The following is a 57,076-nucleotide window of genomic DNA, read 5'->3' as shown; positions in this document are numbered from 1 at the left end:
CGATGGCCGACCCTGCCATGACACGGCACCTGGCACGGATCTGCCACGAGACGCTTGATCCGGTCTGGACAACAAAGAAGCCCCGGGCTGCTCGCCTGGGGCTTTCTGCTGGAGCGGGTGACGGGAATCGAACCCGCGCTCTGAGCTTGGGAATCACCGGGCTTGGCGGGCGTGAAAGTGGCTCTGATCTGGCCAAACAGGGGACACCCGTAGTCGTGCCGCAGCGTGTAGCGGACTCTGACTGACCGCAGTTATCCGACCGATCGGGCACGCAGCGGGCACGGCCGTCAGACGAGCCGCCAACGCCAGCACCACGGAGCGAGGTCGGCAGCCGGGTACTCCTCCCGGCCGCTGGCCCGCTGCACCAGAAGACGACCCCCATCCGTGGAGACCCGATCTCCTGGCATGAGAAACAAAGGACGTTCGAGGCGGAAAATCCGCTCCGGATCGAACCTCACCTCGTTGAGTAGCAGCATTCTGGGTGCCGCCGCTGGACTGCCGAAGACTCGCATGGCTCCATGGTGCACCGCGCCAGGATCCGCGATCACCTCCTTAGGAGCGGGGTGGGGCGGTCGGCGGCGTCACCTGCGGATTCCCAGACTAGGAAGGAGTGGGCGGCGCTTCCCTCTGCGCCCCGCGATTCCCCCTGACTCCCCGTCCGTTCTGGCACGGATGTGGCACGCGCGTTTCAGGATGGCTGCGCTTCGTCGTTCCAGGCGTAGACCCGAACGGGGTCGAGGTGGAGTTCGCACGGACCCATACAGTCGGCTGCGAGCGTGGCCAGGCGTGAACCGCACGGACAGGCCCGGTTGGGCCCATGGGCGCCAGTTGGCCCGCAGCAGCCGAGGTTGTTGTCCCCTTGGATGAACGGTTGAAGGGTCGGTGCGTCCTCGGGGTGGATGACAACGGTGTTCCGCGGACCAGCCGACATCAGTCGGTGGCTGTCGACCATGAGAAGCCTCCTCCCGGGCGGTTCAAGCTGTTCTTCCGTGCCTGTTGGAAGGAAGGGTGCGCCCCAGGGCAAAGGGTCAATCGCATAGTGACCCTGTGGCACCGTGGAATGATCCAGCCGAGACTTCTCGTCCCGGCCATCGGCTGAGGGAGCTCCCTCCGGAACGCGGGGGAGTGCTACGAGGTCGGGAGTGAGTGCGTCACCGCACTTCGAGCAGTAGAAGATGGTCAAGAGACCAGCCCCTTTCGAAGCGTGGTCATCTTGCTCCCTTCCACGCGTCAGTTCTTCTGGAAGTGGTGCACCGAGCTTCCCGCCTGGGCAGAGTTAACATTCCAGGCTTCTGGCCTGTGCCGATGCCGTGAACGGCTGTCATCGTCTGTCAACGTTGGCTCACCTCGGACGGCCCGAAGACGGCCCAAAGTCAGTTGGACTCGGCTACCTGGTGTTCGTCCTCATCCTCGGCGGAAGCTGCGACCAGGCGCCGTCGAGCTTGCTCCAGGCGACCAACGTAATCCGGCATGAAGTTCTCTGGGAGCGAGGTCTCTAGGGTGCCGGAGATCGCGTACACAGCAGACCAGACAGCCTTGTCTGGCACGATCGCGCTCAGCTTGTCGGACTTCATCATCACTTCGTACAGCCAGTCAGACAGCACGAACGCTTGATCGTGGGTGAGCTTTATGATCACCGGTTCCTCGTCCACCCGGGCACGGTACCTCGCGGCCGGCGCGTAGCGGCTTTGGGCGGGAGCTGCCATGGGGCGAGGGATCGGGGCCCGTACGCTGGCCGCGAATCGGGCTGGCTCCTTGCCTGCCCGCAATAGCCCGATGTGGGCCCCGATCTTCGAGGCTCGCCCCATGGTGGCTGCCTAAAGCATCGGAGCGTCGGCCGCCCCAGCCACCGCGGTTCTGACCTCATGCCCTCGGCCTACCTATGTGGGCGCGCGGCGGCGGACGGCGCGCCAAGCCGGACGTCGGCCGCGCGCCCGGCGGAGCGTGAGCGACGCCGGGTGTCTTGATGAGGTAGAGAAACCTGTAACAGCTTGCCCTCTGGGGGCTACTGTCTGTCTTGGTTGATGGTTGAAGTGCGGCTTCACCTGATGCGTCGGCGCCTGGTCGGGGGACTCTGGTGCTCTCCTCAAGCGAGCGTGCGGATGGAGACTGACGTCCGGCATGTCTGAGGCGCGTGCGGACCTGAAGAACGGTTTGTCGGCTGCTACTGCCATCGTGTGGCTCATGGGTGAACTGGTTGAGCGGGTCGATGAGCATGATCATGTACTGGGCGTTGTGGACAGGGATTCCGCGATCCGACACAAGTGGATGCATCGCATAGCGACGATCGTGTGCCGTGATGCCGGTGGTCGGATACTGGTGCACCGTCGTCCCGATGGCGTCTCGCTGTTTCCTGGGCGGTTCAACTGGATGCTTGGGGGCGCCGTGAACGTTGGCGAGTCGTATGAGGATGCCGCTGCACGGGAGTTGGCCGAGGAGCTCGGGGTCGAGGGCCGCCCTGGGTTCGTGTTCAAGTTCCTTTGTAAGGGCGCAATCAGCCCGTACTGGCTCGGCTTGCATGAGGTCGTTGTGGAGGGGCCCATCCAGCCGGATCCTTCGGAGATCGCCTGGTACGACTGGTGTAGCGAGTCCTACCTGAGCGGCTTTGTCCGTCGGCAGACGTTTGTTCCGGATGCTCGCGAGGCGTTCGACCGTTATCGCGCCCTCACCGATCCGCTCACTTAGGGTGGCTGCTGGTGAATGGCTGGAGCCGTGTGTTCCCGTAGCGCTGAGGACGTGTTGCTTGTTGAGCCCGAGCTTGTACGGGACGGCCTTTAGGTAGACGTGGTGTCGGAGTGACGAGCCGACTCGCTAAGCCGTGTTGGCGCAGTCGTACGTACGCGTTCATCGCGTCGTCCGGCACCGGCTGGCTGATCATGAAGCCCTGCTCCCGGTAGAACAGCACTCGACGCTGGAGCGGCAGAAGCAGATCGCCGCCGCGCTCGATGCCCGAGTGCGGGCTGACCGCGAATCAATCGACGGGCACGACGACGGCTCATCGGGCACGCAACGGGCACGGGAGGGATAAAGAGGTCTGGACAACAAAGAAGCCCCGGGCTGCTCGCCTGGGGCTTTCTGCTGGAGCGGGTGACGGGAATCGAACCCGCGCTCTGAGCTTGGGAAGCTCATGTTCTACCATTAAACTACACCCGCGTAAGACACCTGTTGAGGTATCTGACCTCGCACACTGTACCCCATGCCCGGCCCCGGACGCATACCTCCGGGGCCTTCGTGTTGGCTCCGGAAAGGTGTGCGCGGGGAGGTCTGGGAGGCGTACGGTGAGGGCTGCCCGAGGTGCCGGAGTGGGCGGAGTGCCGCGTGAGGCGGGGGTGGGTTCATCCCCTAATGTGGCTTTCATCGTTGAGGTACCGGGGAGAAGGGCAGCGATGGATCGCACCGTCGTTCGTTGTGCCGAAGGGCACGTGTTCAGCACCGCTACGTTTCCGATGCAGAACCTGGGCGCCGGAAGGCTCGGCCCCGGGCGGTTGATCAGGTGTCCACGGTGTGCGCGGCTGCGGAGCGCCGTCCCCGTGGCCGCCGACATCGGCAAGTAGCGGTCGCGCAGGTCCGGACGCGCAGGTCGGACGTGACGTGGGGGCTCCGGGCCGGGTCGGCTCGATTCGGCCCGGAGCCCCGTCCCCGCGTAACCTGCTTGCGTGCTTCTCTCTGACAAGGACATCCGGACCGAGATCGACAACGGGCGGGTCGGCATCGACCCGTACGACCCGTCGATGGTGCAGCCGTCGAGCATCGACGTCCGGCTGGACCGCTTCTTCCGGGTGTTCGAGAACCACCGCTACCCGCACATCGACCCGGCCGTCGAGCAGCCGGACCTGACGCGGCTGGTGGAGCCGGAGGGGGACGACGCGTTCATCCTCCATCCCGGGGAGTTCGTGCTGGCCTCGACGTACGAGGTGATCTCCCTGCCGGACGACATCGCCTCGCGCCTGGAGGGCAAGTCGAGCCTCGGCCGGCTGGGGCTGCTGACGCACTCGACCGCGGGCTTCATCGACCCCGGTTTCTCCGGCCACGTGACGCTGGAGCTGTCGAACGTGGCCACGCTGCCGATCAAGCTCTGGCCGGGCATGAAGATCGGGCAGCTCTGCCTGTTCCGCCTGACCTCGGCGGCGGAGTTCCCGTACGGCTCGGACAAGTACGGCTCGCGGTACCAGGGGCAGCGGGGGCCGACGCCGTCGCGCTCCTACCTCAACTTCCACCGGACGCAGGTCTGAGCGCATGGCCGGGCCGGCGAGGGAGAACCTGACGTACGAGGCCTTCGGGCAGGCGGTGCGGGACCTGGCGCAGGCGGTCGCCGACGACGGCTTCGAGCCGGACGTGGTGCTGTCCATCGCCCGCGGCGGGGTGTTCGTGGCGGGCGGGCTCGCGTACGCGCTGGACTGCAAGAACATCCACCTGGTGAACGTCGAGTTCTACACCGGGGTGGGGACGACGCTCGAGATGCCGGTGATGCTGGCACCGGTGCCGAACGCGATCGACTTCTCCGACAAGAAGGTCCTGATCGCGGACGACGTCGCCGACACGGGCAAGACGCTCAAGCTCGTCCGGGACTTCTGCGCCGACCACGTCGCGGAGGTGCGCAGCGCGGTGATCTACGAGAAGTCGCAGTCGCTCGTGAAGTGCGACTACGTCTGGCGGCGCACCGACGACTGGATCAACTTCCCCTGGAGCGTGCTGCCGCCGGTGCGCAAGGCGGGGGAGCCCGTCACGCCGTCCAAGGACGCGCTCTGAGTCATGGCACGCGGCTGACGTCCGCAGCCGGTGCCGCGGGCACCGCACCACATATGTAAGGGGCGCCCCTCCAGGAGGGGCGCCCCTTACGCGTGCGTACCGCGGGACTCAGATCACCGGCAGCTTGAAGAGCACCAGCAGCGCGATCAGCTGGATCGACGCCGCGCCCAGGGCCTTGGGCCACGGAAGGTCGTGGGACTTGGAGACCATGGAGGTCAGCAGGGCGGCGCAGCCGATCCAGGTGGCCCAGCCGAGGAACTGGACGAAGCTGTTGGCGCTGCCCAGGAAGACGGCGAAGGCCAGTCGGGGGGCGTCCGTCAGGGAGGTGATGAGCATCGCCATGCCGACGGTGGGCGCCCAGGCGCCGTCGCCGCCGAGCTGGCGGGCGAGCGCGTTGGTGACGGCACCGAGCATCAGGCCGCACAGGATGACGGCGATGGCCGTGCACACCACCCAGGGGACGCTGTTGGAGAGGGTGGCGTCGAGCACGTCCTCGCGGGCGGTGTCGAAGCCGAAGACGGCGAGAAGCCCGTAGAGGAAGGTGACGATGAGGGCGGGGACCCACACCTGGTAGTCGCGCATCTGCCAGAAGGTGGCGGACGGGCGCATGACGACACCGCTCAGCAGCTGCTTCCAGCCGAGCCGGGGGCCGGCCGGGGGCGCCGTGGTGTGGCCCGCGCGGTAGGTGGACACCTGGTCCGGCTGCGGGGACTGCTGCTCGTAGGGGTCGTAGGTGTCGGGCGCGTCGCCGATGGAGAAGGCGCGGGTGTGCCCGGGGTTGTTGTCGTACGAGGGTGCCGGCGCCGCGGAGCCGAAGTACTCGGGCTCACCCTCGGCGGCCGGCGCGAAGCCGTGGTGGGGCTGCTGCTGCCCGCCCGGCGAGGTGTTCTGCTGCGGGTAGCCGCCGTACTGCTGATGCGGGTGCTGCACGTCCCCGTCCCGTCCGCGTCCGTTCCTGAATCCAGCCACGGTTCGAACGTACCCGGTCCCGGGGGCGGAGGACGGTGCCCCCCGCCCCCGGAGGGGGTTTGCTGCCAAGCTGTGACAGATTCCACACCCGTGCGGGCGGCCGGTCGCCCTGGTGGGGAGGCGGGCCGCGGGCGTTCCGTTGCCGCGCTCGGCGCCGAACCGGAGGCTGCCGTCGTGGCCGCTGTCCGTGTCCTCAACGGTGGTGGGGGCTGGGTACGCGGACGGACTGCGGGGGCCGGGCGCGCGGTTGGGCACGGGGGCCCGCGAAGCCCTACCGTTCGGGGCGGAACGGATCCGAAGGGACGGGAAGTGCCGATGGTTGTCAGGGCCGTACGGAATGCCGCGCGCGGGACCGCGCGCACCTCAGCGCGTGCGGCGGCGGCCGCGGCCGCCGCTGGGTTGCTGAGTCTGGCGGTGACCGGGTGCGGGCTGCTGACCACCGACTCCGGTTCCCCGGACGCGCCGGCCGTCGCGAGCTCGCCCGCCGCGCCCTCCTCCGCCGCGGGCGACGTGCCTCTCCAGCCGGACCCCGCGGTGCTGGCGGCGCTGCCCGCGCGGCTGGAGGCGGACGGGACGACGATCACGGTGGGCGACCCGGCGGCGCCGAAGACCGTCCACGTCTACGAGGACCCGCGCTGCCCGATCTGCAAGGCGTTCGAGGCGGCCGCCGGGCCGCAGCTGGCGGCACTGGCGAAGTCCGGTGACGTGAAGGTGCAGTACACCCTGGCCTCGTTCCTGGACGGGAACCTCAAGGGCAGCGGTTCGAAGCGGGCCGCGGGCGCCCTGCGCGCGTCCGTGGAGGCGGGCCCGGGCGCCTTCGCGACCTACCACGAGCTGCTCTACGCCAACCAGCCGCAGGAGCAGGTGGACGGGTTCACGGACGCGTACCTGCTGGAACTCGCCGGCAAGGTGAAGGGCCTGCGCGGGGCGGCCTTCGACTCGGCGGTGCGGGAGCAGTCGTACGCGGACTTCGTGGCCGCCTCCGAGGAGGCCTTCGTCAAGAGCGGCGCCACGGGCACGCCGTACGTGAAGATCGACGGCACGGCGGTGTCCCAGGCGGACCTGCAGAAGCTGTTCGACCCCGTCTCCTTCGCGGCGCTGCTGCGGCAGTCCGGCATCGGCGGCTGAGGGCGCCGGGAGCCGCACGGAACGCCGGTGGGCGCGTACGGGATCCGTACGCGCCCACCGGCGTTCGGGCGTCCGTCCGCGGCCGGTCCGGGCGGGGGCGCCCGGACCGCACCGGGCGGGCTACTTCGCGGGCTCCGGCTGCGGCTCGGTGGCCGCCTCCGGCTCGCCGTCGGGGTCGAGCGGGGTCTTGACCGAGTCCAGCAGCAGCTGGGAGACGTCGACGACCTGCAGCGTCTCCTTGGCCTTGCCCTCGTTCTTCCTGCCGTTGACGGAGTCGGAGAGCATCACCAGGCAGAACGGGCAGGCGGTGGAGACGATGTCCGGGTTCAGGGACAGCGCCTCGTCCACGCGCTCGTTGTTGATGCGCTTGCCGATCCGCTCCTCCATCCACATGCGTGCGCCGCCGGCGCCGCAGCAGAAGCCGCGCTCCTTGTGGCGGTGCATCTCCTCGTTCCGCAGACCCGGCACCTTGGCGATGATCTCGCGCGGCGGCGTGTAGACCTTGTTGTGGCGGCCCAGGTAGCAGGGGTCGTGGTAGGTGATGATGCCCTCGACCGGGGTGACGGGGACGAGCTTGCCCTCGTCGACCAGGTGCTGCAGCAGCTGGGTGTGGTGGATGACCTCGTACTCGCCGCCGAGCTGCGGGTACTCGTTCGCCAGGGTGTTGAAGCAGTGCGGGCAGGTGGCGACGATCTTCTTCTGCGCCTTGGGCTTGCGGGTCGACTCGGCTCCGTCCTCGGCGGAGTCCTCGCCGAAGGCCATGTTCAGCATGGCGACGTTCTCGGCGCCGAGCTGCTGGAACAGGAACTCGTTGCCCAGGCGGCGGGCGGAGTCACCGGTGCAGTTCTCCTCGCCGCCCATGATCGCGAACTTGACGCCCGCGATGTTCAGCAGCTCGGCGAAGGCCTTGGTGGTCTTCTTGGCGCGGTCCTCCAGGGAGCCGGCGCAGCCGACCCAGTAGAGGTACTCGACCTCGGTGAGGTCCTCGATGTCCTCGCCCACGACGGGGACCTCGAAGTCGACCTCCTTGACCCACGCCAGGCGCTGCTTCTTGGGCAGGCCCCAGGGGTTGCCCTTCTTCTCGAGGTTCTTGAGCATCGTGCCCGCCTCGGACGGGAACGCGGACTCGATCATCACCTGGTACCGGCGCATGTCGACGATGTGGTCGATGTGCTCGATGTCCACCGGGCACTGCTCGACGCAGGCGCCGCAGGTGGTGCAGGACCACAGGACGTCCGGGTCGATGACGCCGTTCTCCTCGGCGGTGCCGATCAGCGGGCGCTCGGCCTCGGCGAGGGCCGCGGCGGGGACCCCGGCGAGCTGCTCCTCGGAGGCCTTCTCCTCGCCCTCCACGCTCTTGCCGCCGCCCGCGAGCAGGTAGGGCGCCTTGGCGTGCGCGTGGTCGCGCAGCGACATGATCAGCAGCTTGGGGGAGAGCGGCTTGCCGGTGTTCCAGGCGGGGCACTGCGACTGGCAGCGGCCGCACTCGGTGCAGGTGGAGAAGTCGAGGATGCCCTTCCAGGAGAACTGCTCCACCTGGCTGACGCCGAAGACGTCGTCCTCGCCCGGGTCCTCGAAGTCGATCGGCTTGCCGCCGGAGGCCATCGGCAGCAGGGCGCCGAGCGCCACGGCGCCTTCGGCGTTCCGCTTGAACCAGATGTTCGGGAAGGCCAGGAAGCGGTGCCAGGCGACGCCCATGTCGGTCCTGAGGCCGACCGTGATCATCCAGATGAAGGAGGTCCCGATCTTGATCATCGCGGTCAGGTAGACCAGGTTCTGCAGCGTGCCGACGCCCAGCCCCCTGAAGGCCGCGACCAGCGGGTACGAGGCGAAGTAGGCGGCCTCGTAGCCGTGCACCTCCGCGAGGGCGCCCTCCAGGCCGCGCAGCGTCATGATGGCGAGGCCGATGATGAGGATGACGGACTCGACGAAGTAGGCCTGGCCGGTGTTGGAGCCCGCGAAGCGGGACTTGCGGCCGGCCCGGCCCGGCCGGGACAGCTGGCGGATCGTGATCAGGGTGAGGATGCCGAGCGTGGTCATCAGGCCGATGAACTCGACGAACACCTCGTACGGCAGCCAGTGGCCGATGACCGGCAGCGCCCAGTCGGCGACGAACAGCTGGCCGAAGGCGTTCACCAGGGTGAGGACGAGCGAGAAGAAGCCGATGGCGACGAACCAGTGGGCGACGCCGACCACGCCCCAGCGGTTCATGCGGGTGTGGCCGAGGAACTCCCGGACGACCGTGACGGTGCGTGCGCGCCAGTCGTCCGTGCGGGTGCCCGCGGGGACGTCCTGGCCGAGTCGTACGAACCGGTAGATCTGGGCGATGGCGCGGCTGAACAGCGCAACGCCGACCACGGCGAGTACCAGCGACACGATGATCGCGGCGAGTTGCATTTCGGGGCTCCTCGGACCTGCGAGAGCGGAGGCTCGGGGCTGATGCCCGGCTGAATACTAAGCAGTAACTTATTCGGTTCTCCTGAGACTACCCAGTATCGGCGTACGTGCGCAGCCGCGCCGCCGGTGATCTGTGTCGCTGAGGGGCGCCTTCCCCGGGCGTCCCGCGGCCCCGGGGGGCGCCCCGAGGGTCGGGCGCCGCCGTGGTCGCTCGCCGTGGCCGCCCGTGCGCGGAGGGGTGGCGCATAAGTTGAGTCGCCACGACTCAGGTCTGTTGACAGAGTGGGAGCTGTGCGGCACCCTTGAGCCAGTTCCACTCAAGTAGGCAGCTGGAGGAATCCACCATGGCACGTGCGGTCGGCATCGACCTGGGCACGACTAACTCCGTCGTCAGCGTTCTCGAAGGCGGCGAGCCCACCGTCATCACCAACGCCGAGGGTGCCAGGACCACGCCGTCCGTCGTCGCCTTCGCCAAGAACGGCGAGGTGCTCGTCGGCGAGGTCGCCAAGCGCCAGGCCGTCACCAACGTCGACAGGACCGTCCGGTCGGTCAAGCGCCACATGGGCACCGACTGGAAGATCAACCTGGACGGCAAGGACTTCAACCCGCAGCAGATGAGCGCCTTCATCCTGCAGAAGCTGAAGCGTGACGCCGAGGCCTACCTGGGCGAGAAGGTGACCGACGCGGTCATCACCGTCCCGGCGTACTTCAACGACTCGGAGCGCCAGGCCACCAAGGAGGCCGGCGAGATCGCGGGCCTGAACGTCCTGCGCATCGTCAACGAGCCCACGGCCGCCGCCCTGGCGTACGGCCTGGACAAGGACGACCAGACCATCCTCGTCTTCGACCTCGGCGGCGGCACCTTCGACGTCTCGCTGCTGGAGATCGGCGACGGCGTCGTCGAGGTGAAGGCCACCAACGGCGACAACCACCTCGGTGGTGACGACTGGGACCAGCGCATCGTCGACTACCTGGTGAAGCAGTTCGCCTCGGGTCACGGCGTGGACCTGTCCAAGGACAAGATGGCGCTGCAGCGTCTGCGCGAGGCCGCCGAGAAGGCGAAGATCGAGCTGTCCTCGTCCACCGAGACCTCGATCAACCTGCCCTACATCACGGCGTCCGCCGAGGGCCCGCTGCACCTGGACGAGAAGCTCACCCGCGCCCAGTTCCAGCAGCTCTCCTCGGACCTGCTGGAGCGCTGCAAGATCCCGTTCCACAACGTGATCAAGGACGCGGGCATCCAGCTCTCCGAGATCGACCACGTCGTCCTCGTCGGCGGTTCGACCCGCATGCCGGCCGTCGCCGAGCTCGTCAAGGAGCTGACCGGCGGTCAGGACGCGAACAAGGGCGTCAACCCGGACGAGGTCGTCGCCATCGGCGCCGCGCTCCAGGCCGGTGTCCTCAAGGGCGAGGTCAAGGACGTCCTGCTCCTCGACGTCACCCCGCTGTCCCTCGGCATCGAGACCAAGGGCGGCATCATGACCAAGCTGATCGAGCGCAACACCACGATCCCGACCAAGCGTTCGGAGATCTTCACCACGGCCGAGGACAACCAGCCGTCGGTGCAGATCCAGGTCTACCAGGGTGAGCGCGAGATCGCGGCGTACAACAAGAAGCTCGGCATGTTCGAGCTGACGGGCCTGCCGCCGGCCCCGCGCGGCATCCCGCAGATCGAGGTCGCCTTCGACATCGACGCCAACGGCATCATGCACGTCTCCGCCAAGGACCTCGGTACCGGCAAGGAGCAGCGCATGACCGTCACCGGTGGCTCCGCGCTGCCGAAGGACGACATCGACCGCATGATGCGCGAGGCCGAGCAGTACGCGGACGAGGACCACAAGCGCCGCGAGTCCGCTGAGACCCGCAACCAGGCCGAGGGGCTCGTCTACCAGACCGAGAAGTTCCTCAAGGACAACGAGGACAAGGTCCCCGGTGACGTCAAGACCGAGGTCGAGGCGGCCGTCGAGGACCTCAAGGAGAAGCTGAAGGGCGAGGACTCCGCCGCCATCCGCGAGGCCACCGAGAAGGTCGCCGCCACCTCGCAGAAGCTGGGCCAGGCGCTGTACGCCAACGCCCAGGCCGAGGGCGGCGCGGCCGGTGCCGCCGGTGCCGCGGGCGGGGCCCAGGCCGACGACGACGTCGTCGACGCCGAGATCGTCGACGAGGACAAGAAGGACGGTGCCGCGTGACGGAGGAGACCCCGGGCTTCGAAGAGGAGCCTGTCGTCCCCTCTGCCGAGGCCGGTTCCACCTCGCCGGGGGAGTCCCCCGGCGAGGCGGGGCCCGGCGCCGGGTCCGCCGACCAGGCGGGCCCGGCGGCCCCGGCCGGGGACGCGAACACAGGTATCGCTCTGCAGGCGCAGCTGGACCAGGTGCGTACGGCGCTCGGTGAGCGCACGGCGGACCTCCAGCGGCTCCAGGCGGAGTACCAGAACTACCGCCGCCGGGTGGAGCGGGACCGGATCGCGGTCCGCGAGATCGCGATCGCGAACCTGCTCACCGAGCTGCTCCCGGTGCTCGACGACATCGGCCGGGCCCGGGACCACAAGGAGCTGGTCGGCGGGTTCAAGTCGGTCGGCGAGTCCCTGGAGACGGTCGCGGCCAAGTTGGGCCTGCAGCAGTTCGGCAAGGAGGGCGAGCCCTTCGACCCGCTGGTGCACGAGGCCCTGATGCACAGTTACTCGCCGGACGTCACTCAGACGACCTGCGTGCAGATCCTGCAGCCCGGGTATCGCATCGGTGAACGCACCATCCGCCCCGCGCGGGTGGCCGTCGCCGAGCCCCAGCCGGGCTCGCAGGGCACGCAGAAGGACGACGACACGGCGGACGAGGAGAACGGTGGCCCGGAGCAGGGCTGACGTGGGTGGCGGACGGAAGGAGGGACGCCGGGGATGAGCATCAGCAGGGACCTGTTCGAGAAGGACCTCTACAAGGTCCTCGGCGTCCCGAAGGACGCCACCGAGGCGGAGATCAAGAAGGCGTACCGGAAGCTCGCCCGCGAGTTCCACCCGGACGCCAACAAGGGCGACGCCAAGGCCGAGGAGCGCTTCAAGGAGATCTCCGAGGCCAATGACGTCCTGTCGGACCCCAAGCGCCGCAAGGAGTACGACGAGGGCCGCGCCCTCTTCGGCAACGGCGGTTTCCGCCCCGGCCCGGCCGGCGCGGGCGGGTTCGGCTTCGACCTCGGTGACCTCTTCGGCGGTGGCCCCGGCGGCACCGCCCCCCAGGGCGGCGGCTTCGGCGGCGGCCTGGGCGACGTGTTCGGCGGGCTGTTCAACCGCGGTGCGGGAGGCACGACCCGTACGCAGCCGCGGCGCGGCCAGGACATCGAGACCGAGGTGACGCTCAAGTTCACCGAGGCCGTCGACGGCGCCACGGTGCCGCTCAAGATGACCAGCCAGGCCCCCTGCAAGGCCTGCTCCGGCACCGGTGACAAGAACGGCACGCCCCGGGTGTGCCCGACCTGCGTCGGCACCGGCCAGGTCTCGCGCGGCGGCAGCGGCAGCTTCTCGCTCACCGACCCGTGCACGGACTGCAAGGGCCGCGGCCTGATCGCGCAGGACCCCTGCGAGGTCTGCGGCGGCAGCGGCCGGGCCCGGTCGGCGCGCACCATGCAGGTGCGCATCCCGGCCGGCGTCACCGACGGGCAGCGCATCCGGCTCCGCGGCAAGGGCGCGCCGGGCGAGCGCGGCGGCCCGGGCGGCGACCTGTACGTCACCGTGCACGTCGACGCGCACCCGGTGTTCGGGCGCAAGGCCGACAACCTCACCGTCACCGTGCCCGTCACCTTCGTGGAGGCGGCGCTGGGCGGGGAGATCAAGGTCCCGACGCTCGGCGGTCCCCCCGTGACCCTGAAGCTGCCCCCGGGGACGCCCAACGGGCGCACGCTGCGGGCCCGCGGCAAGGGCGCGGTCCGCAAGGACGGCACCCGCGGGGACCTGCTGGTCTCGATCGAGGTCGCCGTTCCGGCGGCCACCGAGGGCAAGGCGCTGGACGCCTTGGAGGCGTACCGGGAGGCGACCGCGGACACCGACCCGCGGGAAGAGCTGTTCAAGGCCGCGAAGGGAGTCTGAGCCGATGAACACGAGCGGCGGCATGCGTGGCGGACGGGGCCGCAACCCGTACGAGCTGACCGACGAATCACCCGTCTACGTCATCTCGGTGGCGGCCCAGCTCTCCGGGCTGCACCCCCAGACGCTGCGCCAGTACGACCGCCTCGGCCTGGTCTCGCCCGACCGCACGGCCGGGCGCGGCCGTCGTTATTCGGCTCGTGACATCGAACTCCTGCGCGAGGTCCAGCGGCTCTCCCAGGACGAGGGCATCAACCTGGCCGGCATCAAGCGCATCATCGAACTGGAGAACCAGGTGGCGGCCCTGCAGTCGCGGGTCGCCGAGCTCTCCGCGGCCCTCGAGGGCGCGGCGGCGGCCATGCAGCAGCGCGAGGCCGCCGTCCACGCCTCCTACCGGCGTGACCTGGTGCCCTACCAGGACGTCCAGCAGACCTCCGCGCTGGTGGTGTGGCGGCCCAAGCGCCCGGAATGAGCCGGGTCTAGGCCCCCGTCAGGTCCTCGGGACCCCGCGGGACGCGGTGCAGACGGCGCCCGGAGGCGACCATCGCCTCCAGCAGCCGGTGGCCCTCCGCCGCGGGGACGAGCCCCTCGGCGCAGGCCTGACGCATCAGGTCGAAGGTCTCCTTGGTGGTGATCCCGCGCCGCCGCGCGAAGTCGCGGGCCGAGCGGTCGTCGGTGATCCAGACCGAGCCCCGGAACTCGCGCCGCCGGGTGATCAGCACACAGGTCTCGGCCTCGCCGAGGTGCTTGGTCGGCAGGTGGGACGAGCCGCCGAAGACCGCCCGGCGCAGCCGGTCCACCTCCCGCAGTTCGGCGCCCTCGGTGATCTCCACGGGCTCGCCGAGCCACCCGGCCTCCGCCAGCCCGGCCAGCCGCGGCAGGAAGCGCGCGGAGCGGGCGGCCTCCCAGGCCACGGCCTGGGTCCAGCGTCCGCGGCCGTCCAGCACCTTCTCCAGCAGGAGCAGCCGGTCGACGGCGGCGAAGTTGCACAGCACGGTGTTGTCGGGGAACCACCACGTGGTCATGGCTGGAAGACCAGGTCCCCTTCTTCCGCGTCCTGGTGCTCGACGCCGTTGCCCGGCGGCGGTTCGGGCGCGAGGAGTCCGTGCAGCCGCTCCACGTCGGTGTCCAGCAGCGCGGCCAGCGGGCGCAGGGTCGTATCCCCCGCCAGGTAGGCCTTGTACAACTCCGAGGCGACACGGGGCGGGAAGCGTTCCGCCGAGGCCCGCGAGGCCTGCTTCTGGTACGCGTCGCCGGCGCCCGCGAGCAGGTGGCAGGACTCCGTGGTGAGGGCGCGCAGCTGCTTGCGGCGTACGGCGTCGACCAGGCCGAGTTGGTGCAGCCGCGCGGCGAGCGCGCTCGGTGACACGCGGAAGCGGACGACCAGCCGCTCGAAGGACGGGTCCGTCAGCTCGCCCTCCGCGGCGGCGGCCTCGGTCAACTCCCGCGCGGGCATCAGCAGGTGCGAGGCGAAGACGTTGGCCCGCACCTCGGCCAGGTCCTTCTGCCGGCCCGGGGCGACACGGGACTCGACCACGACACTGCGGGCGTCCCTGGCGAGGATGTGGCAGAGCTCGTGGGCCAGGGTGAAGCGCTGCCGCGTCCACAGGTCGGTGGGCGCGAGGAGGACGAGGCGGAAGGAGTCGGCCTGCCACGCGAGTCCGTCCACACCCTGGGGAAGACCGGTGATGGCGACGTCCACCCCGAAGAGGTCCTCCATCGCCGCGATCAGCTCGTCCGTGGCCAGCTCCGCGGCCGGCAGCCGCTCCAGCACCTGCCCGGCCAGCCGCTCGCCCTGCGCCGCGTACCGTTCCGCCGCCGCGTCCACCTCCGGCACGGCGGGCAGCTCCCTCGCGCGGCCGAGCAGCTCCAGCACCTCGTAGGCGCCGGCGAACCGCGCCGCGACCTCCTGCGCCCCGGCGGGGTCGGCGGCGTCGCCCCGGGTGCGGGCGGCGAGCGCGGGGCGCAGCGGCTCGTTGCCGGTCAGCAGCCAGTCCACGGTCGTGCCGCCCGCCTCCGCGATCAGCGCCAGGTCGAGCGAGGTGAGGCGGCGCACGCCGCTCAGGGACTTCGACAGCTTGTCGGGCGTGAGCCCTACCGTCCGGGCGAACGCGGCCTTGGTCATCGCGGCCGCGTCCATCACGGTGCGTACACGTTCGATGACATGCGGGTCCATGGAAAAAGGGTAGGCGGGACTTGCGATAATCGCAAGGCCCGCCCGATGGTGTTGAGGTGCTACGGCAGCAGGATGACGTGGTCGCCGCCCGGCTGCGACTCCGTGCCGTCCGCGTAGAGCGCGGTCACCCGGTAGAAGTGGGTGGTACCGCGGGTGGCGGTGGTGTCGGTCCAGGAGGTGCCGGTCACGGCCTCCGCGGTGAGCGCCTGGTACTCGCCGGCCTCCCGGTTCCAGCGCTCGACGCGGTAACCGACGGCCGCCGTCACGGGCTCCCACGACAGATCGACCCCGCCGTCCGTGGCCTTGGCCTGCACGGTGACGGGCGAGTCGTCCGGGGTGGCGACGGACGGGGTGAGGTCGAGTTCGGTGAAGGTCACCACATCGGCCTCATGGGTGGACTTGAAGCGGGAGTTGCCCCACGTGTCCACGACGTCGACGAAGTAGCAGGCCGTTTCGCCGTCGGGCAGCCGGGCGCCGAGGTACTCGGTGGCGTCCGGTTCCAGCTCGGTCGACTCGACGCCGTAGCAGACCGGCTCCTCCAGGTCCTCGAGCAGTTCACCGCGGTAGACGATGTACCGCGCCAGGTCCGGCTCGGTGTTGGGGTTCCAGTCGAGCCGCACCCCGTACTCGGTCGCCTCGGCGGTGAGTCCGGTGACCGCGGCCGGGGGTTCCTCGTCGCCGGGGACGGTGAAGGTCACCTCGTTGGAGGGGAGCGAAGCGACGCCGTCGGCGGTCTGGGTGACGGCGTAGTGGTACGTCACGCCGCGGTGCAGGAACATGCCGTTGTCGGTACAGCTGTACCGGGCCGGGTCCGAGCCGAGGTTGCCCTCGTTTTTGACCGTGCAGCCGACGGGGGTCGCGGTGGCCGGGTTCACCGGCGAGGTGGTCGAGCGGTACACCGTGTACGTTCCGACGGCCTGCGCCCTGGGGAGGCTCCACGTCAACTCGACGCCGAGGAGGTCCTTGAGGGGCGTCGCCGCCACGTCACGGGGTGTGTCCGGCCGGATCACCAGCGGGGCGGCGCTCGCGTTCGCCGACCTGGCGGAAGCGTTGCCCGCGGCGTCCTGCGCCGTGACGGCGTAGACGTACGTCGTCTTGGCGGCTGCCGTGGTGTCCGTGTACGACGCGGTCGTCGGCGTGGCGATCTGCGTCCACGGGCCCGCCGCCGACGTCGACCGGTGGACCCGGTACTGCTTGGCGTCCGATACCGCGTTCCAGGTCAGGGCGTAGCCCTTGCCGTCGGCGGTCACCGCGGCCTGCAGGCCGGTCGGCACGGACGGGGCCTGCTCGTCGATCGAGGTGACCGTCACCGCGGACGACATCGCGGAGGCGTTGCCGGCCTTGTCGACGGAGGTGACCGCGTACCCGTACTTCGCGCCCGTGGCGGACGGCAGGTCGCGGAAGGACGTCGAGGTCACGAGCGCGGTGCCGCCGATCCGGGCCCAGGCGCCGGTGCCGGTGCGCCGGTAGACCCGGTACCCGGCGAGGTCCATCTCCGCGCCCTTGGTCCACGCGAGGACGAACGCGTGCCCGCTGGCCGGGGCCTTCAGCCCGGTCGGCGTCAACGGCTTGGTCTTGTCCACCGACGCCGACGTGCGGGGCGCGTACGTGAACTTGACGTTGGCGCTGCCCTTGAACGCGGCGAAGTCGACGCGGAGGCTGTGCCTGCCCTTGGGGATCGTGAGGTTGAGCGTCTTGGTCCGGGTGGTGGAGACGTCCTTCCACAGGTCGATCTTGCGGCTGCCGTCGAGGTAGACGCGGATGCCGTCGCGGGCGGCGGCGGTGAACGTGAAGGGGCCGCCGGAGCCGAAGTCCCGGGTGAGGTTCCAGCGGACGCCGAAGTTGTCCTTCGGCAAGGTGACGCCGGCGGGGTCGCCGGTGCCGTAGTTCTCGTTGATCGAGGTGTCGCAGGCGGTCTTCTTCGGAGTGCCCTTGAAGGTGGTGTTGCCGTAGTACGACGCGACCCACACCCCGGTGGAGCAGGTGGTGGCCGCGTGTGCGGCGCCGGCCGGCAGGGCGAGGCCCGCGGCGGTCGTGGCGAACGCGAGCGCGATGGCGCGGGCGCGTGTGGACGTGGTCAAAGATCCCTCCCTGGGGAGGAGCTTGACAGGCGTCGAACGGTTGTGCCAAGTCGTCGCGGGACCCCGTGATCATGCTGTGCCGTTCGCGGGCCGCGGCCCCGCCGAAGGGGTGGTCCGCGGGGGCGGGGCGGGCGTGTGGGGCGCGTGGTGGGGAAGGCGGTCCGTATGTCGCACAGGGGCGTCGGAGCCGGGATCGTGGTGGGGCTGGCCGTGGGAATGGTGGCCGGCGCGGTGCCGCTCGGGACGAACTGGGGCGCGGAGGGCCTGGACGTGGGGCTGGCGACCGTGGCGATGTGGGCCGGGCTGCGGCTGGCCGCGCGGCGCGAGGGGCCGTGGTGGATCGCCGGGCTGATGGCGCTGGCCCTGGTCAGCGTGGGCGTGGCGGCGTACGGGGACGTGGACGTGCCGCGGTACGCGGGGCTGGTCCCGGTCCCCGTGGTGGCGGCGCTGCTCGTGGTGGGCGGCGCCGGGTCGGTGTGGGCCCGGCGCCGGGAGATGGGCGTGGCGGGTGCGGCGGCCGGGGCGGGCGCCCTGGTGGCGGCCGTGTGGCTGCCGGTGTGGGTGGCGGCCGCGGTGTGGGCGGCGGCTCAGGCGGGTTCGACGTCGCGGACCTCGCTGCCGACGAGGTAGTCCTCGGGCTGCAGTGGCATCCGCTCGCGTTCGGGGCTGTTCCAGTAGCGGGCGTTGGCGGCGGCGAAGCCGTCCTCACCGTCGTAGGCGATCAGCCAGACGAACTGGCCGCGCTCGCGGTCCACCCAGGCCAGGCCGATCTCGAAGCCGTGGGCGCGGCGCAGCGGCACGATCTCCGTGTGCCACAGGCGGAGCCAGGCGTCGAGCATCTCCGGCTTGATGGTGTAGGTCCGCAGTTGGGTGGTCCTGGGCAATCCGGGGCTCCTCGGTTCAGGTGACGGCGTGCACGCGGACCTGCTGGGGGCGGACGACGCGGTCCGCCATGCGGTAGCCGTGGCGTACGACCTCGGCGACGTCGCCGGCGAGTTCCGGGCTGGGCGCGGGGACGGTGCCCACGGCCTCCTGGAGGGCGGGGTCGAAGCGCCCCGCGGTGACCGGGATGCGGGTCATGCCGTACTTCTCGAGGAGGGTCAGCAGCTCGGCGCCGACCGATGCGGCGAAGCCGCCGTCGTCGCCGGGGTGACGGTCGACGCGGTCCAGCAGGAGGACGAGGTCGTAGAGGAGCGGCTGCACCAGCCGGCCCTCGGCGGCCTTGCGGTTGTGGCCGAGCTCGGCGCGCAGTTCGTCCAGACCGCGCCGTCCCTCGCGGTCGTTGAGCAGCCGGCGGCGGAACTGGTCGCCGAGCGCGGCCATCTCCTCGCGCAGTCCGTCGACGGCGTCGGCCACCACGGCCAGGGGGTCGGGCGCAGGCTCCTCCGCGGTCTGCGGGGCGGGGCCCTCCGGCGGCACCGGCGACACCTGCGGCGGCGCGGGGGGCTGCGGGGGCACCACCGGCAGGGGTGGCGGCGGCACCACCGGCACCACCGGCACGGGCGGAACCTGCGGAGGCTGCGGTGGCAGCGGCGGCGGGGTGCTCATGCGCGGCTCCAGGACTGCGGCGGCGGGGTGAGGAGGTGCCGGGGGAGGGACGCGCGGGTGTGCCACCAGCGCGGCCTGAAGCCGATCCACGCGATGAGCGCGAGGGCGGCGACCACCACGAACACGACGTACGCCTTGACCGGGGTGAGCAGCAGCACGACGGCCGGGACCACGACCCAGAGCATGCGCCGGTGCCACCGCCACGTCTTGCCCAGGGACTCGGCCGCCAGCCCCCGGTAGAACTCCAGCCGCCCCACCAGGTCCGGGTCGACGGGACGTACGGCCAGGCCCTGCTCGACGCAGTGCAGGATGCGCCGGGCGCACTCCTCGGAGGCGACGACCAGCCGGCGGCTGACCGGGTGCGTGACCATCGCGCCCTCGGCGCGCAGCGACCAGATGCGGCTGATCTGGTCGCGCAGCCCGGTGTGACCCGGGCTGTGCGCGAGGGCCTTCTCGTACCAGGTCAGCGCCTCGTCGAAGCGCGAGGAGGCGTACAGGCCGTCGCCGACGGCGAGTTCGGTCGCCAGGTCGCCCGGGGCGAGTTCGTCGGCCTTCATGTACCAGGTCAGCGCCGTGTGGTGGTCGCCGAGGGCGGTGTGGACGTTGCCGATCATCAGGTGGTTCGCGGCGTCGTCCGGGGCCAGCTGGAGCGCCCTGCGGTGCTCCTGGAGGGCGTCCTGGTACGCGCCGAGGTCCTGGTGGACGGCGCCCAGCAGGCGCCAGGCGTAGGCGTTGCGGTCGTCGTGGTGCACGGCCTGGCGCAGCTCGTACTCGGCGGCCTGGAGGTCGCCCTCCTCGATGTTCCGCTCGGCGATGCCCACCCAGTCGCGTACGGCGGGGCCGGGCGCGGGCCGGGGGACCCTCGGCTCCCGGGGCTCGGGTCCCTTCTTCCGCGAGCGGGCCAGCCGCTGGTCGTACAGGGCGCGCGCGGAGGGGTCGGTGAGCGCCCTGCGGGCCTCCAGTACGCGCCGCACCTTGTCCTCGGCCTCGCGGCGCTTGTCGGCGGTGGGGGCCTTGCTCGCCTTCCCCGCCCAGCTGCGGTGCTCGCGGTCGAGCTTCCTGCCGATCTCCTCGGCGCTGTCGCCGGTGCCGATGCCGAACTCGGCGTAGTAGTCGGGCACGTCCGTCGTCGTCATGGCGTGTCGGCTCCCGCTCCGTTCAGAGGGCCGCGGTGCGGGCCACGCGGTCGCTGAGTTCCTCCAGTTCCTCGCCACCCAGGTTGTCCGGGCGCTCGACCTCGAACTCGCCGAGCCACTCCCCCGAGGTGAGGTCCTTGACCTCGACGTGGATGATGCCGTCCACGTCGTAGGCGTAGAACACCTCGAAGGGCGCGCCCCTGGGGTACGGCGGGATCTTCAGGGTGCTCTCGCCGACGACCTTCACGTAGTCCAGGTCCTCGCCCTCGCCCTCGGTGACTTGCACCCGCAGCGCGGTCTGGCGTTCCCGGATCGTGTGGAAGGTCTCGCTCTCCTTCGCGGGGACCGTGGTGTTGTGCGGGATGATCACCGCGTTGTACTCCGGCGAGCGGGGGGCGTCGTCGCGGACGGCGACCATGCCGAGGGACTGCGAGGTGACGTCCTTGATGGACTTCACGCGGCCCTTGGTGAGCCGGGCGAGGCCGTCGCCCGGGGCGGACTCCACGTGGGCGCCGCTGCCGATGTACTTCTTGCGCTCGGCGGCCTGTTCGGCGCGGACCTCGGCGTCCAGGGCGATCAGCGCGGCCCCCAGGGCGACCACCTCGTCCTGGTTGACGCCGCGTTCCGCGGTCTTCCCCGACAGCCGCTCGACCAGCGCCGGTACCTGCGGCATGCGCGTGGAGCCGCCGACGAGCAGCACCCTGTCGATGGCGCCCCAGCCCAGCCCGGCCTCCTCCAGCACGCCCTCGGTGAGGATGCGGGTGCGGTCCAGCAGTTCGGCGGTGAGCTCGTCGAACTTCTCGCGGGTGACGCGGATCTGCTCGTGCCGGCCGCCGGCCGAGAGCATGACGACCGCCTGCGGGGCGTTGGACAGGGTCCGCTTGGCGATCTCGGCCTTGTCGCGCAGTTCGGCGAGGGTGGCGGTGTCGTCGGTGAGGTCGGGGCCGCCGGCCGCCATGAAGGCGCCGTTGAGGTGTTCCATCAGCGCCCCGTCCCAGTCGAAGCCGCCGAGGTTGCGGTCGCCGTCGGTGGCGACGACGTCGTACTCGCCGTCCTCGACCCTCATCACGGTGACGTCGAAGGTGCCGCCGCCCAGGTCGTAGACGAGGACGGTGCCGACCCGCTCGTCCTCGTCCTGGTCGAGGCCGTACGCCAGGGCGGCCGCGGTCGGCTCGTTGACGATCCGCAGCACCTCCAGTCCGGCGATCCGGCCGGCGTCCTGGGTGGCCCTGCGGCGGGCGTCGTCGAAGTAGGCGGGGACGGTGATCACGGCGCGCTCGACGGGCTCGCCGAGCATCATCTCGGCGTCCTCCTTGAGCCGCTTGAGGATCAGCGCGGAGATCTCCTCGGGGCGGAAGGGGGTGCCGGACTCCGAGGTGTAGACCGGGGTGGGCTCGCCCATGTAGCGCTTGACGAACTGCACCACGTGGTCCGGGGCGGTGGCCGCGGAGCGTTTGGCCTGCGAGCCGACGACGACGACGTCGCCCTGGAACATCACCACGGACGGGGTGATGTTCTCGCCCTCGCGGTTGCGGACGATGGACGCGGTGCCGGTCCGGTCCGCCACCGCGACCGCGGAGTACGTCGTGCCCAGATCGATTCCCACAACCCGTGCCACAGCCGGGCACCTCCCCGTAGCCGTACCTCGTCCGAATCTGCCGGAGCGTCAATCATGCAGCACGCAGGGGTGTTTGCGGGACGGGATCGACAGGGCCGCGGGGGCCCGGGCGGGCAGGGGCGGGCAGGGGCGGCGACGGACGGGGAGGGGCCCGGCCGGGGGCGGGGCGGGGGCGGTGCGGTCAGGCGCGGCCCATGGCGCGGGTGAGCGCGATCTCGACGACGACCCGGTCCGGGTTGGGGGCGGGGGTGCGGCCGTACCGCTCGGCGTAGCGCCGCACCGCGTCGGCGACGGCGTCCGGGTCGGTGTTGATCCGGGCCACGCCCTCCAGCGTCGCCCACCGCCCCTTGTCGACCTGGCACACCGCGACCCGGGCGCCCTCCGCCCCGGCCGCCAGCACGTGGGCGACCTTGCGGCTCGCCTTGTTGGTGATCACCCGGGCCAGCCCGGCCTCCGGGTCGTACGTCACGCCGACCGGCACGACGTGCGGGGTGCCGTCGGGGCGGTGCGTGGTGAGGGTGCTCATGAGGTACTCCCGCCAGAAGGCGAGGTAGCCGGGTCCGGGGTTGCGGGGGTCGATGGCCATGGACCGACCGTACCCGGCTGAGCGGGGGGCCCGGCGGGGCCGTACCCGGGGGCGACGCGCGTCACGCCGGGCCTTCTCCTTGGAAACCAACCTTGAGTGGAATAGACTCAACTTGTCTTACGCTGGAAAAAGCAGCTTCGATGGTGGGCCGACAAGGAGGAGCACGCGGACGTGGACGCCGAGCTGACCAACAAGAGCCGGGAGGCCCTGAACGCCGCCAACAGCGCGGCGGTCTCGGCCGGGCATGCGGACCTGACCCCCGCGCACCTGCTGCTGGCGCTGCTGGAGCAGCCCGGGAACGACAGCGTGCTGGACGTCCTCGCGGCCACCGGCGCGGACGCCGCCGCGGTGCGCTCGGGCGCCGAGCGGCTGCTGGCAGGGCTGCCCAGCGTGCAGGGCAGTACGGTGGCGCCGCCGCAGGCGAACCGTGAACTGCTCGCCGTGATCGCCGACGCGGCACGGCGGGCCGAGGAACTCGGGGACGCGTACGTGTCCACCGAACACCTGCTCATCGGCATCGCCCTCAAGGGCGGTGCGGCCGGTGAGCTGCTGGAGCGGTCCGGTGCGACCGGCAGTGGACTGCAGGACGCCTTCGAGCAGATCAGGGGAGGTCAGCGCGTGACGACACCCGACCCCGAGGGCACGTACAAGGCGCTGGAGAAGTACGGCACGGACTTCACCGCGGCGGCCCGCGAGGGCAAGCTCGACCCGGTGATCGGCCGGGACAACGAGATCCGGCGCGTGGTGCAGGTGCTCTCGCGGCGTACGAAGAACAACCCGGTGCTCATCGGTGAGCCCGGCGTCGGCAAGACCGCCGTCGTCGAGGGCCTGGCGCAGCGCATCGTCAAGGGCGACGTGCCCGAGAGCCTGCGCAACAAGCGGCTGGTCGCCCTGGACCTGGGCGCGATGGTCGCGGGCGCGAAGTACCGGGGTGAGTTCGAGGAGCGGCTGAAGGCCGTGCTGGCGGAGATCAAGGCCAGCGACGGCCGGATCATCACCTTCATCGACGAGCTGCACACCGTCGTCGGCGCGGGCGCCGGGGGCGACTCCGCCATGGACGCCGGCAACATGCTCAAGCCGATGCTGGCCCGCGGCGAGCTGCGCATGGTCGGCGCGACCACGCTCGACGAGTACCGCGAGCGGATCGAGAAGGACCCGGCCCTGGAGCGCCGCTTCCAGCAGGTGCTGGTGGCCGAGCCCAGCGTCGAGGACAGCATCGCGATCCTGCGCGGTCTGAAGGGACGCTACGAGGCGCACCACAAGGTGCAGATCTCCGACGCCGCCCTCGTCGCGGCCGCGACCCTCTCCGACCGCTACATCACCGCCCGCTTCCTGCCGGACAAGGCCATCGACCTGGTCGACGAGGCCGCCTCGCGGCTGCGCATGGAGATCGACTCCTCGCCGGTCGAGATCGACGAGCTGCAGCGCTCGGTCGACCGCCTGCGCATGGAGGAGATGGCGCTGGAGAAGGAGACCGACGAGGCCTCCAAGCAGCGCCTGGAGAAGCTGCGCAAGGACCTCGCCGACAAGGACGAGGAACTGCGCGGCCTGACCGCCCGCTGGCAGAAGGAGAAGGAGGGCCTGAACCGGGTCGGCGAGCTCAAGGAGCGCCTGGACGACCTGACCACCCGGATCGAGCGCGCCCAGCGCGACGGCGACTTCGAGGCCGCGTCCAAGCTGCTGTACGGCGAGAAGCCGAAGCTGGAGGCGGAGCTCGCCGAGGCCACCGAGGCCGAGGAGGTGGCCAAGCGGGGCACCATGGTCAAGGAGGAGGTCGGCCCGGACGACGTGGCCGACGTGGTCGCCGCCTGGACGGGCATCCCGGCCGGCCGCCTGATGGAGGGCGAGACCCAGAAGCTGCTGCGCATGGAGGAGGAGCTCGGCAAGCGGCTGATCGGCCAGAGCGAGGCCGTGCGCTCGGTGGCCGACGCGGTGCGCCGCTCGCGCTCCGGCATCGCCGACCCCGACCGCCCCACCGGTTCCTTCCTCTTCCTCGGCCCGACCGGCGTCGGCAAGACCGAGCTGGCCAAGGCGCTGGCGGACTTCCTCTTCGACGACGAGCGGGCCATGGTCCGCATCGACATGAGCGAGTACGGCGAGAAGCACTCCGTCGCCCGCCTGGTCGGTGCCCCGCCCGGGTACGTCGGCTACGAGGAGGGCGGCCAGCTGACCGAGGCGGTGCGCCGCCGCCCGTACTCCGTGGTGCTGCTGGACGAGGTGGAGAAGGCGCACCCCGAGGTCTTCGACGTCCTGCTGCAGGTGCTGGACGACGGCCGGCTCACCGACGGCCAGGGCCGCACGGTCGACTTCCGCAACGCCATCCTCATCCTCACCTCCAACCTCGGCAGCCAGTACCTGGTCGACCCGGTGCTCAGTGCCGAGGAGAAGAAGGAGAGCGTGCTGGAGACGGTGCGGGCCTCCTTCAAGCCCGAGTTCCTCAACCGGCTCGACGACATCGTGGTCTTCAGCGCCCTGAACAAGGACGAGCTGCGCCGCATCGCCCGGCTGCAGACCGACCGCCTCGCGGTCCGGCTGCGCGACCGGCGGATCGCCCTCGACGTCACGGACGAGGCGCTGGACTGGCTCGCCGAGGAGGGCAACGACCCCGCGTACGGCGCCCGCCCGCTGCGCCGCCTGGTGCAGACCGCCATCGGCGACCAGCTGGCCAGGGAGATCCTGGCCGGAGAGGTCCGGGACGGCGACACGGTGCGGGTCGACCGGGTCGGCGACCGGCTGCTGGTCGGCGCGGTCACCGGCAAGACCCTCTGAGGTCCCCCGCGGGAATCCCACGCGAATGGGGCACGGCGGGCCGCGCTTGCACGGAGCGGCCCGCCGTGAGGGAGGATGGGTGTATCCGTACGAAGGGAACTCCAAGGTGAGCATCGACCCGTCCTCGATTCCGAATTTCGGGGGCCAGCCGGACCCCCAGCCCGGCTCTGCCGGGAACGTGGTCATTCCTGACCAGGATCTGGTCAAGCAGCTGCTGGAGCAGATGGAGCTCAAGTACGTCGTCGACGAGGAGGGCGACCTCGCCGCGCCGTGGGAGGAGTTCCGCACCTACTTCATGTTCCGGGGTGAGGAGGACCAGCAGATCTTCGCGGTCCGCACCTTCTACGACCGTCCGTACAGCATCGAGGACAAGCCTCAGCTGCACGAGGCGCTCGACGACTGGAACCGCCGCACCCTGTGGCCGAAGGTCTACACCCACACCCACGACGACGGCACCGTCCGTCTGATCGGTGAGGCCCAGATGCTGATCGGCCTCGGCGTCGGCCTGGAGCACTTCGTCTCCAGCACCGTCAGCTGGGTCCGGGCCTCCATCGAGTTCGAGAAGTGGATCCTCGAGGCCCTCGGACTGGAGAAGGACGCGGAGTCCACGGACGACGACGGCGACGGCGAGGACTGAGCCCGCCCCCACGGGCACACACGGACCGCACGGGAGCAGCCCGTCCGCCACGCGACCGCCGGTGAGCGGGCGTGCGCGGGCGGGCTGCCGTGTTCCGCGCGGGGGGTCCGACGCGCCTCAGAGCCGGCGCAGCCGCTCCACGCTCTCCCGCAGCACCTCCTCGCGCTTGCAGAAGGCGAAGCGCACCAGGCTGCGGCCCTCCTCCGCGTCGTCGTAGAAGATCACGTTGGGCACCGCCACGACCCCGCAGCGCTCCGGCAGCGCCCGGCAGAACGCCAGGCCGTCCTTCTCGTCGAGCGAGCGGATGTCGGTGGTCACGAAGTACGTGCCCTCCGGGCGGAAGACCCGGAACCCGGCCTCCTCCAGGCCGTCCGAGAGCAGGTCCCGCTTGCGCCGCAGGTCCTCGCGGAAGTCCCGGTAGTAGGCGTCGGGCAGCCGGAGCGCCTCGGCCACGGCGTACTGGAACGGTCCCGCGCTCACGTACGTCAGGTACTGCTTGGGCGCACGCACCGCGCTGACCAGGGCGGGGACGGCCGTCACCCAGGCCACTCCGTTTTCATACACTCATTCGCATGTCGCACTAGGCCTGCAGGGGGCACCACCAGCCACGACGTCGCCGCGGAACCGGCGGCGGTCTACTGCCGCATCTCCCAGGCAGACGACGACCAGACGGGCGTCGACCGGCAGGAGCGGATCTGCCGGGAGATCGCCGATCGCCGCGGGTTCGTCATCAACCCGGCCCACGTCTTCGTGGACAACAGCCGCTCGGCCTGGAGTCGCAAGCGGAAGCGTCCCGGCTGGGACCGCTTGCTGGAGGAGGCCCGGGAGCGCGGCTTCCGGCACATCATCGCCTACCACCCCGACCGGCTGATGCGGCAGCCCCGAGACCTGGAGGAACTGCTCCAGGTCTCCGACGACCACGCGATCACTCTCCACGGAGAGGCGAACCGGCGGGACCTGTCCGACCCCGATGACCGCTTCATCCTGCGTATCGAAGTCGCGCACGCCTGCCGGTCCTCGGACGACACCTCCCGACGGCTGAAGTCCGCGATGCAGGACCGCGCCCGGGAGGGTAAGCCCCAGGGCGGCATGCGTCGGTTCGACTACACCAAGGACGGCATGGCCATCGTCGAGGACGAGGCGGAGATCGTCCGCGAGGTCTTCGACCGCTACCTCAAGGGCGAAGGCGCGGCTCCGATGGCGAAGGACCTCCACCGGCGAGGCATCCGGACGGCCGGCGGCAAGGCGTGGAGCGCCGGAACGGTGCGCGGCCTACTCGACTCCCGGCACGTCGCCGGCATCCGGATGCACCAGGGCGAGGAGGTCGGCCCTGGCACCTGGGCTGCGATCATCGACGCGGGAGTGTGGGCCGAAGTCAGGGCTCGGCGCGAGTTCCGATCGGCAGCCCACAAGGAGGCGCTCAGCACGCCCTCCAGCGCTACTACATTCTCCGCGGCCTGGTCATGTCCGGGCGCTGCGGCACCCTGGTGTCGGGCACCGCCAAGAGCGCGGGACCTGCGTACCAGTGCAATCGCCGCGGGCGGAACGACGAGAAGAAGTGCTCGCGGGCGATCGTGGCCCCGACGCTGGAGGACTTCGTCGCGGATGCCGCGGTCAAGCTGCTCAGCGAGCTCCGGGTGGACGGTCGGCTTGCCACCAGCAACCTCACCGAGAGCGTGGCCGAGGAGGTGGAGGACGACCAGCGGCAGCTCGCCGATCTCAATGAGATGTGGACGGCGAAGGAGCTGTCCACGGCGGAGTACCGGAAAGATGCGCAAGGAGATCACCGACCGCATCGCCAAGGCCCAGCGCAAGGTGGTCATCCGGCCCATGGTGCTCCTCGACGGCCTCACGGGTGCGGGCGCACGAGCTGCCTGGGACGCGGAGGACATGACGGACGAGCGCCGCAACGCGGTGCTGCGGTTCCTGTTCTCCGGTGTCGTCATCGACGAACCGAAGAAGCTCGGCCGCTACATGGACTGGGGCCGGATCCGGATCGATCAGAATCCGCTGTAGCGGTGACGAGGGGCATGGGTGCGGATAGCAGCAGTAACTACGACACTGTGTCGGTGGTTCCCTTTACCATGGGGCCATGGCGCAATGCACAGCACCCTCCCGAGGCCACCGCACCGCGAGTGGAGCCGCGAACTGCCCAGCGTGCAGCAACTGGGGAAGGTCGTACTCCCGGTCGTCATACCCGTCGGGCTCCTCGTACAGCAGCGGCGGCGGAGGCCGGTCTTCGTCGTACGGCTCGTCCGGAGGTGGGACCTCGCGTCGCACCAGGTCCGGCAGGACGGTGTCGTACACCCCGACCGAGTGGCAGGCGGTCGAGCCCTACGCCGAGAAGGCTGCGGTACAGGCCCAGAAGTACCCGGACAAGCGAGACCTCTTCCTGTGCCACGCCTGGAACGACCGTGAGGGCAGCGCGAAGGAGCTCTACGGCCACCTGAAGACCAGTGGCGCGACGGTGTGGTTCAGTGAGGAAGACATCCCGCTCGGTTCGCTGCAGATGCGCGAGATCGACAAGGGGCTTCGTAACTCCCGCATCGGCATCGTGCTGGTCACGCCATCCCTACTTGAGAGCATCAAGAACGAGGGCATCGCCGAAAAGGAACTCGCCGTCCTGCTCAACACCAATCGCGTCGTGCCCGTGACGCACGGGGTGACCTTCGACGAGCTCTACGACGTCAGCCCCATGCTCGCGTCCCATTCCGGGCTGAGCACAAAGGAATCGTCGCTCGACGCCGTCGCCGCCAAGATCGCTGCTGCTGCCGCCGCGCTTCCCGCTGCCTGACGCTCAGCTCAACCCGCACGAGCAGTCGATGCCGCTGCCGCGAGAGAAGAAAAAGTCGCAGCCGGCGCTGCACCGGCATCCGGTCGACTACGAACGCGCGTCGTGGTTGTGGTCCGCAGAGCCGTCGACCGAGAGAACCAACACGCCCGCCAAGTGTGGTAACAAGTACGGCAGTTCAACAGACCACACTCAAAGGCTGCCCGTCATGCCGACCTCAGCACCCAGATGATCTCCGTCTACGAAAATCTTGCCAGGGCCGCAAATGTGCACCGCCTCGTACGGACGAAGGTGCACCGTTTCTGGTGGGGTGACGAGGCGGGGGTTCTGAGACCGGCCGTCACGCATCGGCGAGGAGACCTGCTGAAACCACCTCACCGCAATATACAGATAGGCCAATCGAACCCGGTGGATGTTGAAGCAGGCCAGATGGCACGCTCCGCTGCGTGAACGTGCTTCGGACACTGGCCGAGTTCGGCTCCACCGCAGCCATCGGCCCACTGCGCTGCGGCGCGAAACTCAACGACATCGCGGCGGCGCTCGGGCCGCCGTGGGACATCGGCAGGGTGAGCAGGCTGCGGCGCTGGCCCCACTGCCATTTGATGACCTATACCGCTGCGATCGTCAATTCCTCGGCCATCCCATCGAGCCTCGGAGCAGGTCGGTTGGCTCTACCGTCGGCTATGGTCCGAACTGCGGTTCATGACGCGCTCGCAGCCCAACGCACGGCCGCACACCGAAGGCCCAAACGCCCCTTCGGCCAGCGGAGCCAGCCTCCCCGCCCCTGCTCTGGTGGGTAGATGTCGTTGTCCACCCGGTCGCTGACATAGCGGTGCTGGCGGGATCGATCGGCACCCTCGTAGGTCCGCCCCCGACACCCGCCGGAGGCACAGGGCTAACAGGGTCGTACCTACAGCCGCCCGGTCACCGCGTCCACAAGAGCGGCCAGGTTGGTGGCCCCGCTGCCCGAGCCCGACTCAGTTCGGGTTCTCGTACCGAGCGGCCAGCTCCCGTACCGCGGCTCGGTCCGGCTCGAGCACGCAGTCGAGCCGCCGCAGGATGGTGAACGGGAGGATCACCGTCCCGTACTGGTTGGGGCGGTAGGGGCCCCGAAGCTGGTCAGCGATCGACCAGATAAAGCTACCGAGCGTGCTCGCAGGTTTCCTCACGAGGATGGACTGGCAGTGATGACCACTTTGCCAGAGCTAGCGATCAGCGTCTTATGGTTCAGAGGCAAGCCCCCGCTCCGGCGCACTCCTCCGTGACATCCTGCTCCGCGGCGGGCTGTTCCGGTGCTGGCTCCCCGGCATCGCGGGGCTCCGGGTGAGAGCCGACTCGTTCCCTGAGCCCCCCCCGTGAGGCAACGACAAATCCGCTCGTGCAGCGTTCTGAAATGTGACGATACCGGGCTTTCGGCTGGCGATCTCGATTGCGACCCCGTTTTTGGCCCGAGGCGCGAGTTCAGGGGGACAAGCGCAGCAAGAGGCGACTGGCAGCATCTTTGAGGACATCCTGCTTCTTGCAGAACGCGAAGCGGACCTGGGTGCGGCCGGCATCGGGGTCGTCGTAGAAGACGGAGTTGGGGACGGCGACCACTCCGCAGCGTTCGGGGAGCGAGCGGCAGAAGGTGAGGGCGTCCTTCTCGCCAAGGGCCGCGATGTCCGTCGTGATGAAGTACGTGCCCTGGGGGCGGTAGACCTCGAAGCCGGCCGCGGTGAGACCGGTCGCCAAGAGGTCGCGCTTCGCCTGGAGGTCGTCGCGGAAGGCGGTGTAGTAGGCGTCGGGGAGGCGGAGGGCCTCCGCGATGGCGTACTGGAACGGGCCTGAGGCGACGTAGGTGAGGAATTGCTTCGAGGTGCGGACGGCCGCGACGAGGGGAGCGGAGGCGGTAACCCAGCCAACCTTCCAACCCGTGAACGAGAAGGTCTTGCCCGCCGAGGAGATGGAGACCGTGCGGTCGCGCATGCCGGGGAGCGAGATCAGCGGGATGTGCTCGCCGTCGAAGACCAGGTGCTCGTAGACCTCGTCGGTGACCACGATGAGGTCGCGCTCCACAGCCAGCTCGGCGATCGCGGTCAGCTCGGTGGGGGTGAGCACCATGCCTGTCGGGTTGTGCGGGCTGTTCAGGAGGAGAAGACGGGTGCGCGGGGTGACGGCCGCCCGCAGTGCGTCGACGTCGGGGCGGAAATCGGGGGCGCGCAGTGTCAGCGGGACCCGCACGCCGCCAGCCATCGCGATGCTCGCCGCGTAGGAGTCGTAGAACGGCTCGAAGGCGATGACCTCGTCGCCCGGCTCCAGAAGCGCCAGCATCGCGGCTGCGATCGCCTCGGTGGCGCCCGCGGTTACCAGCACCTCCGTGTCCGGGTCGAAGCTCAGGCCGTAGAAGCGGCGCTGGTGGTCGACGATTGCCGTGCGCAGTTCCGGGACGCCCATCCCCGGCGGGTACTGGTTGCCGCGGCCGTCCCGTAGCGCTCGCACGGCCGCCTCCCGGATCGCCTCCGGCCCATCCGTATCCGGGAAGCCCTGGCCGAGGTTGATCGCGCCCGTCGCCAGCGCAAGCGCGGACATCTCCGCGAAGATCGTCGTCCCGAGCCCGTCCAGCCTGCGGTTCAGCAGCGGCCTGCCGCTCATCTCTCCACCGTTCTCACTCGGGTCGCCATCGAGCTTCCGGGCCCCATTCTGTCTCATCAAGGCCCCCCTTCCTAAGGGGTGTGGGCACGGTGATGAGCGGGGGCGCACCGGGGCTCCGCTGCTCAGGCTCGTCCAGTTCGCGGAGCACACCTGCCTTCGCCGAGATGTCGCGCAGGAGCGCGTCCCGCAGGGCGTGCAACGTCGAGATCCCGGAGACGAGGAGTCGCGCCGTGGTGTGGAGGGGCTCGGCGACCCCATGGAAGTCGGCACGCGTGAAACGGTCCGGCCAGGTGAGGGTCAGGGATTTTAGGCGTAGTGCGGAGATCTCCCGTCGGTTCTGGCCCTGCGCGAGTTCTGTGATCGCGTCGCTCCGGCTCCTGAGCTCGTGGAGCAGCCACCAGGCGTCCTCGTCGTCCAAGGGTCGTACGGCGACGACGCTTCTGAGGGGTGTTGCCGCTCGACTCGACACAGCGATGTGCGCGCCGTCGGAGCGGGTGCTGAGCATCAGGGTGCCCGGAGGATGCACCGCACTCTCGCCGGCCGGGCCGCTCAGCCGAAACTGGTGGACGTGGGGCACTGGGAGGTCGTAAAGGTCTCTGGGCGCGATTAGGTCAACGGCAGCCTCTCCGGGTGCCAGCGGGAGTGAGCTTTCGGTACCTCTGCCTGTCTTCACACGGGCGATCTTGGCGAGTGTTCTTGTGTCCCACGAAGGTTCCGAAGTCGCTACGTAGTCGTGGAGCGCGTCGGCCAGTTCCAATGCCTTGCGCGCGGTGTGCCGGTAGAGGGCGACGGTCTCCTCGATGAGGGTGAATGCACAGTGGTAGCGATTGACCACGTCGGGCGGTGGCAGCGGGAACGGCATGCGACGGAGGGTGTCAAGGCTGACGGTCGGCTCGACGTGGGCCGTCACGTCCTCGTCGACCCGGGCCTTCGCCGTGGCCGTCTGCAGCCAGATGTGGAGCCACCGCACGAGGTGCGGCTCTGCGCGGATGATGCCGATCGACCTGGCCGCAGGCCAGCCGGCGTGCTCGGAGGTGACCAGCGCAGAATCCCCTGCGCGTCTGACGAGCACGACGGCTAGGTCACCTTCCCTGAGGACGGCGCGGGGACGTGAAGGTGCGCCCCTGACCTGCTCGTTGGTCCTGGGGGAGAGGATCCTGCCGCCCCGGACAAAGGTTGAGCTGACAACTCCTGGAGTGCTGTCGGCGGTCTTGTCGTCAACGAAGCCACAGGCGGTGGAGATGGTCCTGTCGTGTGGTTCGAGTTCACGGAGGGAAGTCGTCGGCCAAGCCGCCGTACCCGTCTCGGCCGGGGGTGTACCGGCTTCCATCAGATCTCCTCCAGAGCGTCCAGCAGCCGCTGTTCCAGGTCGCGCATCTGAGCCAGTTGATCTGTCAGTTCGAGCTTGAGCCGCTCGATTCGATTCTGCGTGTCCAGCTCCGGGTTGGGAGCTTCAACTGCGTACGAAGTCGGCATCAGCCTGTGTTCGTGGCCCGCGATCTCCTTGGCGGAGCAGCTTCTGGACCATCCGGCGACATCGCTGTACGGCATCGTTGCGGCATCGCTCTCGGGGAGGCCCCGCCAGGCTGCGAGAGTGGTCAGGATCCGCGCCGTGTTCTTGTCGCCCAGCCTCCGCATCTTCGAGTCCTGCACCCGTTCGGAGGCGCGCCGTGCGTTGATGAAGAGCACCTGACCGCGGCGGTCCAGGGCACCCCAGCCAGGACGTGCGCGCTTGTCCTTGTTGAGCACCCATAGGCAGCCCGTTGCCTTCGAGTGACCGAAGACGCGAGGCGGGAGAGCGATGACGCACTCGACGAGGTCGTCGTGCAGGAGACGTTCGCGCAGCCTTCGGGGTCCGGACTGTCGGCTGGTGGCCACAGTGTCGGCCATGAGGAATACGGCTCGCCCGCCCGGTGCCAGCGCGTGCGCGATGTGCTGGATCCACGCCGCGTTGGCGGAGCCTCGGGGCGGCGGCTCGACCGGCCACCGCGGGTCGGTGGGTGCGGGGAGAACCGGCCGGCTGACGCCCTGCCCCGTTGCGTCCTCCGACATCCAGGCGGATTGATTGAAGGGCAGGTTGGCCAGGATGACGTCGTGGTGCTCGGACTCTGGCTGCGCGAGGCTGTCTCCGGGAGGGAAAATGTGGGCCCTGATCCCCCTGACAGAGAGGTTTATGTGGGCCACCTGACAGGAGGGAGCGTGCCGTTCTCTTCCCCACAGCGACATGGTCGGCTCAAGCCTGACGCGGTCGTGAACGTAGCGGTGGCTCTCGACCAGCAGCCCTCCTGAACCGCAGACAGGATCCAGCACGCTGTCCCCGTCGTGGGGGACGGCGACGCCGACCATGAGACGCGCCAGGTCGTTCGGGGTGAAGTAATTGCTGCCGTCGGCCTGGGCCGCCGACAGGTTCCCCAGACACTGATCGAGCAGAGGGGCGGCCTGCGGGGCGGAGGCGATGGCGTCGAGGAGGGTGCGCAGCAACGATTTGGAGCCGGGAGGCGGAACCGGCACGAAACTCATCGTGCCCGCGTCCAGGTCCTCGATGGCGGGGAGCCAGTGGGCCAGGCATTTGATCACGGCGCTGCGGGTCTCCGAGTCGCCCCTCGCGGTGCGAGTCAGCAACCACGCCCACGACGGCTCTCCGGGCTTGGCTGCGGTGCGCGGAATCCGGCTCAGGTACAGCAGACCGAGGACGAGCCGGGCCGCCTCGGCCGGGTGCATGAATCGGGAGAGCTGCGCGAGATGCTGCGACATCTGTTCAAGCGTCTGATCGGACGGGGAGGGGTGCCCGGCCCGCGCCGCGTGTCCTCGGTGCGTCGTGTCGCTCATGCTCCCACCACGCCCAGGGCGGTCAGGACGACGATGAGGAGCGGCAGAGCGATGGCAAACGCCTTGGCGCCCGTCTTGACGGCCAGGGTGCCCCGCCCTCCCTCCAGGACGGCTACGAGGCTGCCGACAAGGGCGGCGACGAGGGCTCCGAGGATCGCGACGATCACGTACATCAATCTCAGCTGCACGTTCGGTTCCTTCCCGAGGACGAGGGGTTTGCAGCCGCGTGATCCCCGGCTGTAGGAAGGACAGTAGGAGAGGCAGGCTCTGCACCGCAGCGAGCACGTAGTTTGGGATTTTCTAAGATGAGCGCGCGGGTTTCAAGCCATCCAAGGAGATGCACGCCATTTGGAATTTTTGGTGACGCGGCAGTCAGGTGGCGAACGTCGGGTTGCGGCCCGCACCCTGAATAGGCAGGTCAAAAGGCCTTGACCCAGCCGACCTTCCACCCGGTGAACGAGAAGGTCTTGCCCGCGCTGGAGATGGTGACCGTGCGGTCGCGCATCCCCGGGAAGGACGCGAGCGGGACGTGCTCCGTCCCGTACGTCAGGTGCTCGTACACCTCGTCGGTGACCACGAGCAGGTCGCGCTCGACGGCCAGCTCCGCGATGGCCGCCAGCTCCTCGCGGGTGAGGACCGTGCCGGTCGGGTTGTGCGGGCTGTTGAGCAGCAGCAGCCGGGTCCGCGGGGTGACCGCCGCGCGCAGGGCGTCCAGGTCCGGGCGGAAGGACGGCGCGCGCAGGGTGAGCGGGACGCGCCGGGCGCCGGCCATGGCGATGCAGGCGGCGTAGGAGTCGTAGAAGGGCTCGAAGGCGATCACCTCGTCGCCGGGTTCCAGCAGCCCGAGCATGGCGGCCGCGATGGCCTCGGTGGCGCCCGCGGTGACCAGCACCTCGGTGTCGGGGTCGAAGCCGAGCCCGTGGAAGCGCAGCTGGTGCTCGGCGACCGCCAGACGCAGTTCGGGCACGCCGGGCCCGGGCGGGTACTGGTTGCCGCGGCCGTCGCGCAGCGCGCGCACGGCGGCCTCGCGCACCTCCTCGGGCCCGTCGGTGTCCGGGAAGCCCTGGCCCAGGTTGATGGCGCCGGTCCGGGCGGCGAGGGCGGACATCTCGGCGAAGATCGTGGTCCCGAACTCGGCGAGTGCGCGGTTGAGCGGGGGTCGCGAGGAGGTCATGCCCGCCATCCTCCGCCGAACCTCTGGACTTCCTCTACTTCAGTCCGGGGGATGGCAGCTGCGACGGTGTCCGGAGCACCGCCCTTGAGCAGGGGAAGGAGTGTCGGCGACTGTCGTCATCTGTCGTCGTTGGCTACCGTCGGACGGTCTGAGACGGCCCCGCACTGGTGGCCTCTTCACAGGGCGACTCCCGCTCTAGGATCGACCGGTGATGGACGAATCCGTTACCGCACTGTCAGAGGCCGAGTACCGGCACGTCTGGGACCGCTTCTATGCGGAGTTCAACTTCCAGCCGAGTATGAGTTCGCTCAAATGGCCGGCCATCAAGGAGCCGGCCGAGTCAGTCACCTGGAGCCTGGCGACCCTTCCCGATGAACCTGACTACGAGAGTCTGGACCGCCTGGTCGAGGTGGTCCAACAGGGGCTGGCCTCGTGCGTCGACGTGCACGGCACGCTGTTCGCGCTGGACTGGCAGCACACGTCGTACCGCTTCACTCCGCATGAGGTCGGCGGTCCTGGACAACCGGCTTGGCCGCTGAGTCCGTATCCCGACGGGGACTACTACATCTACCTTTCGCAAGACTTCCGTATGGGCAGCTTTGGGCACCCGTGGGAAGAGTCCCTCTGCCTGTTTGGTGATGCATTCCTCGACGCTGTATCGACAGAGGTCGACGGACTCCTCGGACCGCCGATCCGTCGCGCCGGCAGGGCAGCAGACCCCACCTGAGCTCGGGTAGGGAGCCAGTTCGGAAGACTGAGGCTGCGGACCGGGCCTCACCTGGGCGGACGCTGACCTGCGGCAACGCGGCCTCGTCACCGCTGTTCCCCGTGGGTTCCCGATCGGCACTGCCTCACCTGGTACGGCTGTGGCACGGCGAGGAACCTCGCACTCCTGAGATCCGCCGCCCACTCATCGCACCCAGCCGGCTTGCTGTGGGAGGCAGGGCTGGTCCTACCCCGAGGACCAGCCCCGGCGTCGTACCTCTGCGGCTTGCTCCCGGGCCGCTGCTGCCTCCGCTCTGGCCCTGACCCGGTCCTCTTCAAAGACCAGCACGCGGGCCAACGCGTCCAAGGCCTCAGCGATCCTCTCCCGCCAGTCAGCGAACTCGACGGAGTCCGCATCGGACGGCTGCTGCGACTTCACACAGCGGAGATGGCACAGGGCGTGCTTGAGCACGGGGTCAACCACGAGGCTTCTTTCGATTGGTACGCGGTCAACCCCATCGTGCACCACTTTCAAGACACGGCCCAGGCGAGCCCGATGCACGAGGCCGACGCAGCGGCTTTGGGCGGGACACGCCGACCCTGCGATGACCCTTCGCGTGTACGCGCATCTGATGCCCGACAGTCGCGAGCGATCCCGGCGGGCCGTTGATCGTGTCCTTGGGCCGCCGCCGTTGAAGATCACGGCGCCTGGACGGCCCAGTCGTCCACCCTTGGCCCCTGGTTCTGGTTCCGGCGCAGACCAGGGGCCTTCGCGTACCCGGAAACCTCTGGACTTCCTCAACTTTGCTTTCGGTCGCGGACGGCGGGGGCATCACCGTCGCACAACGGAAAGTACGGAAAACGGGGGTGGGAACGATGGGGGTCTTCATCATTCTGCTGGTCTTCGCCGCGATAGTGGCGCTCGTCCTGGTGGTGCGGAGCAGCGGTCGCGGACACCGCCGGCGGCGCTCGCACGGTTCCGTCGCGACCGACGGCGGCGGCGGGATGAGCTGGTGGGCGGGGGACTCGGGCTCCTCCGACGGGGGAGGCGGTGGCCACCACGGGGGAGGCCACCACTCCTGCGGCGGGGGCGGGAGCTCCGACAGCGGGGGTGGCAGCTCGTGCGGTGGGGGTGGCAGCTCGTGCGGTGGGGGCGGCGGCTGCGGCGGCGGAAGCTGACGATACGAAATTGCGTATTGCCCGTGCCGAATCGCATATGCGCCCGGTGGGTTGTTCACCCGTCGGGCGCATTTGTAGTGAACACCTGAACCCGTCCGGGCCCTTGGGGATGTAAAGCGGGTGGAGATGGGTAAAAACGCTGAAGGCGACGCGCCATTCATGATTGCGTATTCACCGACCCCTCGTGGGCACGAGCAGACGGACGTCCTCCCCCACAGGCGCGGGTCGGCGCGTCCTCTCCCCCCATGCCCGTGACCTCCCCTCGCTTGCTCGCGATGTGCCTGCGGAGCCGACTTCATGCTCACCACGCTTCAGACCGCCTACACCGACACCCGCGCCGGCGACCTGGCCTGGTGTCTGGGGATGGACGAACTGCCGGCGCTCGCCGTGCTCGACCGCGACCTGCCGGGCACCGCCGCCGGTGACGCCGTGCCCGCGGCGCCCCGCGTGCGGGTGCAGTTGCGGCTGCTCGGCGCCTCCCACCAGGTCATCCTGGACTCGCCGCGCGGCCGCTGCTCGGAGACCGTCGCCTGCATGCCGGGCAGCAGTGCGCCGCTGCCGTTCGGGGTGGCGCGGCGGATCGCCGGCTGGGACTACGAGTTCGCGGCGCGGATCGAGACGCTCTCCCGGGGCTGCTTCGCCGGGCGGGCGCAGGAGCTGCTCGCCCTGGTGGCCGATCACCCCAACGGGCTGGCGGGGACCTTCCCGGGTGATCCGCTCGCCTTCACCGCGATGCTGGTGCAGTACCGCGGCGGCAACGTCCTGTGGCGCACCTGGCATGCGTACCCGCAGGAAGGACGGCTGGTGGCGACGCGTTCGACGCTCAGCACGCAGCCGTGAGCCCGGTGGTACGCGCGTGGCCGGAACGGCGTCAACGCGCCGCCAAGTGCCACGAATTGCACCCCTGCGGGTGACGTGGACCGCCATATACCTGACATAGCGTGCAGGCATGATCGACCAGTCCACCTCCCCTACGGCCCGGGCCGCCCCGCGCGTCCGCAGGGCCCGGCTGCCCGTCCCGGTGGCCGCGGCCAGGGCACTGGTCCTGGCCGCGGTCTTCGTCTGCGCCGCCTGCGGCCTGGTGTACGAGCTCGAACTGGTCGCCCTCGCCTCGTACCTAGTCGGCGACTCCGTGACCCAGGCGTCGATCGTGCTGTCCGTGATGGTCTTCGCCATGGGCGTCGGTTCGCTGCTGGCCAAGCGGCTCAGCTGCGCGCCGGCCATCGGCTTCGCCGCCGTCGAGATCGCGCTGGCGCTGGTCGGCGGCCTCTCGGTGATGGCGCTGTACGCCAGCTTCGCCTGGTGGGGCCAGTCCCGGCCCGCGATGGCCGTCTTCGCCTTCGCCATCGGCGTGCTCATCGGCGCCGAGATCCCGCTGCTGATGACGCTGATCCAGCGGATCCGGCGGCAGGACGCGGGCGGCGCCGTCGCCGACCTCTTTGCCGCGGACTACGTGGGCGCGCTGGTCGGCGGCCTCGCCTTCCCCTTCCTCCTGCTCCCCTGCTACGGCCAGCTGACCGGTGCGCTGGTCACCGGCGCCGTCAACGCCGTGGCGGGCGGGGCCATCGTGCTCTGGCTCTTCCGCAGTGACGTCACGCCCCGCGCCCGTGCCCGGCTGCTCGCGGCCAACGTCGTGGTCCTCGCGGTGCTCGCGGGCGCGGCCTGGGCCGCCGGGCCCTTCGAGCGGGCCGCCCGGCAGGCGGTGTACGGCGGTGACGTACGGCTGGCCGAGCAGACCGCCGTCCAGGAGGTCGTGCTCACCTCGGCGCCGCTGCAGCTCTTCCTCGACGGGCGGCTGCGGGTGCGCGGCCGGGACGAGTACCGCTACCACGAGGCGCTGGTGCACCCCGCGATGGCGGGCCCGCACGGCCGGGTGCTGATCCTCGGCGGCGGCGACGGGCTCGCGCTCCGCGAGGTGCTGCGCCACCGCGGGGTCGGCTCGGTGACCCTCGTGGACCCCGACGCCGAACTGGTCGCCCTGGCACGGGACGACCCCGCGCTGGCCCGGCTGAACCGGCACGCCTACCGCGACCCCCGGGTCCGGGTGACGGCCGCGGACGTCTTCGACTGGCTGCGGCAGGAGCACTCCCCGCGGCCGCCCGGCGGGTACGACGTCGTGCTCGCCGACCTCCCCGACCCGGCGGTCTCGCGCAGCGCGAAGCTGTACTCGCAGGAGTTCTACGGGCTGGTCCGGCGGGTGCTCGCCCCGGGCGGCCGGCTCGCGGTGCACGCGGGCGCACCCTGCGCCGCCCGGCGCGGCTTCTGGACGGTCGACGCGACGGTACGGGCGGCCGGGCTGCGCACCGCCGACTACTGGATCGGCACCGGCGACGGGGACGAGGACTGGGGCTTCGTGCTGGCCGCCCGCGGCCGTGTCCCGGTGTTGCGGCTCGCCCCGGACGCGCCCCCGTTGCGGTCGCTGTCCCCCGGCGAGCTCGCGTCGGCGGCCCGCCGTGCCGAGCGGGCCCCGCTGCGGGATCTGCCCCCGTCGACGCTGATGCATCCGCGTCCCGGGTGAGGGCGAACCGGCGGCGAATCAGCACCGAAGGGTCGCCCGGCGGATTAGGCTCGCGGCATGGAGCCGCATGAGGTGTTCGTTCCGTTTCCGGCCGAAACCATTCGCCGGTCCCTCGCCGACCTGGAGCGCGTGGCCCGCTGCGTGCCCGGCCTCCAGCGCGACGCCGGCGCCGAGGAGGGCCTCGCCGGCCGGCTGAGGCTGCGGATCGGCGGCTCGACCATCACCTACCGCGGCACGCTGCGGCTGGTCCCGCGCGGCGGCGGGCTGACCATCGAGGGCGAGGCCGTCGAGGCGCGCGGCGCGGGCACGGTCAAGGTGGCGCTGGAGCTCGGCGTGGACACCGTGTCCGGCGGCGCGCTGCTGACCTTCACCGGCGCCGTGCAGGCCGACGGCCGGCTCGCCGACCACGAGGAGACGGCGGTCACCGCCGCGGGCCACCGCCTGCTGGACCGCTTCGTCGCCGCGCTCACCTCCGACCTGGAGGAGGAGGCCCCGGCCGGGGCGCCCGGGCCCGCCGCGGGGGACACCGCCGCCGACGACCTCACCGACGACCTGCCCGCGCAGCTCGACGAGTTCGCCGGGCACGACGCCCAGGAACTGCAGGAGCTGCAGGAACTCCCCGAGCCGCAGGACGCGGACGACGAACCCGCCGGCGAGCCGCTGCCCGGCGGGGAGACGGTGGCCGGGGTCCCCGAGGACCCGGCCGGCATCGACCTGCCCGCCGAGGCCGCGCACGCCCGCCGCACCCTGATCGGCCGCAGCGCCGAGGAGGTCGACCACGCGCCGCCGCGCGGCCGCTACGCCCCGGTGCCCGCGCCGCAGAGCGGTGTCGCGACCGCCTCGCTGCGCCGCTACGCGCCGGCCGCGGCGGCCCTGCTGCTGTCGGCCGTCGTCGCGGGGCGGGTGCTGCGGCGGCGCAGGCGTTCGTTCCCGTAGGGTCTGTGCCGTGGCCACGGATGAGAACCCTGACGGGCGAGACGACGAGCACGCTGTCCAACTCGAAGCCGGACCGGCGCGGCTGACGATCCTTCCGGATCTCGGCTGCCGTGTCGGCTCGCTGACCGTCGGCGGTGTCGAGCTGCTGCGGCAGGGCCCCACCTTCGGGTCCTTCCCGATGGTCCCTTGGTGCGGCCGCACCCGTGACGGGCAGTTCCGCAACGGCGGGGTGCTGCACCAGATGCCGCGCGACGCGGGCCCGCACGCCATCCACGGCACCGGCCGGCACGTCGCCTGGCGGACGGCGCCCGGCACGACCGGCGACAGCGCCTGCTTCTACTACGACCTGGCCGAGCCGTGGCCGTACCAGGGCCGGGTCAGCCAGCGCTTCGAACTGTCCGAGGACCGCCTCGAGCTCACGATGAGCGTGGAGACCACGGACGACTCCTTCCCGGCCCAGGCCGGCTGGCACCCCTGGTTCCTGCGCAACCTCGGCCGCGGCGGGCAGGACGCGCTCATCGACTTCACCCCCGGCTGGATGGAGGAGCGCGGCGACGACCACCTGCCCACCGGCCACCGGGTGGACCCCAAACCCCGTCCCTGGGACGACTGCTTCGGCATGCCGGACGGCGTGGACGTCACCCTGACCTGGCCGGACGAGCTGCGGCTGCGCATCACCAGCCCCGCCGAGTGGGTCGTGGTCTACGACGAACAGCCCCCCGCCATCTGCGTGGAGCCGCAGTCGGGCCCGCCGAACGGGCTGAACACCGCTCCGCGCCTGGTCACCCCCATCGACCCGCTGGAGGTCCGCGCGACCTGGGCCTGGGAGCCGCTGGGCTAGGCTCGTGGCCATGAGCGACGCGCGTGATGCCCTGCTGCAGCAGATCAAGGACAAGGCCGTGGTGCACGGCAAGGTGACCCTCTCCTCGGGTCTCGAGGCCGACTACTACATCGACCTGCGCCGGATCACGCTGGACGCCGAGGCCGCTCCGCTGGTGGGCCAGGTGATGCTCGACGCCACGGCCGACCTGGACTTCGACGCCGTCGGCGGGCTCACCCTGGGCGCCGACCCGGTCGCCACCTCGATGCTGCACGCCGCCGCGGCCCGCGGCCGCCGGCTGGACGCCTTCGTGGTGCGCAAGGCGCAGAAGGCGCACGGCATGCAGCGTCGCATCGAGGGTCCGGACATCAAGGGCCGACGGGTGCTGGTCGTCGAGGACACCTCGACCACGGGCGGTTCGCCGCTGACCGCGGTGGAGGCCGCGCGCGAGGCCGGCGCCGAGGTCGTGGCCGTCGCCGTGATCGTCGAGCGGGGTGCCGCTCCGGCCGTCGCGGAGGCCGGGCTCCCGTACGTGCGCGCGTTCGGTCTGGACGATCTCGGTCTGGGCTGATTGGCCGTCTGACCTGCGCTTTCCCTCAGGTGTGGAAGGTTTCACGTGAAACCCTCCACCCCTGAGGTATGTCCGTGGTGCGCAGTGTGTGGAGCTCTCGCGCGAGTCTGCCAAGATGGGGGCGACGATGACGTCGATCCCAGGTCAGGGTCACTCACCGAACAACCCGCACATCACAAGGAGCGGACACATGCCCATCGCAACCCCCGAGATCTACAACGAGATGCTCGACCGGGCGAAGGCCGGCAAGTTCGCCTACCCGGCCATCAACGTGACCTCGACCCAGACCCTGCACGCCGCGCTGCGCGGCTTCGCGGAGGCGGAGAGCGACGGCATCGTCCAGATCTCGACGGGCGGCGCCGAGTTCCTCGGTGGCCAGTACAAGAAGGACATGGTCACCGGTTCGGTGGCGCTGGCCGAGTTCGCGCACGTCGTCGCCGAGAAGTACCCCGTCAACATCGCGCTGCACACCGACCACTGCCCGAAGGACAAGCTGGACGGCTACGTGCGCCCGCTGCTGGCCATCTCGCAGGAGCGCGTGGCGGCCGGCCGCAACCCGCTGTTCCAGTCGCACATGTGGGACGGCTCGGCGGAGACCCTCGACCACAACCTCGCCATCGCGCAGGAGCTGCTGGCCGAGGCCGTCAAGGCGAAGATCATCCTCGAGGTGGAGATCACCCCCACCGGCGGTGAAGAGGACGGCGTCACCCACGAGATCAACGACAAGCTGTACACCACGGTCGAGGACGCGATCCGCACCGCCGAGGCGCTGGGCCTGGGTGAGAAGGGCCGCTACCTGCTCGCCGCCTCCTTCGGCAACGTCCACGGCGTCTACAAGCCGGGCAACGTCGTGCTCCGCCCCGAGCTGCTCAAGGAGCTCGCGGAGGGCGTCGCCGCCAAGTTCGGCAAGCAGGACCCGTTCAACTTCGTCTTCCACGGCGGCTCCGGTTCCACCAAGGAGGAGATCGCCGTCGCGCTGGACAACGGCGTGGTCAAGATGAACATCGACACCGACACGCAGTACGCCTTCACCCGTCCCGTCGCGGACCACATGTTCCGCAACTACGACGGCGTGCTGAAGGTCGACGGCGAGGTCGGCGAGAAGAAGACCTACGACCCGCGCAGCTGGGGCAAGCTGGCCGAGGGCGGCATGGCCGCCCGTGTCCTCGAGGCCTGCCAGGACCTGCGCTCCGCGGGCACCAAGCTCAAGTAACCGCCCCGCACGGCGGTACGCACCGGGCCCGGCCCTTCCACGTGAAGGGGCCGGGCCCCGGCCATACTGGAACCCATGGCCATCAACGAGAACCTGCTCGGGGGACCGCCCCCGACGAACCTGCCCGACGACCCCGAGCCGCGCGAGCTGCTCGCCTCGGGAGCGGCCCCCTCCGAGGTCGCCGCCAAGTACCCGGCGTCCTCCCTGGCCTGGGCGCAGCTCGCCGACGACGCCTACGAGGGTGGCCGGGTCGTGGAGTCGTACGCCTACGCCCGCACCGGCTACCACCGCGGCCTGGACGCGCTGCGCCGCAACGGCTGGAAGGGCCACGGCCCGGTGCCCTGGGAGCACGAGCCCAACCGCGGCTTCCTGCGGGCCCTGCACGCCCTGGCGCGGGCCGCCCAGTCGATCGGCGAGCAGGAGGAGTACGAGCGCTGCAGCACCTTCCTGCGGGACTCCTCGCAGACCGCCGCCGACACGCTCGGCTGAGCCACCTTCCCCTCGCCGTGGACCACGGCACCCACCCCCGACCTGTCCGGCGCGCGCGCCGGGCAGGTCTTGCCGTACCGGGTCCTGACCACGCATGATTCCGGTTGGGCCCGGCGCCGGTAGAGCGCGGGTCCGAGGGGACCGGGGTCCCGCCGCGACGGCGTGCGGGACAGACCGCTACCTGGTAGCCCACATCCACGGAGACACCGATGTCCCACCGCCCCGACGTTTCCCAGGACGCCCCCGAGGCACCCAACCTGGACTTCGAAGGGACCACCCCGTACGAGGACTACGTCCAGGCCGACGTCCTCACCCATCTGCAGCACCCCCGCTCCGACGACCCCGGCGAGATGGTCTTCCTGGTGACCACCCAGGTCATGGAGCTGTGGTTCACCGTCATCGTGCACGAATGGGAGACCGCCTCCCGCGCGCTCGCGGCCGACGACGTTCCCACGGCGCTGGCCGCGCTCAAGCGCAGCACCTACGAGCTGCAGTCGCTCAACGCCTCCTGGGAGCCGATCGCGCACCTGACGCCGGCGCAGTTCAACGCCTACCGGGCCGCCCTCGGCGAGGGGTCCGGCTTCCAGTCGGCGATGTACCGGCGCATGGAGTTCCTGCTCGGCGAGAAGTCCGCGTCGATGCTGGTTCCGCACCGGGGTGCGCCGCGCGTGCACGACGAACTGCAGAAGGCGCTGCACGAGCCCAGCCTCTACGACGAGGTGGTGCGGCTGCTGGCCCGCCGCGGCCACGACGTCCCGCAGCGTGACGACCTCTCGCAGCGTTACGAGGCCGACCCGGCCGTCGAGCGGGCCTGGCAGGCCGTGTACTCCGGCGAGCAGGAGAGCGAACTCGTCCGGCTGGGCGAGGCGCTGACCGAGGTCGCCGAGCTGGTGTGGCGCTGGCGCAACGACCACCTGGTGGCGACCCGCCGCGCGATGGGCGCCAAGACCGGCACCGGAGGCTCCGCGGGGGTCTCCTGGCTGGAGAAGCGCGCGAGCAAGAACGTGTTCCCCGAGCTCTGGACGGCCCGTAGTCATGTCTGACGCGACGAAGCCCACCGAGTCCCCCGCGGCGAAGGCCGCCCGTCTCGACACCGCCGACGAGCTGGCGAAGCTCCGCGACCGCTTCGTCCTGGACGACGCCACCGTCTACCTGGACGGCAACTCCCTGGGCGCGCTGCCCGCGGGCGTGCAGGACCGCATGGCCGACGTCGTCGGGCGCGAGTGGGGGCAGTTGCGCATCCGCTCCTGGACCGAGAGCGGCTGGTGGACGGCGCCGGAACGGATCGGCGACCGCATCGGCGCGCTGACGGGCGCCGCCCCCGGCCAGGTCGTGGTCGGCGACTCCACCAGCGTCAACGTCTTCAAGGCCGTCGTCGGCGCCGTCCGGATGGCCCGGGAGACCGACCCGGCCCGTGACGAGGTGCTGGTCGACGCCGCCACCTTCCCCACGGACGGGTACATCGCGGAGTCCGCGGCCCGGATGACCGGCTGCGCGATCCGCGCGGTCGACGCCGCGGACGTCGCCGCGGTGGCGGGCCCGCGCACCGCCGTCGCGCTGGTCAACCACGTGGACTACCGCACCGGCCGGCTGCACGACCTGCCGGCCACCACGCCCGCCGTGCACGCGGCGGGCGCGCTGGTGGTCTGGGACCTCTGCCACACGGCCGGGGCCCTGCCGGTCGGCCTGGACGAGCACGGCGTGGACCTGGCCGTCGGCTGCACGTACAAGTACCTCAACGGCGGCCCCGGCGCGCCCGCGTACCTGTACGTCCGCCGCGACCTGCAGCCGCGCTTCGACTCCCCGCTGCCCGGGTGGAACTCCCACCGCGACCCGTTCGCGATGGAGGCCGCCTACCGGCCGGCCGACGGCAGCGTCCGCGGCCGGGTCGGCACCCCGGAGATCCTGTCGCTGCTGGCGCTGGACACGGCCCTCGACGTCTGGGACGGCGTGTCCCTGGACGCCGTGCGGGCCAAGAGCCTCGCCCTCACCGACTTCTTCCTGGAGTGCGTCGCGGCGTACGTGCCGGACGGCGTCGTACGGTCGGTCACCCCGGCCGCGCACGCCGAGCGCGGCAGCCAGGTCGCGCTGCGCTGCCCCGACGCGGGCGCGGTGATGGGGGAGCTGATCGCCAGGGGCGTCGTCGGCGACTTCCGCGAGCCGGATATCCTCCGCTTCGGATTCACCCCGCTGTACACGCGCTTCGCGGACGCGGAGCGGGCGGCGCGGGTGCTGGCCCAGGTCCTGGAAGGAACGCGGTAACGCATGTCCGACCCCACCTCGTCGAGCGACACCATTCCGGCAGGCGCCGAAGGCCGCGCCGACGCGGTGGGGCACGGGTCCGCTCCGCGTGACCCCGCGGAGCGGGCCGCGGCCGAGGAGGCGTCCGCGTTCTCCCACGCCCCCGTCCCGCCGGACGCCACCGCCGCCTACGGCGAGCACCCGGACCAGGTCGTCGACCTCTACCGCCCCCGGCCCGGGGCGGGCGTCACCCGGCCGGGGCCGCTGGTCGTGCTGCTGCACGGCGGCGCCTGGCGGGCGGCGTACGACAGGACGCACGTCTCGCCGCTGGCCGGCCTGCTCGCCCGGCACGGCTTCGCGGTCGCCTCGGTCGAGTACCGCCGGGGCAACGGCGGTACGGCCGCGGGCCGCTGGCCGGACACCTTCGACGACGTGGCGGCCGCCGTCGACGCCGTTCCGGCGCTGGCCGGGGCAGCCCTGGGCGCGGACACCGTGGACGTCCGGCGGATCGTGCTCACCGGTCACTCGGCCGGCGGGCACCTCGCGCTGTGGGCGGCCGCCCGGCACGTGCTGCCCGCCGGGTCGCGCTGGTACCGCCCCGGCGCGCCCGCGCTGCGCGGGGTGGTGGCGCTCGCGCCGATCGCCGACCTCGCGGCCGCCGTCGAGCGGGACGTGTGCTCCGGGGCGGTCGCCGAACTGCTCGGCGGGGCCGACCTGCTCGCCGGGCGCCGGGCGGAGACCGACCCGTCCGCGCTGCTGCCGACCGGCATCCCCGTGACCGTCGTGCACGGCGACCGCGACGAGGTCGTCCCGCCGCAGGTCGCGGAGGCCTTCGCGGCCGCCTCGGCGAAGGCGGGGGAGGAGGTCCAGCTCACGCTGCTGGAAGGCGTGGGCCACTTCCCGGTGATCGACCCCGCGGCGGCCGCGGCGGCCGTGGTCGCCGAGGAGATCGGCCAGCTCGCCTGGTGAGGCGTCCGTCCGGTGCGGCGTCCGTCCGGTGCGGCGTCCGTCCGGTGCGGCGTCCGTCCGGTGGGGTCCTCCTTGAGGATGACGCCGGTACATCGTCTTCGCAGGTGACGACGGCGACGTGCGCAGTCCCTACCGTGAGAGCGTGACCGAGACAAGCCAGACCTCGCTGCGGACCGAGCTCCGCATGGCCCGCGGCGCCCTCAGCGGACTGCGGCACGACCTGATCACCGATGCCTTCGCCTTCCGGCCGATGGCGCCGCTGCGCGACGGGCACCCGCTGCTCGCCGTGGTGCCGCGCCGGCTCCGCGGGTACGGGCGCTGGATGCCGCACGCGGCGCTGACCTGCTTCACGGTCTTCCTGATGTTCGTCTCGACGGAGAGCGAGGGCGGGCCGGTCGGCTTCGTGCTGGCCCTGCTGGTCGGGGTGCCGCTGCTCACCACGATGTTCCGGCCGATCGGCGCGTGGTGGCTGTCCGTCGGGGCCGCCGTGCTCACCGGGATGTTCAGCGCCGGGTGGTCCTCCACCTACCCGTGGACGGACGCCGGCTTCGTCTCGCACCTGACGGTGCTGGGCGTGGTGGCGGCGCGCACCCGGGCGCGGGTGGCCGCCGAGATGTGGCTGCTGACGGCCGCGCTGGCGCTGGCCTTCCAGCCGCTGTCGAACGGGTACGGCTCGGACCCGTTCATCGTGGTCTTCCTCTCCGCCGTCCTGCTGTCCGTCGTGTCGGCGGTGCGCGGGCTCCGCCAGTCCCGGCAGGAGGTCGCCGCCCAGGTCGCCGTGACCGAGGTCGAACGGACCCGGCGCACGCTGCTGGAGGAGCGCACGACCATCGCCCGCGAGCTGCACGACGTCGTCGCCCACCACATGTCCGTGATCGCGATCCAGGCGGAGGCCGCGCCGTACCGCGTGGAGAACCCGCCCGAGGAGCTGACCAAGAGCTTCGCGATCATCCGCGAGAACGCCGTCATCGCCCTGACCGAACTGCGCCGCGTCCTCGGGGTCGTACGCGCCGAGGACTACCAGGCCCCCGACGCGCCGCAGCCCACCCTCGCCGACCTCGACCGGCTCGTCGCCAACGTGCGCGAGGCGGGACTGGAGGTGGAGCGGACGGTGACCGGCGCGGTGCGCGAGCTCCCGCAGGGGGTCGAGCTGTCGGCGTACCGGATCATCCAGGAGGCGCTGAGCAACACGCTGCGGCACTCGCCGGGCGCCGCCGCCCGGGTCGAGGTCAGCTACGTCCTCGGCGGGCTCGGGCTGCGCGTCGTCAACGGCCCGCCGCGCGGCCTCGTGAAGCCCTCGCCGGGCGCCGGGCACGGGATAGCCGGCATGCGGGAGCGGGTGGCGATGCTCAGTGGCGAGATGACCGACGGGCCCACCGAGGACGGCGGCTACGAGGTCACCGTGTTCATCCCGGTCCCCGGGGAGCGGGCATGAGCGGGAACGCGGGAAACGCGGGAAGCGCGCGGACCCCGGGGAGCACCATCAGGGTGCTGATCGCGGACGACCAGATGATGGTCCGCGAGGGCTTCTCGGTGCTGCTGGGCGCCCAGCCCGACATCGAGGTCGTCGGCGAGGCCGTCGACGGGCGGCAGGCGATCGAGCAGGTCGCGGCGCTGCGGCCGGACGTCGTTCTGATGGACATCCGCATGCCCGAGCTCAACGGCCTGGAGGCCACCCGCGAGATCGTCGCGGCGGACGCCGACGCCAAGGTGCTCGTGCTGACCACCTTCGACCTGGACGAGTACGTCTACCAGGCACTGCGCGCGGGCGCGTCCGGCTTCCTGCTCAAGGACGCCTCGGCCCGCCAGCTCGCGGACGGCGTACGCATCGTGGCGGCCGGCGACGCGCTGCTCGCCCCGGCGATCACCAAGCGCCTGATCACCGAGTTCAACCGGCTGGGCACGCCCCGGCCGCCCACCCAGGACCGGGTCGGCGAGCTCACCGAGCGCGAGACGGAGGTGCTGGTGCTGGTCGCGCAGGGGCTGTCCAACGCCGAGATCGCCGACCACCTGGTGGTCGCCGAGTCCACGGTCAAGACCCACGTGAGCCGGGTCCTGGTGAAGCTGGGGCTGCGCGACCGGACCCAGGCGGCGGTCTTCGCGTACGAGGCGCGGCTGGTCACCCCGGGCGGCTGAACGGGCGGGAGGTAGTCTCCGCACATGAGCAGCACTGCCACCGTCTTCGATCCCTGGTCGCCGCAGTTCGTCGCCGACCCCTACCCGGCCTACGCCCGGCTGCGGGCCGAGGGGCGCGCCCACTGGTTCGAACCGAGCGGGCAGTGGCTCATCCCGCACTTCGAGGACGTCAGCGCGCTGCTGCGGGACCGGCGGCTCGGGCGTACGTACCTGCACCGCTTCACCCACGAGGAGTTCGGCCGCATCGCGCCGCCGCCGGAGCACGAGCCCTTCACCACGCTCAACGGCAACGGCCTGCTCGACCTGGAGGCGCCCGACCACACCCGTATCCGGCGGCTGGTCTCCAAGGCGTTCACCCCGCGCACGGTCGAGCGGCTCACGCCGACCGTGCAGCGGCTGGCCGGGGAGCTGGTGGAGCGGCTGGTCGCGGAGGGCGGCGGCGACCTCATCGCCACGGTCGCGGAGCCGCTCCCGGTGGCCGTGATCGCCGAGATGCTGGGGATACCGGCCGCGGACCGGCACCTGCTGCGGCCCTGGTCGGCCGACATCGTCGGGATGTTCGAGCTCAACCCCTCCGAGGACGCCGCGCGCAGGGCGGTCCGCGCCAGCGAGGAGTTCTCCGCCTACCTGCGTGAGCTGATCGCCGAACGCCGCAAGGCGCCCGGCGAGGACCTGATCAGCGCGCTGATCGCGGCGCACGACGAGGGCGACCGGCTCAGCGAGCAGGAGATGGTCTCCACCTGCGTCCTGCTGCTGAACGCGGGCCACGAGGCGACCGTCAACACGACCGGCAACGGCTGGTGGACGCTCTTCCGGCATCCCGAGCAGCTGGCGGAACTGCGCCGGGCACCGGAGGAACTGCTGCCCACGGCGATCGAGGAACTGCTGCGCTTCGACACCCCGCTGCAGATGTTCGAGCGCTGGGTGCTGGACGACATCGAGGTCGGGGGCACCGTGATCCCGCGCGGCAGCGAGGTGGCGCTGCTCTTCGGTTCCGCCAACCGCGACCCGGAGCGCTTCGCCGACCCCGACCGGCTGGACCTCTCCCGCGCGGACAACCCGCACATCACCTTCGGCGCCGGCATCCACTACTGCCTCGGCGCCCCGCTGGCCCGCATCGAACTGGCCGCGTCCTTCACGGCGCTGCTGCGCCGGGCCCCGCGGCTGGAGCTCGCTGCGGAACCCGCCTGGAACGAGGGCTACGTCATCCGGGGTCTGCGCGAACTGCGCGTCACCTGCTAGCACCCGGCCCGGTGCGGTCCGGCCCGGTACGGTCCGGCCCGGTACGGTCCGGCCCGGTGCGGCTGCGGGACCCGGCCCGAGGGCCGGGTCCCCCCGCTCACGCCGTTCCCGCCACTCAGGCCGTGATGTCCCGGCGGCGCAGCGCCGCGAGCCCCGTCGCGGCGAGCGCGAGGGCCAGCACGGTGAGCACCGCCAGCGGGGTCACGGTGACGTCCGCCGAGGGCACCTTCGGCAGGTGCGTGAAGACGGACAGGTCCATCACCCAGGGCGAGAGTCCCAGCGCCGGTCCGTAGAGCCCGATGGCGAGCGTCAGCGACGCCACGCCCCAGCCGGCCCGTGCCGCCCTCGGCGCCGCGCCGTACAGCAGCAGCGCCGCCGCGGCCACGAACCAGACCGCGGGCAGCTGCACCAGGCCCGCACCTGCCAGCCGCCACATCTGGCCGACGGTGTCGCCGGCCGTCGCCCCGTAGCCGAGTCCCATGGTGAGGCCGGAGACGGCCATGAGGAGCACGGAACCGGCGAAGGCGAGCAGCGCGTGGCTCGCGGCCCAGCGGACCCGGCCCACGGCCGTGGCGAGGACGGGTTCGGCGCGGCCGGAGTTCTCCTCGCCCTGGAGCCGGAGCACGGCCTGGACGGCGTAGATCGCGGCGATCATCCCCATCACCCCGGTCATGGAGGCGAGGTAGGAGTCGACCAGCCCGGAGGCACCGCCCATGTCGCGCATGACGTCCGCGAGCTGCTCGTTGTCCCGGACGAGGTCGGCGGCCCCGTTGGCGAGGCCGCCCAGCGAGGCGCCGCCCACGGCGAAGCCCGCCGTCCACCCCCACAGCGAGCCGCGCTGCAGCCGCCAGGCCAGCCCCTGCGCGGTGCCCAGACGGGGACCGGCGGTGGCCGGGCCGGGCCGGGGCGGCAGCAGCGAGGCGTCGATGTCGCGCCGGGCCACCAGGGCGTACGCGACCGCGACGAGGCCGGCCGCCCAGGCCGCGAACAGGGCGGCCACCCACCAGCGTTCGTCCGCGAAGGGACGGACGTTCTCCGCCCAGCCCAGCGGCGAGAGCCAGGTCAGCGTGCCGCTCCCGGCGTCGCCGACGGCGCGTATCAGGAAGGCGAGGCCGAGGACCGCGCCCGCGATGCCGCGCGCCGCACGGGCGCTCTCCGTCAGCTGCGCCGCGACCGCCGCGACCGCGGCGAAGGAGCAGCCCGCGCCGGCGAAGGCCGTCCCGAAGGCGACCGCGCCCCGCGCGCCCTGCCCGAGCAGCGCCAGGGTGACCAGCAGCCCCAGGAGCAGCGAGGCCCCGAAACCGGTGACCAGGGCGGCGGCCAGCGGCGCCCGTCGTCCGACCGCGCCCGCGCCGACCAGCTCCAGCCGGCCGGCCTCCTCTTCCTCCCGGGTGTGCCGGACGACCAGGAGCATCGCCATCAGCCCGGCCAGCGCCGCGCCGAAGGCCATCATGCGCCAGGCCGTCAGGCCGCCGATGCCGGTGTCGAACACCGGCCCGTACAGGGCGCGCAGCGAGCCGTTGCCCGCCGTGCTCGCCGCGACCCCGGCGCGTTCCGCCGGGGTGTCGTAGAGGCCGCCGAAGGCCGAGGCCGTGGACGCGACCAGCAGGGCGATCGGCACGACCCACGCCGGGATCATGACGCGGTCCCTGCGCAGCGCGAGCCGGGTGAGCGTGCCCGTCCCGGTGAGGGCGTTCATCGCCGGGCCTCCGTGTCGGCCGCGAGGGCGCCGACGGCGACGGGGTCCGCGGGGCCGTCCTCGTAGTGCCGCAGGAACAGCTCCTCCAGCGTGGGCGGCGTGCTGGTGAGGCTGCGTACACCCGTCCCGCTCAACTGCCGCAGCACCGCGTCGAGCCGGTCGGTGTCGACCTGGAGCCGGACGTGGTTGCCGCGTACGTCGAGGTCGTGCACGCCCGGCAGCCCGTCCAGGCCCTGCGGCGTGCCGGCCAGCTCAGCGGTGACCGAGGTGCGGGTGAGGTGCCGCAGCTCGCCGAGGCTCCCGGTCTCCACCGTGCGCCCGCCCCGGATGATGCTGACCCGGTCGCACAGGGCCTCTACCTCGCTGAGGATGTGACTGGACAGCAGCACCGTCCGGCCGCGGTCGCGTTCCTCGCGGACGCACTCGCGGAAGACCTCCTCCATCAGCGGGTCCAGGCCGGAGGTGGGCTCGTCGAGTATCAGCAGGTCGACGTCGGAGGCGAACGCGGCGACGAGCGCGACCTTCTGGCGGTTGCCCTTGGAGTAGGCGCGGCCCTTCTTCGTCGGGTCCAGCTCGAAGCGCTCCAGCAACTCCCGCCTGCGCGCCCCGTCCAGACCGCCGCGCAGCCTCCCCAGCAGGTCGATGACCTCGCCGCCGCTGAGGTTGCGCCAGAGGGTGACGTCACCCGGGACGTAGGCCAGCCGCCGGTGCAGGGCGACGGCGTCGCGCCACGGGTCGCCGCCGAGCAGCTGGGCGGCCCCCCGGTCCGCGCGCAGCAGCCCGAGCAGGATGCGGATGGTGGTCGACTTGCCGGCCCCGTTGGGGCCGAGGAAGCCGTGCACCTCGCCCTTCTCGACGGTCAGGTCGAGACCGTCCAGTGCGTGCGTGCGGCCGAAGGACTTGTGCAGTCCGGCCACACTGATTGCCTTCGTCATGCTTCCGAACGTACAGTAGATTCACAAATTTGTGAAGTTAAAGAAGTGTATAAACTTCGGGACGGGAGGCGATGACGGTGGCGGAGGAGTCCTTGGAGCCCATGACGTTCGTCGAGCGCTTCGCGGCGGAACTGGTCGAGGCGGGCATGCAGCGCATGGCGGCACGGGTGTTCTCCGCGCTCCTCGCCTCGGAGACCGGTGTGCTGAGCGCCGCCGAGCTGGCCGAACGGCTCCAGGCGAGCCCCGCCGCCGTCTCCGGCGCCGTCCGCTACCTGGCACAGGTCGGCATGCTCACCCGCGAGCGCGAGCCGGGCTCACGGCGCGAGCGCTACCGGGTGCACAGCGACCAGTGGTACGAGACCTTCACCCGCCGCGACCAGGTCCTCGCCCGCTGGGAGAACGCCCTGCGCTCCGGCATCGACACCCTCGGCCCCGAGACCGCGGCCGGCCGCCGGCTCGCGGAGACCGCCGCCTTCTTCGACTTCCTGCAGGACGAACTCGGCGACATGATGGACCGCTGGCGCGAGCGCAAGGCCGAACTGCGCCGGCAGGGCGCGCTCTGACCCTCCGGCGGCCCTAGTACGCCGACCGCGGGACGGTCAGCCGCCAGGCCGCCGGCACCACCGTCCAGGTGCGGCGCCGCACCGGACCCGCCGGCGCGGTGTCCGCCGTGTAGCGGAAGTCCCGGCCCGAGACGGTGACGCTCCGGGCGTGCACCGGCCCCGTGTGCGCCACGCCCTCCCTGCGGACGAGCACTTCGGCGACGCCCGGCACCGCCGTCGACACCGACACCTCCTCGACGCAGTCGTCCAGGTCGGCCAGCACCACCCCGTCCGCCTCGATCCGCAGCCGGTGGCCGCCGCGCATCCCCAGCCCCAGGTGCGGGGAGTGGCCGTTCAGGCTCAGCGTGCGGGCCAGCGAGCGGGCCCGGCGCTCCACCGGCGTCCACCAGGCGGGGGTGGCCGAGCCGATGCGCAGCGCGCCCAGCACGATGCCGCCGCTGTCGTCGAGCAGCAGGTCCAGCTCGCGTTCCGCCCCGTCCAGCACCGCGCGCGCCGCGCTCACCGCCCCGCCCGGCACGCCGAGCGCCCGTGCCAGACCGGTCCGCCGTCCGACCGGCACCAGGCCGACGACGGCCTCGCCCAGCCCCCGTGCCGAGTGCAGCGTCCGTACCGTGCGCAGCAGCGCCGCGTCGTCGCCCACGACCACCGGGCGCCGCCGGCCGCGGTGCTCCAGCACCCGGACGGCCTCCTCCTCGGACTCCGGAAGGGCGATCTTCACGGAGGGGGCTCCCCCGCACAGCACGTCCTTCGCGATGCGTACCGATTCGCCGTCCATGACGCGGGCGGCGGGGTCGATGACCACGAGCAGGGGCTGCCCGGACGGTCGCTGAGCCGACACCTTGGTCCTTCCTCAGGTAACATCTCGGTGCAAGAGCCCCTTGCGCTGCCTTGCGCCAGGGGCTTCGTCTATTTCCGGGGCACCGGTCCGACGGCTCTCCCCGCCATGGGGAGCCACGTTGGACATGCCCCGCCCGGAAGGGGTGTACGCCTGTGCCCGCACTTGTGCTGCTCGGTGCTCAGTGGGGTGACGAGGGCAAGGGGAAGGCCACCGACCTGCTCGGTGGCTCCGTGGACTACGTGGTGCGCTACCAGGGCGGCAACAACGCCGGCCACACGGTCGTCGTCGGCGACCAGAAGTACGCGCTGCACCTCCTGCCTTCCGGGATCCTGTCACCGGGATGCACCCCGGTCATCGGCAACGGAGTCGTCGTCGACCCGGCGGTCCTGCTCTCCGAGCTGAGCGGGCTGAACGAGCGCGGCGTCGACACGTCCAAGCTCCTCATCAGCGGTAACGCGCACCTGATCACGCCGTACCACCAGACGATCGACAAGGTCACGGAGCGCTTCCTCGGCAAGCGCAAGATCGGCACCACCGGCCGCGGCATCGGCCCCGCCTACGCCGACAAGATCAACCGCGTGGGCATCCGGGTCCAGGACCTCTTCGACGAGTCGATCCTCCGTCAGAAGGTCGAGGCGGCCCTCCACGACAAGAACCAGGTCCTGATCAAGATCTTCAACCGCCGTGCCATCAGCACCGACCAGGTGGTCGAGGAGTACCTGGGCTACGCGGAGCAGATCAAGGACTACGTCGCCGACACGACCCTGCTCCTCAACACCGCGCTGGACGAGGGCAAGGTCGTCCTCCTGGAGGGCGGCCAGGGCACCCTGCTGGACGTGGACCACGGCACGTACCCCTTCGTGACCTCGTCCAACCCGACGGCCGGCGGCGCCTGCACGGGCTCGGGCATCGGCCCCACCAAGATCAACCGGGTGATCGGCATCCTCAAGGCCTACACCACCCGGGTCGGCGCCGGCCCGTTCCCGACCGAACTGTTCGACGCGGACGGCGAGGCGCTGCGCCGCATCGGCGGCGAGCGGGGCGTCACCACCGGCCGCGACCGCCGCTGCGGCTGGTTCGACGCGGTGATCGCCCGCTACGCGACCCGGGTCAACGGCCTCACCGACTTCTTCCTCACCAAGCTCGACGTCCTCACCGGCTGGGAGCAGATCCCGGTCTGCGTCGCCTACGAGATCGACGGCAAGCGCTTCGAGGAACTGCCGTTCAGCCAGACGGACTTCCACCACGCCAAGCCGGTCTACGAGACCCTGCCCGGGTGGAGCGAGGACATCAGCAAGGCGAAGACCTTCTCCGACCTGCCGAAGAACGCCCAGGCGTACGTCAAGGCGCTGGAGGAGATGTCCGGCGCCCCGATCTCGGCCATCGGCGTCGGCCCCGGCCGCACCGAGACCATCGAGGTCAACTCCTTCCTCTGAGGGACGACGGCGGCGCGCGCCCTACAAGCTGTCGGCGCGCGTGGCCACCGTCATACAGGGTGCCAATGTCATGCGTCCGGGCCGTTGCTTAGCCTGGGCGCATGACCCCTCCCTCCGCCGACCCCGGGACCGGCGCCGCCGTCAAGGCCGCCGACCGCGCCCACGTCTTCCACTCCTGGTCCGCGCAAGGCCTGATCGACCCGCTGGCGGTCGCCGGGGCCGAGGGCGCGTACTTCTGGGACTACGACGGCAACCGCTACCTGGACTTCACCAGCGGGCTGGTCTTCACCAACATCGGTTACCAGCACCCCGAGGTCGTCGCCGCCATCCAGGAGCAGGCCGCGAAGCTCGTCACCTTCGCGCCCGCCTTCGCCGTGGAGCCGCGCTCCGAGGCCGCCCGGCTGATCGCCGAGCGCACCCCCGGCGACCTGGACAAGATCTTCTTCACCAACGGCGGCGCCGAGGCCGTGGAGAACGCCGTCCGGCTCGCGCGGCTGCACACCGGCCGTCACAAGGTGCTGTCCGCGTACCGCTCGTACCACGGCGGCACCTCGGCCGCGATCAACCTGACCGGTGACCCGCGCCGCTGGGCCTCCGACAACGGCTCGGCGGGCGTCGTCCGCTTCTGGACGCCGTTCCTCTACCGTTCGCCGTTCCACTCGGAGACCGAGGAGCAGGAGCGCGACCGCGCGCTGCAGCACCTGGAGGACACCATCGTCTTCGAGGGCCCGCAGACCGTCGCCGCGATCGTGCTGGAGACGGTGCCGGGCACGGCGGGCATCATGGTGCCGCCGCCCGGCTACCTGGCCGGCGTCCGCGAGATCTGCGACCGGTACGGGATCGTCTTCGTCCTCGACGAGGTCATGGCCGGTTTCGGCCGCACCGGCAGCTGGTTCGCCGCGGAGCGGTTCGACGTCACCCCCGACCTGCTCACCTTCGCCAAGGGCGTCAACTCCGGCTACGTGCCGCTCGGCGGCGTCGCGATCAGCGAGGAGATCGCCGCGACCTTCGCCACCCGCCCCTACCCGGGCGGCCTGACCTACTCCGGACACCCGCTGGCCTGCGCCGCCGCCGTCGCCACGATCCGGGTGATGGAGGACGAGCGGATCGTCGAGCACGCCGCCGCGCTCGGCGAGAACGTGATCGGCCCGGGCCTGCGGGAGCTCGCCGAGCGTCACCCGTCGGTCGGCGAGGTGCGGGGCCTCGGCGCCTTCTGGGCGGTGGAGCTGGTGCGGGACCGGGAGACCCGCGAGCCGCTGGTCCCCTACAACGCGGCGGGCGAGGCGAACGCCCCCATG

49 protein-coding genes, 1 tRNA gene and 3 pseudogenes (2 of these 53 only partly in view) are annotated in these 57,076 nt (G+C 71.1%); 30 read left to right on the top strand and 23 right to left on the bottom strand.

Annotated features, from left to right (window positions below):
- Together ABZ479_RS26960 and ABZ479_RS26955 are read right to left on the bottom strand one after the other, a co-directional pair.
- Window positions 1-22, bottom strand: a pseudogene (locus ABZ479_RS26960) (GntR family transcriptional regulator) (its annotated part extends 180 nt beyond the left edge of the window); the annotation flags it as partial.
- A gap of 1,351 nt (window positions 23-1,373) precedes the next feature.
- Window positions 1,374-1,652, bottom strand: coding sequence for a hypothetical protein (locus tag ABZ479_RS26955; RefSeq protein WP_500463941.1), 279 nt, complete (start codon window positions 1,650-1,652; stop codon window positions 1,374-1,376).
- A 532-nt stretch (window positions 1,653-2,184) separates the two neighbouring features.
- Here ABZ479_RS26955 and ABZ479_RS26950 point away from each other — a divergent pair.
- On the top strand, window positions 2,185-2,685 hold the full coding sequence (locus ABZ479_RS26950; protein WP_500463947.1) for an NUDIX hydrolase: 501 nt from the start codon (window positions 2,185-2,187) through the stop codon (window positions 2,683-2,685).
- Window positions 2,686-3,079: 394 nt separating this feature from the next.
- Here the strand turns inward: ABZ479_RS26950 and ABZ479_RS26945 are convergent.
- Window positions 3,080-3,153, bottom strand: a tRNA-Gly gene (locus ABZ479_RS26945).
- A 503-nt stretch (window positions 3,154-3,656) separates the two neighbouring features.
- On the opposite strand from ABZ479_RS26945, the gene dcd reads away from it, so the two are divergent.
- Both dcd and ABZ479_RS26935 read left to right on the top strand, forming a co-directional pair.
- Entirely contained in the window at window positions 3,657-4,232 is a 576-nt protein-coding gene (dcd, locus tag ABZ479_RS26940; RefSeq protein WP_499599546.1) for a dCTP deaminase, read from the top strand.
- Between the two features lie 4 nt (window positions 4,233-4,236).
- Window positions 4,237-4,749, top strand: coding sequence for a phosphoribosyltransferase (locus tag ABZ479_RS26935; protein ID WP_500463940.1), 513 nt, complete (start codon window positions 4,237-4,239; stop codon window positions 4,747-4,749).
- Window positions 4,750-4,857: 108 nt separating this feature from the next.
- Here ABZ479_RS26935 and ABZ479_RS26930 read toward each other — a convergent pair whose 3' ends face one another.
- Window positions 4,858-5,718, bottom strand: coding sequence for a Yip1 family protein (locus tag ABZ479_RS26930; RefSeq protein ID WP_500463939.1), 861 nt, complete (start codon window positions 5,716-5,718; stop codon window positions 4,858-4,860).
- A gap of 414 nt (window positions 5,719-6,132) precedes the next feature.
- Here ABZ479_RS26930 and ABZ479_RS26925 point away from each other — a divergent pair, with 414 nt between their 5' ends.
- On the top strand, window positions 6,133-6,846 hold the full coding sequence (locus tag ABZ479_RS26925) for a thioredoxin domain-containing protein (RefSeq protein ID WP_500463938.1): 714 nt from the start codon (window positions 6,133-6,135) through the stop codon (window positions 6,844-6,846).
- Window positions 6,847-6,966: 120 nt separating this feature from the next.
- Here ABZ479_RS26925 and ABZ479_RS26920 read toward each other — a convergent pair whose 3' ends face one another.
- Window positions 6,967-9,243: a (Fe-S)-binding protein gene (locus ABZ479_RS26920; protein WP_500463937.1), complete on the bottom strand. Its 2,277-nt coding sequence runs from the start codon at window positions 9,241-9,243 to the stop codon at window positions 6,967-6,969.
- A 344-nt stretch (window positions 9,244-9,587) separates the two neighbouring features.
- On the opposite strand from ABZ479_RS26920, the gene dnaK reads away from it, so the two are divergent.
- Genes dnaK through ABZ479_RS26900 form a run of 4 tightly spaced genes read left to right on the top strand, consistent with a single transcriptional unit; the run spans window position 9,588 to window position 13,784 of the window.
- Window positions 9,588-11,432 (top strand): molecular chaperone DnaK, encoded by a 1,845-nt coding sequence (gene dnaK / locus ABZ479_RS26915; protein ID WP_499599553.1) that lies wholly within the window; start codon window positions 9,588-9,590, stop codon window positions 11,430-11,432.
- Entirely contained in the window at window positions 11,429-12,100 is a 672-nt protein-coding gene (grpE, locus tag ABZ479_RS26910) for a nucleotide exchange factor GrpE (protein WP_500463936.1), read from the top strand. The genes dnaK and grpE (ABZ479_RS26910) overlap by 4 nt, the downstream gene beginning before the upstream one ends.
- Window positions 12,101-12,133: 33 nt before the next feature.
- Window positions 12,134-13,315: a molecular chaperone DnaJ gene (gene dnaJ, locus ABZ479_RS26905; RefSeq protein WP_500463935.1), complete on the top strand. Its 1,182-nt coding sequence runs from the start codon at window positions 12,134-12,136 to the stop codon at window positions 13,313-13,315.
- A gap of 4 nt (window positions 13,316-13,319) precedes the next feature.
- Entirely contained in the window at window positions 13,320-13,784 is a 465-nt protein-coding gene (locus ABZ479_RS26900; protein WP_361789985.1) for a heat shock protein transcriptional repressor HspR, read from the top strand.
- 7 nt (window positions 13,785-13,791) lie between these two features.
- Here ABZ479_RS26900 and ABZ479_RS26895 read toward each other — a convergent pair whose 3' ends face one another.
- Genes ABZ479_RS26895 through ABZ479_RS26885 form a run of 3 tightly spaced genes read right to left on the bottom strand, consistent with a single transcriptional unit; the run spans window position 13,792 to window position 17,569 of the window.
- Window positions 13,792-14,337 (bottom strand): PIN domain-containing protein, encoded by a 546-nt coding sequence (locus ABZ479_RS26895; RefSeq protein ID WP_500463934.1) that lies wholly within the window; start codon window positions 14,335-14,337, stop codon window positions 13,792-13,794.
- Complete coding sequence (locus ABZ479_RS26890; RefSeq protein ID WP_500463933.1) at window positions 14,334-15,488, bottom strand: ImmA/IrrE family metallo-endopeptidase; 1,155 nt, start codon at window positions 15,486-15,488, stop codon at window positions 14,334-14,336. The genes ABZ479_RS26895 and ABZ479_RS26890 overlap by 4 nt, the downstream gene beginning before the upstream one ends.
- 59 nt (window positions 15,489-15,547) lie before the next feature.
- Window positions 15,548-17,569, bottom strand: coding sequence for a PA14 domain-containing protein (locus ABZ479_RS26885; protein ID WP_500463932.1), 2,022 nt, complete (start codon window positions 17,567-17,569; stop codon window positions 15,548-15,550).
- A gap of 165 nt (window positions 17,570-17,734) precedes the next feature.
- Here ABZ479_RS26885 and ABZ479_RS26880 point away from each other — a divergent pair, with 165 nt between their 5' ends.
- Window positions 17,735-18,199, top strand: coding sequence for a hypothetical protein (locus ABZ479_RS26880; protein WP_500463931.1), 465 nt, complete (start codon window positions 17,735-17,737; stop codon window positions 18,197-18,199).
- Here the strand turns inward: ABZ479_RS26880 and ABZ479_RS26875 are convergent.
- From ABZ479_RS26875 to ABZ479_RS26855, 5 genes are all read right to left on the bottom strand, one after another.
- Window positions 18,157-18,453 (bottom strand): NIPSNAP family protein, encoded by a 297-nt coding sequence (locus ABZ479_RS26875; RefSeq protein WP_500463930.1) that lies wholly within the window; start codon window positions 18,451-18,453, stop codon window positions 18,157-18,159. The genes ABZ479_RS26880 and ABZ479_RS26875 overlap by 43 nt on opposite strands.
- Window positions 18,454-18,469: 16 nt before the next feature.
- Complete coding sequence (grpE, locus tag ABZ479_RS26870) at window positions 18,470-19,117, bottom strand: nucleotide exchange factor GrpE (protein ID WP_500463929.1); 648 nt, start codon at window positions 19,115-19,117, stop codon at window positions 18,470-18,472.
- Complete coding sequence (locus tag ABZ479_RS26865) at window positions 19,114-20,253, bottom strand: tetratricopeptide repeat protein (RefSeq protein WP_500463928.1); 1,140 nt, start codon at window positions 20,251-20,253, stop codon at window positions 19,114-19,116. The genes grpE (ABZ479_RS26870) and ABZ479_RS26865 overlap by 4 nt, the downstream gene beginning before the upstream one ends.
- Window positions 20,254-20,275: 22 nt before the next feature.
- Window positions 20,276-21,871: an Hsp70 family protein gene (locus ABZ479_RS26860; protein ID WP_500463927.1), complete on the bottom strand. Its 1,596-nt coding sequence runs from the start codon at window positions 21,869-21,871 to the stop codon at window positions 20,276-20,278.
- A gap of 181 nt (window positions 21,872-22,052) precedes the next feature.
- A complete protein-coding gene (locus ABZ479_RS26855) occupies window positions 22,053-22,457 on the bottom strand; it encodes a pyridoxamine 5'-phosphate oxidase family protein (protein ID WP_500463926.1) in 405 nt (134 codons plus the stop codon).
- A 171-nt stretch (window positions 22,458-22,628) separates the two neighbouring features.
- On the opposite strand from ABZ479_RS26855, the gene clpB reads away from it, so the two are divergent.
- Both clpB and ABZ479_RS26845 read left to right on the top strand, forming a co-directional pair.
- The gene (gene clpB, locus ABZ479_RS26850) at window positions 22,629-25,226 is read left to right on the top strand and encodes an ATP-dependent chaperone ClpB (RefSeq protein WP_500463925.1); all 2,598 of its coding nucleotides are present in this window, start codon (window positions 22,629-22,631) and stop codon (window positions 25,224-25,226) included.
- A 106-nt stretch (window positions 25,227-25,332) separates the two neighbouring features.
- Window positions 25,333-25,863, top strand: a complete 531-nt coding sequence (locus ABZ479_RS26845) for a type III secretion system chaperone family protein (protein WP_089222722.1) — start codon at window positions 25,333-25,335, stop codon at window positions 25,861-25,863.
- A 117-nt stretch (window positions 25,864-25,980) separates the two neighbouring features.
- Here the strand turns inward: ABZ479_RS26845 and ABZ479_RS26840 are convergent.
- Window positions 25,981-26,412 (bottom strand): annotated as a pseudogene (locus ABZ479_RS26840) (aminotransferase class I/II-fold pyridoxal phosphate-dependent enzyme); the annotation flags it as partial.
- On the opposite strand from ABZ479_RS26840, the gene ABZ479_RS26835 reads away from it, so the two are divergent.
- Window positions 26,323-27,879, top strand: a complete 1,557-nt coding sequence (locus ABZ479_RS26835) for a recombinase family protein (RefSeq protein ID WP_500463946.1) — start codon at window positions 26,323-26,325, stop codon at window positions 27,877-27,879. The pseudogene ABZ479_RS26840 and the gene ABZ479_RS26835 sit on opposite strands and share 90 nt — an antisense overlap.
- Window positions 27,880-28,159: 280 nt before the next feature.
- Window positions 28,160-28,657, top strand: coding sequence for a toll/interleukin-1 receptor domain-containing protein (locus ABZ479_RS26830; protein ID WP_393670201.1), 498 nt, complete (start codon window positions 28,160-28,162; stop codon window positions 28,655-28,657).
- Between the two features lie 974 nt (window positions 28,658-29,631).
- On the opposite strand, the gene ABZ479_RS26825 is transcribed toward ABZ479_RS26830, so the two are convergent.
- From ABZ479_RS26825 to ABZ479_RS26800, 6 genes and pseudogenes are all read right to left on the bottom strand, one after another.
- The gene (locus ABZ479_RS26825; RefSeq protein ID WP_500463924.1) at window positions 29,632-29,823 is read right to left on the bottom strand and encodes a type I restriction-modification system subunit M N-terminal domain-containing protein; all 192 of its coding nucleotides are present in this window, start codon (window positions 29,821-29,823) and stop codon (window positions 29,632-29,634) included.
- Window positions 29,824-30,115: 292 nt separating this feature from the next.
- The gene (locus ABZ479_RS26820) at window positions 30,116-31,285 is read right to left on the bottom strand and encodes a pyridoxal phosphate-dependent aminotransferase (protein WP_500463923.1); all 1,170 of its coding nucleotides are present in this window, start codon (window positions 31,283-31,285) and stop codon (window positions 30,116-30,118) included.
- A gap of 13 nt (window positions 31,286-31,298) precedes the next feature.
- Entirely contained in the window at window positions 31,299-32,615 is a 1,317-nt protein-coding gene (locus ABZ479_RS26815) for a restriction endonuclease subunit S domain-containing protein (RefSeq protein ID WP_500463922.1), read from the bottom strand.
- Complete coding sequence (locus tag ABZ479_RS26810; protein WP_500463921.1) at window positions 32,615-34,114, bottom strand: N-6 DNA methylase; 1,500 nt, start codon at window positions 34,112-34,114, stop codon at window positions 32,615-32,617. The genes ABZ479_RS26815 and ABZ479_RS26810 overlap by 1 nt, the downstream gene beginning before the upstream one ends.
- Window positions 34,111-34,302: a hypothetical protein gene (locus ABZ479_RS26805; protein WP_500463920.1), complete on the bottom strand. Its 192-nt coding sequence runs from the start codon at window positions 34,300-34,302 to the stop codon at window positions 34,111-34,113. Before ABZ479_RS26805 ends, ABZ479_RS26810 begins: the two co-directional genes overlap by 4 nt.
- Before the next feature lie 236 nt (window positions 34,303-34,538).
- Window positions 34,539-35,297 (bottom strand): annotated as a pseudogene (locus tag ABZ479_RS26800) (aminotransferase class I/II-fold pyridoxal phosphate-dependent enzyme); the annotation flags it as partial.
- Between the two features lie 202 nt (window positions 35,298-35,499).
- Between ABZ479_RS26800 and ABZ479_RS26795 the strand changes: the two are divergent.
- The 14 genes from ABZ479_RS26795 (at window position 35,500) to ABZ479_RS26730 (ending at window position 50,307) form a co-directional block, all read left to right on the top strand.
- Window positions 35,500-36,015 (top strand): DUF2716 domain-containing protein, encoded by a 516-nt coding sequence (locus ABZ479_RS26795; protein WP_500463945.1) that lies wholly within the window; start codon window positions 35,500-35,502, stop codon window positions 36,013-36,015.
- A gap of 1,454 nt (window positions 36,016-37,469) precedes the next feature.
- Complete coding sequence (locus tag ABZ479_RS26790) at window positions 37,470-38,012, top strand: DUF2617 family protein (RefSeq protein ID WP_500463919.1); 543 nt, start codon at window positions 37,470-37,472, stop codon at window positions 38,010-38,012.
- 109 nt (window positions 38,013-38,121) lie between these two features.
- Window positions 38,122-39,690: a polyamine aminopropyltransferase gene (locus ABZ479_RS26785; RefSeq protein WP_500463918.1), complete on the top strand. Its 1,569-nt coding sequence runs from the start codon at window positions 38,122-38,124 to the stop codon at window positions 39,688-39,690.
- A 57-nt stretch (window positions 39,691-39,747) separates the two neighbouring features.
- The gene (locus tag ABZ479_RS26780) at window positions 39,748-40,626 is read left to right on the top strand and encodes an SRPBCC domain-containing protein (protein WP_500463917.1); all 879 of its coding nucleotides are present in this window, start codon (window positions 39,748-39,750) and stop codon (window positions 40,624-40,626) included.
- Window positions 40,627-40,636: 10 nt separating this feature from the next.
- Window positions 40,637-41,467: an aldose epimerase family protein gene (locus ABZ479_RS26775; RefSeq protein ID WP_499599594.1), complete on the top strand. Its 831-nt coding sequence runs from the start codon at window positions 40,637-40,639 to the stop codon at window positions 41,465-41,467.
- A gap of 10 nt (window positions 41,468-41,477) precedes the next feature.
- Window positions 41,478-42,017 carry an orotate phosphoribosyltransferase gene (gene pyrE, locus ABZ479_RS26770; RefSeq protein WP_500463916.1) on the top strand — a complete coding sequence of 180 codons (540 nt, stop codon included), beginning with the start codon at window positions 41,478-41,480 and terminating at the stop codon, window positions 42,015-42,017.
- Window positions 42,018-42,207: 190 nt separating this feature from the next.
- Window positions 42,208-43,230 (top strand): class II fructose-bisphosphate aldolase, encoded by a 1,023-nt coding sequence (fbaA, locus tag ABZ479_RS26765; protein ID WP_500463915.1) that lies wholly within the window; start codon window positions 42,208-42,210, stop codon window positions 43,228-43,230.
- Window positions 43,231-43,305: 75 nt separating this feature from the next.
- On the top strand, window positions 43,306-43,719 hold the full coding sequence (locus ABZ479_RS26760; protein WP_500463914.1) for a DUF3151 domain-containing protein: 414 nt from the start codon (window positions 43,306-43,308) through the stop codon (window positions 43,717-43,719).
- A 209-nt stretch (window positions 43,720-43,928) separates the two neighbouring features.
- Complete coding sequence (locus ABZ479_RS26755; protein ID WP_500463913.1) at window positions 43,929-44,762, top strand: tryptophan 2,3-dioxygenase family protein; 834 nt, start codon at window positions 43,929-43,931, stop codon at window positions 44,760-44,762.
- The gene (gene kynU / locus ABZ479_RS26750) at window positions 44,755-45,981 is read left to right on the top strand and encodes a kynureninase (RefSeq protein WP_500463912.1); all 1,227 of its coding nucleotides are present in this window, start codon (window positions 44,755-44,757) and stop codon (window positions 45,979-45,981) included. The genes ABZ479_RS26755 and kynU overlap by 8 nt, the downstream gene beginning before the upstream one ends.
- 3 nt (window positions 45,982-45,984) lie before the next feature.
- Window positions 45,985-46,929: an alpha/beta hydrolase family protein gene (locus ABZ479_RS26745; RefSeq protein WP_500463911.1), complete on the top strand. Its 945-nt coding sequence runs from the start codon at window positions 45,985-45,987 to the stop codon at window positions 46,927-46,929.
- Window positions 46,930-47,071: 142 nt separating this feature from the next.
- Window positions 47,072-48,364, top strand: coding sequence for a sensor histidine kinase (locus tag ABZ479_RS26740; protein WP_500463910.1), 1,293 nt, complete (start codon window positions 47,072-47,074; stop codon window positions 48,362-48,364).
- Window positions 48,361-49,065, top strand: a complete 705-nt coding sequence (locus tag ABZ479_RS26735) for a response regulator (RefSeq protein WP_500463909.1) — start codon at window positions 48,361-48,363, stop codon at window positions 49,063-49,065. Before ABZ479_RS26740 ends, ABZ479_RS26735 begins: the two co-directional genes overlap by 4 nt.
- Window positions 49,066-49,089: 24 nt before the next feature.
- Window positions 49,090-50,307, top strand: a complete 1,218-nt coding sequence (locus ABZ479_RS26730) for a cytochrome P450 (protein ID WP_500463908.1) — start codon at window positions 49,090-49,092, stop codon at window positions 50,305-50,307.
- A gap of 115 nt (window positions 50,308-50,422) precedes the next feature.
- On the opposite strand, the gene ABZ479_RS26725 is transcribed toward ABZ479_RS26730, so the two are convergent.
- Both ABZ479_RS26725 and ABZ479_RS26720 read right to left on the bottom strand, forming a co-directional pair.
- Entirely contained in the window at window positions 50,423-52,006 is a 1,584-nt protein-coding gene (locus ABZ479_RS26725; protein WP_500463907.1) for an ABC transporter permease, read from the bottom strand.
- Entirely contained in the window at window positions 52,003-52,941 is a 939-nt protein-coding gene (locus ABZ479_RS26720; protein ID WP_499599607.1) for an ABC transporter ATP-binding protein, read from the bottom strand. Before ABZ479_RS26720 ends, ABZ479_RS26725 begins: the two co-directional genes overlap by 4 nt.
- A 101-nt stretch (window positions 52,942-53,042) precedes the next feature.
- Between ABZ479_RS26720 and ABZ479_RS26715 the strand changes: the two genes are divergently transcribed.
- Complete coding sequence (locus tag ABZ479_RS26715; RefSeq protein ID WP_500463906.1) at window positions 53,043-53,504, top strand: GbsR/MarR family transcriptional regulator; 462 nt, start codon at window positions 53,043-53,045, stop codon at window positions 53,502-53,504.
- 13 nt (window positions 53,505-53,517) lie between these two features.
- Here ABZ479_RS26715 and ABZ479_RS26710 read toward each other — a convergent pair whose 3' ends face one another.
- A complete protein-coding gene (locus ABZ479_RS26710) occupies window positions 53,518-54,342 on the bottom strand; it encodes a diacylglycerol kinase family protein (protein WP_500463905.1) in 825 nt (274 codons plus the stop codon).
- A gap of 152 nt (window positions 54,343-54,494) precedes the next feature.
- On the opposite strand from ABZ479_RS26710, the gene ABZ479_RS26705 reads away from it, so the two are divergent.
- Window positions 54,495-55,778 carry an adenylosuccinate synthase gene (locus ABZ479_RS26705; RefSeq protein ID WP_500463904.1) on the top strand — a complete coding sequence of 428 codons (1,284 nt, stop codon included), beginning with the start codon at window positions 54,495-54,497 and terminating at the stop codon, window positions 55,776-55,778.
- A gap of 101 nt (window positions 55,779-55,879) precedes the next feature.
- Window positions 55,880-57,076, top strand: the 5' portion of a protein-coding gene (locus tag ABZ479_RS26700; RefSeq protein ID WP_500463903.1) for an aspartate aminotransferase family protein. The gene runs 183 nt beyond the window's last position; 1,197 of the gene's 1,380 nt are visible here — the first part of the coding sequence; its start codon is at window positions 55,880-55,882; the stop codon falls past the right edge of the window.

The sequence above is a fragment of the Streptomyces sp. NPDC005722 genome (genome assembly GCF_040630935.1).
In the GTDB taxonomy this organism is placed as follows: Bacteria; Actinomycetota; Actinomycetes; order Streptomycetales; family Streptomycetaceae; genus Actinacidiphila.
The sequence above is the reverse complement of the archived record's forward strand: the minus strand, read 5'-3'. Positions and strand labels throughout refer to the sequence as shown.

Bases quoted from the DNA above. Each gene is read 5' to 3' on its own strand.
- grpE (WP_500463929.1), bottom strand. From the start codon at position 19,117: ATGAGCACCCCGCCGCCGCTGCCACCGCAGCCTCCGCAGGTTCCGCCC.
- ABZ479_RS26855 (WP_500463926.1), bottom strand. From the start codon at position 22,457: ATGGCCATCGACCCCCGCAACCCCGGACCCGGCTACCTCGCCTTCTGG.
- ABZ479_RS26720 (WP_499599607.1), bottom strand. From the start codon at position 52,941: ATGACGAAGGCAATCAGTGTGGCCGGACTGCACAAGTCCTTCGGCCGC.
- ABZ479_RS26760 (WP_500463914.1), top strand. From the start codon at position 43,306: ATGGCCATCAACGAGAACCTGCTCGGGGGACCGCCCCCGACGAACCTG.
- ABZ479_RS26735 (WP_500463909.1), top strand. From the start codon at position 48,361: ATGAGCGGGAACGCGGGAAACGCGGGAAGCGCGCGGACCCCGGGGAGC.
- ABZ479_RS26755 (WP_500463913.1), top strand. From the start codon at position 43,929: ATGTCCCACCGCCCCGACGTTTCCCAGGACGCCCCCGAGGCACCCAAC.
- ABZ479_RS26820 (WP_500463923.1), bottom strand. From the start codon at position 31,285: ATGAGCGGCAGGCCGCTGCTGAACCGCAGGCTGGACGGGCTCGGGACG.
- fbaA (WP_500463915.1), top strand. From the start codon at position 42,208: ATGCCCATCGCAACCCCCGAGATCTACAACGAGATGCTCGACCGGGCG.
- ABZ479_RS26895 (WP_500463934.1), bottom strand. From the start codon at position 14,337: ATGACCACGTGGTGGTTCCCCGACAACACCGTGCTGTGCAACTTCGCC.
- ABZ479_RS26865 (WP_500463928.1), bottom strand. From the start codon at position 20,253: ATGACGACGACGGACGTGCCCGACTACTACGCCGAGTTCGGCATCGGC.
- ABZ479_RS26745 (WP_500463911.1), top strand. From the start codon at position 45,985: ATGTCCGACCCCACCTCGTCGAGCGACACCATTCCGGCAGGCGCCGAA.
- dnaK (WP_499599553.1), top strand. From the start codon at position 9,588: ATGGCACGTGCGGTCGGCATCGACCTGGGCACGACTAACTCCGTCGTC.
- kynU (WP_500463912.1), top strand. From the start codon at position 44,755: ATGTCTGACGCGACGAAGCCCACCGAGTCCCCCGCGGCGAAGGCCGCC.
- dnaJ (WP_500463935.1), top strand. From the start codon at position 12,134: ATGAGCATCAGCAGGGACCTGTTCGAGAAGGACCTCTACAAGGTCCTC.
- ABZ479_RS26780 (WP_500463917.1), top strand. From the start codon at position 39,748: ATGGAGCCGCATGAGGTGTTCGTTCCGTTTCCGGCCGAAACCATTCGC.
- ABZ479_RS26815 (WP_500463922.1), bottom strand. From the start codon at position 32,615: ATGGAAGCCGGTACACCCCCGGCCGAGACGGGTACGGCGGCTTGGCCG.
- ABZ479_RS26950 (WP_500463947.1), top strand. From the start codon at position 2,185: ATGGGTGAACTGGTTGAGCGGGTCGATGAGCATGATCATGTACTGGGC.
- ABZ479_RS26810 (WP_500463921.1), bottom strand. From the start codon at position 34,114: ATGAGCGACACGACGCACCGAGGACACGCGGCGCGGGCCGGGCACCCC.
- ABZ479_RS26795 (WP_500463945.1), top strand. From the start codon at position 35,500: ATGGACGAATCCGTTACCGCACTGTCAGAGGCCGAGTACCGGCACGTC.
- ABZ479_RS26900 (WP_361789985.1), top strand. From the start codon at position 13,320: ATGAACACGAGCGGCGGCATGCGTGGCGGACGGGGCCGCAACCCGTAC.
- ABZ479_RS26725 (WP_500463907.1), bottom strand. From the start codon at position 52,006: ATGAACGCCCTCACCGGGACGGGCACGCTCACCCGGCTCGCGCTGCGC.
- ABZ479_RS26790 (WP_500463919.1), top strand. From the start codon at position 37,470: ATGCTCACCACGCTTCAGACCGCCTACACCGACACCCGCGCCGGCGAC.
- ABZ479_RS26920 (WP_500463937.1), bottom strand. From the start codon at position 9,243: ATGCAACTCGCCGCGATCATCGTGTCGCTGGTACTCGCCGTGGTCGGC.
- pyrE (WP_500463916.1), top strand. From the start codon at position 41,478: ATGAGCGACGCGCGTGATGCCCTGCTGCAGCAGATCAAGGACAAGGCC.
- ABZ479_RS26785 (WP_500463918.1), top strand. From the start codon at position 38,122: ATGATCGACCAGTCCACCTCCCCTACGGCCCGGGCCGCCCCGCGCGTC.
- ABZ479_RS26890 (WP_500463933.1), bottom strand. From the start codon at position 15,488: ATGGACCCGCATGTCATCGAACGTGTACGCACCGTGATGGACGCGGCC.
- ABZ479_RS26730 (WP_500463908.1), top strand. From the start codon at position 49,090: ATGAGCAGCACTGCCACCGTCTTCGATCCCTGGTCGCCGCAGTTCGTC.
- ABZ479_RS26935 (WP_500463940.1), top strand. From the start codon at position 4,237: ATGGCCGGGCCGGCGAGGGAGAACCTGACGTACGAGGCCTTCGGGCAG.
- ABZ479_RS26715 (WP_500463906.1), top strand. From the start codon at position 53,043: ATGACGTTCGTCGAGCGCTTCGCGGCGGAACTGGTCGAGGCGGGCATG.
- ABZ479_RS26880 (WP_500463931.1), top strand. From the start codon at position 17,735: ATGTCGCACAGGGGCGTCGGAGCCGGGATCGTGGTGGGGCTGGCCGTG.